Origin of the sequence: [Clostridium] cellulosi (assembly GCF_036762875.1) — a bacterium.
Lineage (GTDB): Bacteria > Bacillota > Clostridia > Oscillospirales > Ethanoligenentaceae > Ruminiclostridium_D > Ruminiclostridium_D cellulosi.
In genome coordinates, this window is sequence record NZ_JBAIZF010000026.1 from 115,343 (window position 1) to 173,013 (window position 57,671).

Here is a 57,671-nt window from a genome sequence, read left to right on the forward strand (position 1 = left end):
TGTTAGTAGACAAGATACCCGGGCACATGATTTTTGCCCTCGCGCTCTTTATTCTCGCGTCAATAACAGACCTCATCGACGGCAAACTCGCGCGCAAATACAATCAGATAACCAATTTTGGAAAACTGATGGACCCGCTCGCTGACAAACTGCTTGTCACATCGGCGCTGATATGTTTTGTGGCGACCGGTCTTGCGGATGTCTGGGCTGTATTTTTAATTATCGCGAGAGAATTCCTTGTCACTTCAATAAGGCTTATAGCGGCTGGTTCAGGCAAAGTTATACCCGCCAACATATGGGGCAAAATAAAGACAAACAGCCAGATTATAGCCATTGTCGCTGTTATGGTTTTCAGTTATTTCTCGCTTCCTGCTTATATCGGAAGCATCTGCGTTTGGATATCCGCTGTCTTTACGGTCATATCCGGCGTGCAGTATGCCTTTACTTACAGGGAGTATCTTTCAGCCGCAAATTGATAAATTTAAAAAAGTTATTTTTGCTTGAACCTTTGGCTTGTATATGGTAATATTATAAAATAGCAATAAATATAAGGCGTTGATCGGGAGAGTAGCTTTTATAAAGGCTAAAGAGAGGGAAAGTCGCCGGCTGTAAGCTTTCCTGCCGTATATATAAGTGAAATGCGCCCGGGAGCCCCGCATGTGAAAATTCAAAGTAGCGTGCGGCGTATGGCAGCGTTAAAGCCTTTGAGTTATAAATCGGAGTGGAACCGCGGGATACCGCCTCCGGCATTAAATGCCGGAGGCTTTTTATTTGGGGTATCCGGCATAATGCAAATATTGATTATATAAGCGGACTCTGTGAAAGGAGAATCAAGTTTGTTTAAAACTTTGAGAGAGGATATAAGGTCAATAAAAGAACGTGATCCGGCAGCGAGATCCAGTCTTGAGGTGTTGCTGCTGTATTCCGGATTGCACGCAGTCATATACTACAGAATTGCTCATTGGCTGTATATGCATAAGAGGTATTTTCTCGCCAGATGGGTGTCACAGCATGCAAAATTCAAGACAGGCATAGAGATACACCCGGGTGCAAAAATAGGCAAAGGCCTTTTCATCGACCACGGAACAGGCGTGGTTATCGGTGAAACGACCGAAATCGGTGACTACTGCACGCTCTATCAGGGGGTTACCCTGGGCGGAACGGGAAAGGATAAGGGAAAGCGTCACCCGACTTTAGGCAACAACGTCATGGTCGGCGCCGGCGCCAAGATTTTAGGCCCCTTTAAAGTGGGCGACAACGCCAAGGTTGGGGCGAACGCGCTGGTTTTGAGCGAAGTCCCGCCGAATGCGACGGCGGTCGGCGTCCCGGCGCGCATTGTAAAATTAAACGGCGAGCGCGTGAAAAGGACCGCCGACCTTGACCAGATCCATATGCCCGACCCTGTTTCACAGGAGATTTGCAGGCTTCAGCATAAGATCGACAGCCTGCAGAAGGAAATTGATAATTTGGTTGAAAATCACATTCAGTAGCTGCTGTGATTGTCCGGCCTATGCGGTCAGAATTATTGATTAATAAGGAGCGCCTGCTGCAGCTTAAAAGGCGTTCCTGAAGATATTAAACGGATTTCGAGGTGCGAAGATGAAGATTTATAATACTTTGACGAGAAAGAAAGAAGAATTAATTCCTATCGAGAGCGGCAAGGTGCGCATCTATGCCTGCGGACCGACTGTCTACAATTTTATCCATATAGGCAATGCCCGCCCGCTGGTTGTTTTTGATACGCTGCGGAGATACCTTGAGTACAAAGGGTATGAGGTCAAATTCGTACAGAATTTTACCGACGTCGACGATAAGCTGATAAACCGCGCGAATACCGAAGGTACAACTGTGCCGGAAATTGCCGAAAAGTATATTGCTGAATATAAGGTTGACGCGATGGGTCTAAACGTAAGGGAAGCGACAGTTCATCCGAGGGCGACAGAGAACATCGAAAACATCATTGAGCTTATAAAAACCCTTGTGGACAAGGGGTATGCATATGTTTCACAGGGCGATGTTTATTTCCATACCCGCAGCTTTAACGAATACGGCAAACTGTCACACCAGCCGCTGGACGATTTGGAGGCGGGTGCCCGTATTGACGTTTCGGAGATAAAGGAGGACCCGATGGATTTCGCGCTTTGGAAATCCGCTAAACCCGGCGAGCCTGCATGGGAATCTCCCTGGGGCAAGGGGCGGCCCGGCTGGCATATCGAATGTTCCGCTATGGCGCGCCGGTATCTCGGTGACACGATAGATATTCACTGCGGCGGCCAGGATTTGATTTTCCCGCACCATGAAAATGAAATCGCGCAGAGCGAATGCGCGACGGGCAAGCCCTTTGCGCGTTACTGGATGCACAACGGTTATATTAATGTGGATAACCGCAAGATGTCGAAGTCATTGGGCAACTTCTTTACGGTCCGCGAAGTCGCCAAAAAGTTCGGTTATGAGCCGATACGCTATCTCATGCTGTCGTCGCACTACAGAAGCCAGATAAATTTCAGTGAAGATATAATGGAACAGGCGAAAGCGGCCCTTGCAAGGCTTCACAACTGCCGCGACAATCTCGATTTTGCCATTTCAAACGCTAAAAGCGGCAAAATAGATACCGAGCTGAAATCGAAGTTTGAGAGCCGCAGGGTGCAGTTTTGTGAAGCGATGGACGACGACCTCAATACCGCCGACGCAATTTCTGCGCTGTTTGAGCTTGCAAAGGACATCAATATCGCCATATCGGCGTCACCTGATAAAGAAACGCTGGAATATGCAGCTTCAATTTTCGATGAACTGAGCGGCGTTTTAGGGTTTGAAATGAAGAAAAATGTGACTATTGACGCCGAAATAGAAGCGCTTATCCAGAAACGCCAAGAGGCAAGAAAGGCCCGCGATTTCAAAACTGCCGACGCAATCAGGGATGAGCTGAAGGCAAGGGGAATAATCCTTGAAGACACACCTCAGGGCGTAAAATGGTCCTATTCAAACAAATAAGCATTTTAATATTTATAACTGCCCTCCCTGATACTCTCCGTGAGTCTGCAGGCCTTAATAGGCTTTTATTCCGCAGATTTATATATTTCAGAATATGAAAACAGGGATAAGTACAGTTCGTACTTATCCCTGCTTTTTTGCAATGCTTTATCGCCGAAAACATAGCAAACATCAAGCCAATTATGCCTTATTTCCGTTTACGTCACATAATTTCTCAACTGTAATATCGAAAGCCGAGACTTCCCATTCCGGCAGATTGGAAATTAAGTCTGTATACTCAGTGTCGTCGAAGTGCTGTTGCGCTGCTTCCTTTATCGCTGAAGCCGGCAAAAGTGATGTCTTAATTGCGTCTAAGTCATGTTCCGCAGCCTTTAAAATTGGATCAGGCAACGCCGCCTTGCCGCCGTCTGCCTGCCTTTTGAAAATGCTGCGGTCGTATAAAACTGCCTTTGTCAAATAATCTGATACTGAAACCGTATCTTTTGACAGGAGATTGTAATAAAATTTGCAGTATGCGTCGACGAAACTTCTGATGTCAATGCCGTGAACCGCTTCCAAAAGTTCCGAATAACTGCTGACAACAGTGTCGTCGAGCAGCCCCCTGAACACTGTCAGTGAACTTAACGCAAGCCGCGACTTCAAAATCTTATCCATAACTTTCCTCCACACCCATATTATTGATTATTATTCTTATAATTGTTGATTTGCTTCTTATTAATTTTAAGTCAGCAGTCCGGATATGTCAAACAATTTGAGTATAAAAATTTTGGCAGTTGTCACCGCCGCATAAGCAGCAAAAACTTGTGTCAAAAAATGTTTTAATAAAAATAGCCATAATTAGTAGTAACCTAAGTCTTTTCAAAATCGCAATTATAAAGCAATTCAGGCTGTTTCTATAATAGATCATATATTATGGAATAGATAGGAAAATAGGTAAATATATACAATTATTAGCATTTAAGCCTTTACTTGGTTGTGGAAGGATACTAAACCGCCTATATTTAGGTCGAAAAATGCTCAATAATGCTGAAATCTGTCAAATAAGGTGATACGGGGAGCTGCGAAAGAATGGGATGACAATAATATGCACCATATAGCAATATTGTATACCAAAAAATTTAAGGCCGATAACTAAAACAGGCAAAAATTCGCCAAAAGGCAATTTTTGTTCTATTGCAAAATAAACGTTGGAAGGTATATACAAAAATATGGCTTCAGAAAGGTTGTTCACTTTTTTGACCCGAGGTATATAAAATTGTCGAAATGAGCCAAAAATATTAACATTCTTAAAATTTTATGTTAATATTAACATGACAAATTTAACAAAATAAATTAAACAAAAATTAAATATTTTATACGGTATAGTGATCCGAACGATCTCAAACCGCATTATTAATGGGGCAGTAACACATCCAATATAACTCATTTGAGGCTGCGAGTGAGTATTTTAATGATGTGTGCTGCTCATTTTTGCTCTCGCTAAATGGGATTGTTTGGATAACAATATAAATAAATGACAGGAGGTTTTTGCATGAGAAGGTCAATCATCAAAAAGGCCAGCGTTGTAGTCGCAGGCGCTGTCCTGGTCTCGATGATGTCGGCAATAACGCCGGCTGTAAGGGTTTCAGCAGCGGATGATGGGACCTACAAGGCGAAGTTCATGGAACTTTACAACAAGATCCATGACGCAAAAAATGGTTACTTCAGCCCTCAAGGTATCCCCTACCACTCGATTGAAACACTTATGTGTGAAGCGCCGGATTACGGCCATGAGACCACAAGTGAGACTTTCAGCTATTATCTCTGGCTGGAAGCGATGGCGGATAGCTTCACTGGCGACTGGTCATCCTTTAATACCGCTTGGGATACACTTGAAAAGTACATAATCCCAAACGATCAGGACCAGCTCGAAACCAGCATGAGCAGGTATAATGCAGCCAAACCTGCAACATATGCACCAGAAGGCGATCTGCCGAGTGATTATCCGAGCCCGCTTGACTCAAGCGCGCCGGTCGGGACAGATCCTATCCACAATGAACTTCAGTCGACGTACGGGACAAGCTTGATGTACGGCATGCACTGGCTGTTGGATACGGATAACTGGTATGGATACGGCAGACGGGGAGACGGCAAGAGTACTCCGTCGTATATAAACACATACCAGAGAGGTCCAGAGGAATCCTGCTGGGAAACAATCACTCAGCCCTGCTGGGATGATTTCAGCTTCGGCGGTAAAAACGGATACCTCGACCTGTTCACAGGCGACAGCTCTTATGCAAAGCAGTTTAAATACACCATAGCGTCTGACGCCGATGCCCGAGCCATTCAGGCTACTTATGACGCTATGCTGTGGTCAGACGACAACGGCGCTTCCATTGCCAATAATATTGGAAGAGCCTCAAAGCTCGGTGACTATCTGAGATATTCGATGTTCGACAAGTATTTCAGAAAGATAGGCAAGCCCTCAGAGGCCGGAACAGGCTATGACGCGTGCCATTACCTGCTGTCATGGTACTACGCTTGGGGCGGAGCGCTGGACGGCGGCTGGTCATGGAAGATTGGATGCAGCCATGTTCACTTCGGTTATCAGAACCCGTTGGCCGCATGGGTCCTTTCAAACACCAGCGAGTTTAAGCCGAAGTCGCCAAACGGCGCCAACGACTGGAAGACAAGCCTGCAGCGTCAGATAGAGCTTTATCAATGGCTCCAGTCTGCAGAAGGCGCTATTGCCGGAGGCTGCAGCAACTCTAATGCCGGACGTTATCTGGCATGGCCGAGCGATACCAAGACATTCTATGGAATGGGCTATCAGGAACATCCTGTATACCATGACCCGGGCAGCAACAGATGGTTCGGCTTCCAGGCATGGTCAATGCAGAGAGTCGCTGAGTATTATTACACGACAAAAGACCCACAGGTCAAGGATTTGCTTGACAAATGGATTTCATGGGTAAAGTCGGTAATCATATTCAATGACGACGGCACATTCTTGATCCCGAGCAACCTTATTTGGGAAGGCGAGCCTGAGACTTGGACAGGCACTCCGAAGGAGAACAAGAATCTGCATGTAAGCGTCGAGTCTTATGGCACAGACGTCGGTATTGCCGGTTCACTTGCCAATGCCCTTATTTACTATGCTGTGGCAACTGGCGACACTGAGTCTAAGAATATAGCTCAGCAGCTTATTGACCGTATCTTTGCAAACTACAGCGATGAAAAGGGTGTTTCGGCGCCTGAAGTAAGAGAAGACTACACCCGCTTCAACCAGCCCATATATGTTCCGGCAGGATGGACTGGAACAATGCCTAACGGCGATCCGATCAATTCTAACTCTACCTTCCTCAGCATCAGGTCAAAATATCTGGACGAACCTGATTGGGCAAAGGTCCAGAATTACCTCGACGGCGGAGAAGCCCCCGTATTCAATTACCATCGCTTCTGGGCTCAGACAGAGGTTGCAGTCGCTACCGGTTTGTTTGCTAAGTTCTTTGAAGAAGATCAAGGCGATACTCAGAACTCAAACATTACCCCGACTGCAGCCACCTTTGACAAGAACGTTGATAATCAGGCTGATATCAACGTCACGATGACGCTCAACGGCAATACGCTGGTGGGCATAACCGACGGTACAAATGAGCTTGTAGAAGGCAGAGACTACACCGTCAACGGCAATACTGTCGTTATCTCGAAGGATTATCTTGCACAGCAAGATGAAGGAACGTTAAGGCTGCAGTTCATATTCAGTGCTGGCGCACGGAGAACCCTTACGGTTACGATAATTGATTCGTCAACCGAAAATCCGCCGCCTGTAACCGGAAATCTTGAAGTGCAGATGTTTAACTCCAATACCCAGACGACGACAAACGGCATTATGCCGCACTTCCGCCTTGTCAACACCGGAACGGAGCCAATTAACCTGTCGGATGTAAAACTGCATTACTATTACACTGCAGACGGCTCTCAGCAGCAGAACTTCTGGTGCGACTGGTCGAACGTCGGCAGCAACAATGTCATCGGCACCTTTAAGACACTCTCAACTCCTAAGACCGGGGCTGATACCTGCCTTGAAATCACATTCAGCAGCGGAGCGGGAACTCTTGCTCCTGGCCAGAGTATTGAGGTTCAGGCCCGTTTCTCAAAGACTGACTGGAGCAATTATAACCAGGCAGATGACTATTCGTTTAACTCCTCCGGCTCATCCTATGCCAGCTGGACAAAGGTAACAGCGTATCTCGGCGACGAGCTAATTTGGGGAGTTGAACCGTAATTTAATCAGTACATTATCCATGCCCCTTCCTTGCGGGAGGGGCATGGAATAAATGAAAGGAGTTTTGTGGATGAGGATGTTTAAAAAATTCCTCAGCGCGGCGCTGTCAGCGGCAGTTGTAAGCATGACCGCCATCCCGATGCCGTTTGCTGCTTCAGCGGCGACCCAGGCATCTGGCAGCTACAACTACGGCGAAGCGCTGCAGAAAGCAATCATGTTTTATGAATTCCAGCGTTCCGGTCCCGTTGCCCCCGACCAGCGCAACAACTGGCGCGGCGATTCCGGCATGAGCGACGGAAGCGACGTTGGTCTCGACCTCACCGGCGGTTATTATGACGCGGGCGACCATGTAAAGTTCAATCTTCCTATGTCATATACAGCAGCTATGCTGGCATGGGACGTTTATGAGAACAAGGATGCCCTTGCTTCAAGTGGTCAGCTCAGCTACATAAAAACTGCAATAAAGTGGGCAACGGACTACCTTATTAAGTGTCATCCGTCACCCAACGTATTCTATTATCAGGTGGGCGACGGCAGCCTTGACCACGCATGGTGGGGGCCTGCCGAGGTCATGCAGATGAAACGCCCGGCCTTTAAGGTTGATACCTCAAGCCCAGGTTCAACCGTTTCTGCTGAAGCAGCCGCAGCTCTGGCGGCAGCGGCAGTTGTCTTTGAGGACTCCGATCCCTCATATGCCGCAAATTGCCTGTCGCATGCGAAAGACTTATTCAATTTCGCAGATTCGACAAAGAGCGATGCCGGCTATACAGCCGCTTCGGGATATTACAACTCATTCAGCGGCTTCTATGATGAACTTTCATGGGCTGCAGTCTGGCTCTACATCGCAACAGGCGATTCAGATTATCTCGATAAGGCTGAATCCTATGTTGACAAATGGAACAGGCAGGGCCAGTCGGACATTATAGAGTATAAGTACACCCAGTGCTGGGATGATGTCCATTATGGTGCCCAACTCCTGCTCGCTCGTATCACAGGCAAGTCCATTTACAAAGAATCAGTTGAGAGGAACCTTGACTGGTGGACAACTGGCTATGACGGCGACAGGGTTACATATACGCCTAAAGGGCTCGCATGGCTCCAACAGTGGGGTCCATTAAGATATGCAACAACGGCGGCATTCCTGGCCGACGTTTATGCGAACAGCGGACTTTGCAGCGCCGAAAAGGCCAATACTTACAAAGCGTTTGCAAAGCAACAGGTAGACTATGCACTTGGCTCTTCGGGACGCAGCTATGTAATCGGATTCGGTACCAATTATCCGAAGAATCCTCATCACAGGACAGCTGAAAGCTCATGGGCTGACAGCATGCAGATACCCGGTTACTGCCGCCACCTCCTTGTTGGCGCACTGGTCGGCGGACCGGACCAAGGGGACAGCTATGATGATTCATGCGCCAACTATACCCAGACAGAAGTTGCTTGCGACTACAACGCGGGCCTTGTCTGTGCGCTTACCTCTTTGTATAGAGATTACGGCGGATCGCCGATTGAAGGCTTAAATGCAATCGAGACTCCGACAAATAACGAATTCTTTGTAGAAGCCTCAGTTAACTCCGCAGGCAGCAACTTTGAGGAAATCAAAGCGTTGATCTACAACGAATCAGGTTGGCCTGCAAGAATGGGGGACAAGCTCTCATTCAAATACTTTATTGATATCAGTGAACTCGTCAAAGCTGGCTACAGCGCGAAAGACGTCACCATTAAGACCAATTACAACGCCGGCGCGACTGTCAGCGGCCTTTATCCGTGGGACGAGGCACACAATATCTACTATGTAAATGTTGATTTCACCGGCACAAAGATCTATCCGGGCGGACAGTCTGTTTATAGGAAAGAAGTCCAGTTCAGAATGTCCTATCCGGAGAATGTCAACGTGTGGGATAACTCGAACGACTTCTCATACGAGGGTATTTCTACAACCCCGGGTTCATCACCCGTACTTGCGCTCAATATTCCGGTTTATGACGACGGTGTAAAGATCTTTGGCAATGAGCCGGGTTCAAGCGGCGTAAAAGATGCTTCTATCACACCGACAACTGCGACATTTGACCTCAATCCCCAGAATCAGGCGGACATCTCCGTTGCAGTAAATGCCAACGGCAATACGCTCAAAGGCATTTATTACGGAACCACCGCCCTTGTAAAAGGCACAGATTATACTGTGTCAAGTGACGGCAAGACAGTCACTATCTCAAAGAGCTTCCTTTCAACATTGGATCAGGGAACTGCGAACCTGAAGTTTGATTTTGACGCAGGTGCAGATCCTGTTCTCACAGTAACAATAACCGACACAACGCCGGTTGTAAGTGCTGAGATTTCACCGACAACTGCGACATTTGACCTTAACCCCGAAAAACAGGCCGATATACCTGTTTCAGTTACTTACAACGGCAAGACGCTCAAGGGTATCTATAACGGAACTACTGCCCTTGCAGAAGGCACAGATTATACTGTGTCAAGTGACGGCGATACAATCACTTTCTTAAAGAGCTATCTTGCATCATTAGATGAGGGAACAGCGAACCTGAGGTTTGATTTTGACTCAGGCACAGACCCGGTTCTCAAAGTCACGATTACCGACAGTACACCGGTTGTAGATTCTGAGATTTCACCGACGACTGCAACCTTTGACCTCAATGCCGAGAATCAGGCCGATATTCCTGTTGAGGTCACCTACAACGGCAATACGCTGAACGGCATTTACAACGGCAGCACAGCCCTTGTAAAAGGCACTGACTACACAGTCAGCAGCGACGGAACAGTTACTATACTCAAATCCTATCTCTCAAAGCAGCCGGTTGGCACTCTGAATCTCATATTCGACTTCAACAAGGGCACAGACCCGATCCTTGCAATAACCGTTGTCAATACGTCGCCGATAGTCATTGGTGACCTTAAGCTCCAGATGTTCAACTCCAATACCCAGTCGACGACAAACGGCATTATGCCGCGCTTCCGTCTTGTCAACACTGGTGATACTGCTGTTGACCTGTCAACAGTAAAGATCCGCTACTACTTCACAGAGGACGGCACGCAGAATCAGAATTTCTGGTGTGACTGGTCAAGTGTAGGTAGCTCCAACGTCACCAGCACATTTGTCAAGATGGATAATCCGGTCGATGGGGCGGATACCTACCTTGAGATAGGATTCACCTCTGGCGCGGGACAGATTGCACCGGGTGCAAGCGTTGAAGTCCAGGCCCGCTTCTCAAAGGCTGACTGGAGCGATTACAATCAGGCAGACGACTATTCGTTTAACCCAACGGATAATTCGTATGTCGATTGGACAAAGGCAACTCTTTATATAGATGGCAAACTCGAATGGGGCATGGAGCCCTAAACCTAATCGGTGGCGGGGTGCGGCAGGTGCCGCACCCTCCGAATTAATGACAGGAGGTTTTCCATATGAAAAAGTTCGCTGCGGCGGCGCTTGCGGCGGCAATAATCTTTGGCATGACATCATTTATGAGTGTCAGCGCAGAGTCGGGGACGAACGCTGAGGAGCCGGGATTTGTAACGACGAGCGGCAACTATTTTGTACTTGACGGAAAACCATTTTATTTTCAGGGCGCAAATAACTATTACCTTAATTACGCTCCGAATTATATGATTGACGACGTATTGAATGATGCCGCCGCCATGAATCTCAAGGTGCTCCGCTGCTGGGCGTTTATCGACGGTAAAGAGTCCGCTGGATGTGTAATGCAGCCTTCCCTCGGCGTCTATGACGAGAGCGGATTTGAAAGGCTTGACTATACAATCAGCGAAGCTGCAAAACGTGGCATAAAGCTGATACTCCCGTTGGTGAACAACTGGGATGATTTCGGCGGAATGAACCAGTATGTGTCCTGGGCGGGCGCTTCAAACCATGATGATTTTTATACAAACGAGATATGTAAAACAGGGTATAAAAACTATATCAAATATGTTTTAAATCGCGTCAACACCTATACCGGCATCGCCTATAAAGATGACCCGACGATTATGGCATGGGAGCTTGGCAACGAGCCGAGATGCCAGTCTGACCCGACAGGCGATACGCTGGTCAACTGGGCTGACGAGATGAGCACATATATTAAAAGTATTGACTCAAAACATTTAGTAACAGTGGGTGACGAGGGATTTTTCAACAGAGGCGGTTCCGATTACTGCTACAACGGCGGCAGCGGTGTTGACTGGGATAGGCTTATCGCTCTGCCGAACATTGATTTTGAAACGATGCACCTGTACCCCGACTTATGGGGCAAAAGTATCGACTGGTGCATCCAGTACATAAATGACCATATCGACAAGGCAAAGGAAGTTGGAAAACCCGTTATCCTCGAGGAATACGGCACTCACAGCAACAAAATCGAAAATTACACAAAGTTTAACGACGCTGTCTATAAAAACAGTGAACTCGGCGAGGGCGCCGCGGGTAGCATGTTCTGGCTTTTGACCGGTATCGGTTGGGATAATAGCCAGCCATATCCGGATTATGACGGCTTTGATGTTAAATACCCGAGTGACGTGGCCTCGCTTATCACAGAGTATGAAACAAAGATGGAGGAGAAAAACGGTGGCAGCACACCGCAAAACAACTCTTCCCTTAACCCGACAACTGCGTACTTTGACATCAACGACCCACAGGATATATCTGTTGAAATCACTTACAACGGCAATGCCCTCAACGGTATTTATAACGGCAGCACAGCCCTTGTTGACGGAATAGATTATACCGTTTCCGGGGACACAGTGACTATCTTAAAAGATTATCTTTCAAAACAGGACGAGGGCACGTTGAGACTGCGCTTTGACTTCAGCGCAGGCAGCGACCCTGTGCTTGCCATAGAAATTTCGGATACTACACCTTCACCGGTACCAGAGGGCAATATTAAAGTTGAGATGTATAATGCCAATACTATGGCAGTTACCAACAGCATTATGCCGCGCTTCCGCATTACTAACACCGGTTCGTCGGCAATAAGCTTGTCTCAACTGAAAATACGTTACTATTTCACAGAGGACGGCACCCAGAATCAGAACTTCTGGTGCGACTGGTCAACCGTCGGCTCGTCAAATGTCACAGGCAGCTTTATAAAACTTGACACCGTAAAAGATGACGCCGACACCTGCCTTGAAATAGGATTTACAAGTTCAGCGGGTACGCTTGCTCCGGGCGCCAGCATAGAGGTTCAGGCGCGCTTTGCAAAGGAGGATTGGAGCAATTACAATCAGGAAAATGACTTCTCCTTCAGCAATGCTAACAGCGGCTATTCAGATTATACAAAAGTCGCAGCTTACCTCGGCGATAGTCTCATTTGGGGCTCTGAACCATGAGAGTTTCCATAAATTTGAAATATTTGAGGTAAAGGAAGGAGAGTAGTGTTATGTTGAATTTCAGGTTTTTGAAAAAAACGGTTGCTTCCGTAGTTTCAGTCGCCCTCGGACTGACACTTTTGGTACCAGTCGGGGTAACTGCAAACGCTGCTGATGGCAACCTTGTCAGCAACGGCGGATTTGAGAGCGGAACAGCAGAGGGCTGGTCGCCCCGCGGAGGCAATGAAACATTGACTGTGACATCGGATACCGCATATTCCGGCAGATACAGTCTCCTTGTTACTGACCGCGAGGAAAACTGGAACGGCGCCAGCTATGATCTCACCGGCATAATGCAAGCCGGAAGGACCTATGATATTACGGCTTATGTTAAGGCAAGGGCCGGCCAGTCATCATCCCATACTGAACAGGCCACTTTGACGGTTCAGCGGACGGATTCTGACGGCGAGCATTATGATTCCGTCGCTTACTGCGTGGACATAAACGAGAATAACTGGACGAAGCTGTCCGGCAGATACACCTTGACTGCCAGTGGGCAACTGAGCGGTGTTTCTGTTTATATTGAGTCACCGGATGACACTCTGGAGTATTACATAGACGACGTGAGCGTTGTCGAGGTCGAGATGAATCCGGATACAGACCTGCCTTCCCTTTGCGAGGTTTATCAAGACTGCTTTGATATCGGTGTGGCCGTTGACCCCGTAAGTCAGCTTGACGCGTCTGACCCTCATTCAAAGCTTATCGGTCAGCATTTTAACAGCCTCACCGCGGGCAACGTCATGAAAATATCCTCTTTACAGCCTGTAGAAGGCTATTTTAACTTTACTGAGGCCGATAGGATGGTCGATTATGCGATAGCACATCACATGAAGATCAGGGGTCATAACCTGCTCTGGCACAATCAGGTTCCAGATTGGTTCTTCACCGACCCGATTAACCCAGGCAGACCTGCTACAAGGGACCAGCTCCTTGCCCGGCTCAAGACCCATATTACCACTGTGCTCAGGCACTTCAGGGATAAATATGGAGATCAGAACCCGATTTACTGCTGGGATGTCTGCAACGAGGTTATTTCAGACAGCCATGCCAATAACGGACTGCGCGGCTCAAGTGAAAACTCAAAATGGCTTGATATCATAGGCCCCGATTATATCGAAAAGGCCTTTGAGTATGCGCACGAGGCCGACCCGAATGTAAAACTCTACATTAATGACTATAACATTGAAGATAACAACCAAAAGACCATTGATATGTATAACTTGGTAAAGAGCCTTCTGGACAAAGGCGTACCGATCGATGGCATTGGTTTGCAAATGCACATTAACAACAATTACCCATCAGTTTCGGATGTCAAAGCATCCATTGAAAAGTTTGCTTCTCTCGGAATTGATCTGCAGATAACCGAGATGGACTGCAGCACTCAGGGAAGAACAGATAGCGCAGCACTGCAGGTACAGGCGGATAAGTATAAGGCTTTGTTCGATGTATTTGTCAGTGAAAAGCAATACATAAGCAGCGTCACATTCTGGGGCATTTCCGACGATGCATCATGGCTTGGAGCCAACAACGCTCCGCTGCTGTTTGACAGCAACCTTAAGGCAAAACCCGCATTTTATGCGATAGCCGAAAGGCAAACTGACGTTTCCAATTCAACGATTTCGCCTACATCCGCTACCTTTGACAAAAATCCGGACAATCAGGCGGATATCACAGTCAAACTTACCCTAAACGGCAATACGCTTTCCGGTATCTATAACGGTTCTTACGCCCTTGTAAAAGGCGTTGATTACACCGTATCCTCCGACGGTACGACAGTGACAATTCTTAAATCCTATCTGTCTTCGCTGAATACAGGCACGGTGTCACTTAAATTTGACTTTAACAGAGGAGCCGACCCGTCGCTTTCAGTGAATATTACGGATACATCTTCAGGTGGCCAAACACCGGGAGGCGATCAGGGACAAACCGGTGACCTTAAGGTTCAGATGGTAAACGGCGTTTTATCGCCGACATCAAACACCATATCAGCGCGCATAAAACTCATTAATACATCAGATAGGCCGATTGACCTGTCCACTGTCAAACTCCGCTATTACTACACCAAAGACGGCACCCAGCAGCAGAATTTCTGGTGTGACTGGTCCAGCGCCGGAACCTCGAACGTCACAGGAACATTCCTGACGGTATCAGGGCAAAATGCCGATACCTGCCTTGAAATCGGATTCAAGAGCGGGACAGGCACCATCGCAGCCGGTGCGGAGACGGAAATCCATTTCCGTATAGCAAATGCCGACTGGTCCAACTACAACCAGAGCAATGACTATTCCTTTAACTCCACAGCAACTTCTTATGTGGATTGGTCCAAGATGACGGCATATATAGGCGATACCCTGGTTTGGGGCAATGAGCCTGTATAAAAATGAACCTGTATAAATAGGAATAAGTATCAGTCAATGCCTGCTAACTAAAATTTGATATTGCCCGGAGGACATACCCGCGGCAAGGGATTGACCTTAATCCTCAGCGCCACCAAGCAGGCATTGGCTGTGCTTAGCATATTTTTGACAATAGAGATGAAAGGAGATTGTTATGAAAGGCAAGATGATAAGCCGTATCGGAGCGGCACTGCTGAGCTGCGCAGTTATTGCGACGTCGCTGCCCAGCACAGCCGTTGTAAAAGCTGTAAGCGGCCCAGGGTTTAATTACGGCGAGGCGCTCCGAGACACCATCATTTTTTATGACGCCAACAAATGCGGCAAGGACGCCGGAGAAAACAATTTCTTTGATTGGCGCGGGGCGTGTCACACGACAGATGGCGCCGATGTCGGGCTTGACCTTACCGGCGGCTATCACGACTGCGGCGACCATGTAAAATTCGGTATTACCGAAGGTTATGCAGCATCAATACTCGAGTGGTCATATTACCGGTATAAGGACATATTCGAGAGAACCGGCAACTCTGAGAAAATGCTGCAGCAGCTTAAACATTTCACTGATTACTTCTTGAAGTGCCATCCGACCTCTGACGTATTCTATTATCAGTGCGGTGACGGCACGACAGACCATAGCTATTGGGGCCCGCCTGAAGAGCAGACGACCAGCCGCCCGACCATGTTTAAGGCAGATTCGAGCAACGCGGCGTCGGATGTTTTAGGCGAAAGCGCAGCGGCGCTGGCACTGATGTATCTCAACTACAACGACATTGACCCTGAATACAGTGAAAAATGCCTGACCGCGGCAAAAGAACTGTATAATATGGGCAAATCGAATCAGGGGCTCAGCAATGCTCAGGGGTTCTATTATTCCTCAACCTATAAGGACGACCTTGCATGGGCGGCAACTTGGCTTTATACGATTACAAAAGACCAGTCCTATCTGGACGATGCGGCTGCTTTTGTAATTGAGCCCGGCAGCGGCCTGCCCCTTGAGGACAAGTGGACTATGTGCTGGGACGATATGTTCATTCCGGCTGAGATAAGGTTGTATGAGATTACTGGCGACCAGATTTATAAAAACGCCCTTGCGGCAAATATCAACTTCTGGGAAAACGGTATCGAGACCACGCCCGGCGGACTTAAATTCCTCAATAGCTGGGGTGTACTGCGTTACAGCGCCGCAGAGGCTATGGTAGCGCTGATCTACAGCGAGGATACGGGCGATGAGGGCGCTCTGAACCTTGCAAAGTCCCAGATTGACTATATACTCGGCAATAATCCAGAGAATATGTCCTATGTGATTGGCTACGGCAGCAAATGGCCGGCTCATCCGCACCATAGGGCGGCGAACGGATATACCTACATAGACAACGGCAATCTGAAACCGGCTAAGAACCTGCTTCTCGGCGGGCTCATGGGCGGACCGGACTCAAGTGACCATTACAACGACGATGGTTCACAGTATCAGTGCACTGAGACTGGAATCGACTATGCTGCTGGCCTTCTCGGCGCTCTTGCCGGGTTGGAAAAGATATACGGCTCGGCAGACAGAACCCTTGACACTGTAATGACACCGACAACTACGACTTTTGACAGAAGCAAACCGGCCGATATCACAATTCCCACAGAGTTTAACGGGAACGAAATAGACAGCGTTGTCAATGGCGCTGTGCCCCTTACAAAGGGTACGGATTATACGGTTACTGACAATGCGGTTATTATCTCAAAGTCTTACCTTTCAGCTCAAACCGGTGATTCAGTCACGCTTATGTTCCTGACCACCGGAGGGAAAATCCCCAAGATTACAATTACATATGGAAGCTCCGGGGATGACGGCTCCAGCAGCTCAAGCGGTTCCAGCAGCTCAGGTTCCAGCGGCGGAACACAGCCTGGCACCCTTGAAGTTCAGATGTTTAACGGCAATACTTCCCCGGTAACAAACGGGATAATGCCGAAGTTCCGTCTTATAAATACCGGCAATTCGCCAATTCAGCTTGCTGATATAAAACTGCGCTATTACTATACTTCTGATGGCTCACAGCAGCAGAATTTCTGGTGTGACTGGTCGAGTGTCGGCAGCAGCAATGTATCCGGACGGTTCGAAAAACTGCCTTCGGCAAAAGAATCGGCGGACAGCTATCTCGAGATAAGCTTTAGCAGTGCTGCGGGCTCCATCGCCCCGGGCGAGGCTATTGAGGTTCAGGCACGTTTTTCAAAGAGCGACTGGACCAATTATGACCAGTCAAACGACTACTCGTTCAATGCGACGGATAATTCCTATGTCGACTGGAATAAGGTTACGGCATATTCCGGCGATAACTTAATATGGGGCGTTGAACCGCAGTAATCTTAGGTAAACGCTGTGGGGACGGGCTGCTTTACTGCAGCAGCCTGCCCCTATTTTTTTGTAAGAATATTTTCAGATATTTTGACAAATGCAATAAAAATTGATATAATAATCTTTACCCTTAAAGGTGATGGGAAAAGTAAAATTGTATTGCATTTTGCAAGATTCCATGTTAAAATAATAGCATTGTGTCATGTGTTCAATGAAAGAGGTGATTTTCGTGAAGGAAGGTATTCATCCAAAGTATCAGCAGACCACAATTAAATGCGCCTGCGGAGCTGTTTTTGAGACAGGCTCAACAAAGAAGGACCTTCATGTCGATATTTGTTCGAAGTGTCATCCGTTCTTTACCGGCAAACAGAAGTTAGTCGATACAGGCGGCCGCATCGAGAGATTTAAAAAGAGATTCAATCAGGACAAATAAGAGCTTTAGCGAAGTGCGTTTAGCCCTTAGCAAAATAGCTATCGCCAGAAACTCGGGCGGCGCTCATGGCGTCGGCCGAGTTTTTAAATTGTGAGGGTAAAATGGATTACAAAATGGCAGCCGAATGGGCAAGAGCTGAATATGAAGAGAAGCGTTCAAGGTTTATTGCAACGGTTTCTCCCGTTTCAACTGAAGAGGCTGCAACAGAGTTTATAAACAGCATTAGGTCGGAGTTTTATGACGCCCGGCATAATGTTTTTGCATATATCATAAAAGACGGGGCGGTCAGATTTTCAGACGACGGCGAACCGCAGGGAACCGGCGGAATGCCTGTGCTTGAGGTGCTGAAAAAGAGAGGGCTTGTCAATACAGCAGTTGTCGTGACACGCTATTTCGGCGGGGTTTTGCTGGGTGCCCCGGGGCTTGTTCGGGCATATACGCATGCCGCTGCGGCGGCGGTGGAAAAGGCCGGAGAAGCTTCTATGAAGCTTTGCGAGATTTTAAATGTCAACTGCGGCTATGATTTTTATGCGCGCGCCGAAAAATATCTGAGAACCTGCGGCGGATATGTAAAAGACAGAAAATTTGAAGAAACCGTTACAATATCAATAGCGCTTCCAAAGGATAAAATTGAGCAGTTTAAAAATGAGCTAACCGAATTAAGCGGCGGTACAGTAAAGGCGCTGTCCGGCGGGGATATTTATATAAATGAAAGATTGCTAAACATAAATCACTGACGCGCCGGAAATATTACTATTAAATTGTAACTAAATTATATTAGATTATGGCGGGGTAGGGCGCCGAAACCGTCAATTCCTAAAAGCAAGATTATTTTATAAGTAATATTAAACATGAAAGCCGAAAGCGTTTAATCTGTTTGTTAAATTCGGAACTTTATGCCTTCGCCTTTAGGCTTATAATTAATAACCGTCTGTGGGAGGGTTCACAATGGCTATAGTCAAGGATATTAAGGGACTTATCGGGAACACACCCGTCTATTCGGTTAATCACGCTGGGGCGGAGGTATTAATTAAGTTAGAATGTTTTAATCCGGGCGGCAGTATTAAAGACCGCGCTGCGCTCGCTATGATAAATGAAGCTGAAAAATCAGGAAAGCTCAAACCCGGCGGTGTCATTATCGAACCGACCAGCGGCAACACAGGCGTAGGTCTTGCCATGATCGGCGCGGCCCGCGGATATCGCGTAATTATCGTCATGCCGGATACAATGTCGATAGAACGCCGCAGGCTGATGAGCGCCTTCGGCGCAGAGCTTGTCCTGACGGACGGTGCGCTGCGCATGTCAGGCGCGATTGAAAAGGCAAAAGAGCTCGTAAATTCAATCGACGGCGCTTTCATGCCAATGCAGTTTGAAAACCCTGCCAATCCCCAGATAAACGAGGACACGACGGCGCAGGAAATCCTCAAGGACACAGAGGGCAGGCTTGACGCATTTGTTGCCGGCGTTGGAACCGGCGGAACATTTACCGGTGTGTCCCGTGTTTTGAAAAAAGCGATTCCAAATGTTATATGCACTGTTGTTGAGCCGGCAGAATCGGCAGTAATCTCCGGCGGAAAACCCGGCGCACATGATATTCAGGGCATAGGCGCGGGATTTATTCCCGAAAACTTGGATATGTCGCTTGTTGACCGCATAATAAAAGTAAAAACCAAAGAAGCCTATGAATATGCCAGAAAGTTAGCGTCGGAGCATGGGCTCCTTCTCGGCATCTCGTCAGGAGCGGCGGTATGCGCTGCATTTAAGCTGGCGGAAGAACTCGGCGAGGGCAAGAGGATACTCTGTATAGCCCCCGATACGGGCGAACGCTATCTGAGCGTACTGTTTTAATTGACGAATAAAATAAAATTTTACATATTAAAAATAGAAAATTTGTATGGTATTCCAAAAATAATTTGCAGAGCGGTTTTTTGCTGCAGATGTCAAGGAAAAATACCACAAATTGCGTATATATTAATATATGAATGTTATATATTTAAAGTGCGGAAAGGCAAAATAAAATCGAATTATAGTGCTTTCGGCTGTTTATTTTAAGATTTTTTGTCAATAAGACAATATTTTATTCGAAAACATATTGCAAAAAACGGAATAATGCGAAACAATACGGCTTAAAACTGAATATCGTTAATACCGAACTTCTGCAGCCTTGCTGCGCGTATGTTTTGTTTAAAAACGTATAAAAAATCACAAAAAGGTATAAATTTATTTTTTTGGTTGAAAATAATGGTAATTGAAAGGGGCATATTGTGGCATTTTCCGATTCGTTTTTGCAGGAGCTTAAATACCGTGCTGATATGGCGACGGTGGCCCAAAGGTATGTTAATCTGCGCAAGAGCGGCAGGGGATATGTCGGACTGTGTCCATTTCACAATGAAAAGACCCCTTCTTTTTACGTTTTTGAGGATACGCAAAGTTTTTATTGTTTTGGCTGCGGCGCCGGCGGCGATGTAATTACGTTTATCCGGCAGATTGAGAACCTCGATTATGTCGACGCGGTAAAATTCCTTGCTGCGCAGTGCGGGCTTGAAGTTCCGGAAGAGGCTGCGGATGACAGCACTGCAAGGCTTCGCAAGAGAATCCTTGAGATGAACAGGGCCGCGGCAAGATTCTTCTATGCTTGCCTGAAATCGCCTGAGGGAGCACCCGGACGCAGGTATTTTAAAAAAAGGCAGTTGCTCCCTTCGACGATCACGAGCTTTGGTTTGGGCTATGCTCCGGCAAAATGGGACGCGCTGAAAAATCATCTTAAGTCCCTCGGCTACACCGAAAAGGAAATGCAGGCGGCGTCGCTCATTGTCGTAAGGGATGGGCATAGCTATGACAAATTCAGAGACCGCGTGATGTTCCCAATCATTGACCTTCAGGGCAATGTTATCGCCTTCGGCGGCAGGGTGCTGGGCGACGGTGAGCCGAAATACCTCAACTCCTCTGATACTCCGGTTTTCAAAAAGAGCCGCGGGCTCTATGCCCTGAATTTTGCGAAAAGCAATGCCGACGGCACATTGATTCTCTGCGAGGGGTATATGGACGTTATCGCCCTGCATCAAGCGGGCTTTAAGAACGCGGTCGCGACGCTGGGGACAGCGCTGACACCGGAGCAGTCAAGGCTGATGTCACGATATGCAAAAGAAGTTATAGTGTCTTATGATTCCGACGCGGCGGGTCAAAAGGCAGCACAAAGGGCAATCGGGCTGTTGACCTCCGCCGGGCTGAATGTCCGCGTACTCCATATTGAAGGGGGAAAAGACCCTGACGAGTTTATAAAGACTCACGGCGCCGATAAATTCAAAATGTTGCTTAAAAAAAGCGGCAGTCATATTGACTACCAGATACAAAAAGCAAAGTCAAAATATGATTTGAATATACCTGAGCAAAAGATTGAGTTTATAAAAGAAGCCGAAGAGATACTTTCAACAGTCGAAAGCGCTGTTCAAAGAGAAGTATATGCCGGAAAACTTGCGCAAGAGCTTGATATTACAAAAGATACATTTCTTGCAGAGATAAACCGCTTTGCCGCCCGTAAGAAAGCGCGTGAGCGTAAGACGGAAATCAGGAATGAGCTTGCCGATTTAAGGGGGCTGAAAGACCGCATCAATCCTCAGAAAGGCAGGTATCTTAAGGCGGCAAATGCTGAAGAAACCCTCATAGTATTGCTTTATAAGAACCCTGATTTTCAGAAGGATATTGACAAAATTATTAAACCAGAAGATTTTTTAACGGAATTCAACAGACGGGTTTACTCGGCGCAGAGGGATATAATACTGTCCGGCGGTCAGCCTGACCTTTCATTAATGGGTGCCATGTTTACGCCGGAGGAAACAGGAAGAATAACAAAAATGCTTGTTATGCGCCCTGTTTCAAACACAATTGAGGAGGCGCGGGACTGCGCAAATGTGATTTTGGAAGAAAAAATGCTAAGAGCTAACGAAAATGCCGACGCTTTGGAAATATTCAATGAACTGAAACATAAAAAACTGGAACAGAAAAAGTACCGGAGGGAAAAATAGATGAATACGGATAAAAAATCCGCTATCCATGAACTGATCGAAATTGGCAAGAGCAAAGGGCATCTGACAGAAACAGAGATTACCGACGCCCTTGAGGAAATTGACTTTGATCCCGAGCAGATGGAGAAGCTTTACGATACGCTTGAAAGCCAGAATATCGAGATTATCGACGACCTAAGCGAACCGTCACCGGATGATTTGTCCGATGACGATGTGGAAGTGAACGAGGCAGAGGACATTGAGGCGTCGCTTTCAGCGGAAGGCATCTCAATCGACGACCCGGTTAAGGTTTATCTTAAAGAAATCGGACGCGTTCCGCTTCTTACGAGCGAGGAGGAAATTGAGCTTGCCCGCAGGATGGGCAATGGCGACGAAGAGGCCCGCAAGCGCCTTTCTGAGGCGAACTTAAGACTTGTTGTCAGCATAGCAAAGCGCTATGTCGGCAGAGGCATGCAATTCCTTGATTTGATTCAAGAGGGTAACCTCGGACTTATCAAGGCTGTTGAAAAGTTTGACTATACTAAAGGATACAAATTCTCAACCTATGCAACCTGGTGGATAAGGCAAGCGATAACCCGCGCTATTGCCGACCAGGCGAGGACTATCCGCATACCTGTTCACATGGTCGAAACAATCAACAAGGTTGTCCGCGTTGAGCGCCAGTTGCTCCAAGAGCTTGGACGCCAGCCGCAGGCCAATGAGATTGCACAGGTTATGGGCATGTCTGTTGAAAAAGTGCGTGAAATTATGAAAGTAGCGCAAGAACCGGTTTCCCTTGAAACGCCTATAGGTGAGGAAGAAGACAGCCATCTCGGCGATTTCATTCCGGATGAGGACGCTCCAGCTCCGGCAGAAGCCGCATCCCACATACTTCTGCGTGAACAGCTCGGCGATGTCCTGCATACACTGACCCCAAGGGAAGAAAAAGTCCTCCGCCTGCGCTTTGGCCTTGACGATGGGCGCCCGCGCACTCTTGAGGAAGTGGGCAAGGAATTCAATGTCACCCGTGAACGCATAAGGCAGATTGAGGCAAAGGCGCTCAGAAAGCTGAGACACCCGAGCCGCAGCAAGAAGCTCAAGGATTTTCTTGACTGACCGGTATTTTTATAGAAACGATTTTTTACTATGTGATAGTTCCGGAGGGTAAAAATGCGCATTACGCAGGAAGCCGATTACGCCGTGCGGATAATTGACTGCCTTGCGAGGCAGAACAAGAGGTTAGATGCACGTACCATATCGGAAATGACCGGAGTAACACTGCGTTTTACACTTAAAATATTGAGAAAACTCCTAATAAGCGGGATTGTTATATCCTATAAAGGCGTTCAGGGCGGTTATGAATTGGCGAGGAAACCGTCCGAAATCAACATGAGACAGGTAATTGAGGCTGTAGACGGCCCGATTGCTATCAGCCGCTGTGTTTCTGGTGAACTGCCTTGCAGCCTTACGGAGAGCGACTGCGGCTGTTATTACCACAAGATTTTCGTCGATGTTTCAAAGGCTATTCGGGATAAATTTGAAAGCATAAATTTCGGTATTAAAGACCAAGGCAAGCGTTAATATTGGTAAAACAGCCTAAGGCTAATATCCGGAGCGGCTGGGCATGCGTTCTTAAGCTGCTCCGGCTTTTTTTATGTACATATATGCTCATAGCAGTTGATTTAACAGAAAAAAGGCGTGCTGCAAAACTTTTCGTTTGGCAGCACGCCGCAGGTTTTCGGCGATAACAAAAAAACCGTGTCCACTTTTTAGACACGGCCAATATGCGGGATTTATATTAAATAAATATTAATAATGTGTATTGACACAGCACGTTGTTTGCTGTATAATATAACACTGTATCAAAATAACCATAGCATAATTTTTCTATTTTATAATCCTGTTTTTATTATAGCATATGCTTTTTATTTGTTCAATAGTCCTGTGAAATTTGTTTAAATTGCACTTAAGTTACTTCAGATAGGTCAAAAGATGAATGGAGTGTTGATTATATGGTGAATGTGACGCCGGTAGAGCTTGGCAAGAATGTCCGAATGAGTTTTTCTCACATCAACGAGGTTCTTGATATGCCGAACCTTATTGAGGTGCAGAAAAAGTCATACGAATGGTTTCTTACGCAGGGCTTGAAGGAAGTTTTAAAAGACGTTTCTTCAATTACTGACTTCACCGGCAACCTTGTACTCAGCTTTGTCGACTACAGAATTGACGACAAACCTAAGTACACCGTTGAAGAGTGTAAGGAACGCGATGCCACCTATGCGGCTCCGCTGCATGTGCTCGCAAGGCTCGTAAATCGTGAGACTGGAGAGGTTAAGGAACAGGAAATCTTCATGGGCGACTTTCCGCTCATGACCGACAGCGGTACATTCATTATAAACGGTGCGGAACGTGTCATAGTTTCACAGTTAGTTCGTTCACCGGGCGTCTATTACGGAATGGACCATGACAAAACAGGCAAAAAGCTTTTCACTTCAACTGTAATCCCAAACCGCGGCGCGTGGCTTGAATACGAAACCGACATCAACGATGTTTTCTATGTCCGTATTGATAAAAACCGTAAAATTCCGATTACTGTTCTGATACGCGCACTCGGACTCGGAACGGACGAGCAGATTCTCGACTTTTTCGGGGATGATGAACGTATCAAGGCATCTATAGAAAAAGACAATACAAAATCCGTGGACGAGGCGCTTATCGAAGTTTACCGCAAGCTGCGCCCGGGCGAGCCTCCGACAATTGAGAGCGCACAGGCCCATATCAACGCTTTGTTCTTCGACAGCCGCCGTTATGACCTTTCACGTGTTGGACGTTACAAATATAATAAGAAGCTTGCAATCGGCGCACGGATAATGGGAAAAACGCTTTCCCGCCCCATTGTCAACCCGATGACAGGCGAAATAATGGCTGAAGCAGGCGAAACACTTTCGAAGGCGAAAGCACTTGAAATTGAGAAAGCCGGCGTCGACACCGTTTACGTTGATGTAAACGGCCGTGAAGTCAAGGTTATCTCAAACGGTATGGTCGACGCAAAGGATTTTGTCAGCTTCGATCCTGAGGAAGTCGGAATAAACGAAAAAGTGCGTTTTTCCGTGCTCCGTGAGATTCTCGAAAACTCCAAAGATGAGAATGAAATCAAAGAAGCGTTTAAAGAACGTGTAGACGAGCTTATTCCTAAGCATATTATCGTAGATGATATCTTTGCTTCTATAAATTATCTCAACTGCCTTGCCAGCGATATTGGCACAATAGACGATATCGACCATCTGGGCAACCGCAGAATCCGCAGCGTGGGTGAACTTCTCCAAAACCAGATCCGTATTGGTTTTTCACGTATGGAGAGGGTTATTCGTGAGCGCATGAACCTCCAGTCCCAGGACATGGATGTTGTCACGCCTCAGTCGATAATCAACTCCCGTCCGGTAATGGCGGCAATCAAAGAGTTCTTTGGCTCCTCGCCGCTGTCACAGTTTATGGACCAGACAAACCCGCTGGCGGAACTTACGCACAAACGCCGTCTTTCAGCTCTCGGCCCCGGCGGCTTGTCCCGTGATAGAGCTGGATTCGAAGTCCGTGACGTACACTACACCCATTACGGACGCATGTGCCCAATTGAAACCCCTGAAGGTCCTAACATCGGACTGATTTCCTACCTTGCGTCTTATGCGAGAATAAATGAGTATGGTTTCATTGAAGCCCCCTACCGCAAGGTTGACAAAGAAACCGGCGTTGTTACCAACGAAGTTGTATATATGACCGCTGATATGGAGGATGATTTCATAATCGCGCAGGCTAACGAGCCTCTTGATGAAGAGGGGCATTTCGTACGGCCGCGTGTTGCTGCCCGTTTCAGGGATGAAATCCTCGAAGTCGAGCGCGAAAAGGTCGACTTCATGGACGTTTCTCCTAAGATGGTCGTTTCTATAGCAACTGCTATGATTCCGTTCCTTGAAAACGACGACGCGAACCGTGCCCTCATGGGTGCAAACATGCAGAGGCAGGCTGTTCCGCTTATCAAGACTGAGTCTCCGATTGTCGGCACCGGTATGGAATATAAGGCTGCCATCGACTCAGGCGTTGTTGTCCTTGCTAAGGAAGACGGCGTGGTCGAAAAGGTTTCGGCGCGTGAAATCGTTATCCGCACGGACAGCGGAAAGATGGAAACTTATCACCTCATTAAGTTTATGCGCTCTAACCAGGGCACCTGCATAAATCAGCGCCCGATCGTTTATAAGGGCGAGCGCGTCAAGAAGGGACAGGTTATAGCCGACGGCCCGTCGACAAGCCAAGGCGAGATATCACTCGGACGCAATGTCCTCATTGGCTTTATGACCTGGGAAGGTTATAACTACGAGGACGCAGTTCTCCTCAACGAAAGGCTTGTAAGAGATGACGTCTATACGTCAATTCATATAGAAGAATACGAGATTGAAGCACGTGATACCAAACTCGGTCCGGAAGAGATTACCCGCGATATTCCGAACGTCGGTGAGGATGCGCTGCGCGACCTCGACGAACGCGGTATTATCCGTATCGGCGCTGAGGTTCGTGCCGGAGATATTCTGGTCGGCAAGGTAACACCAAAGGGTGAAACCGAGCTTACTTCAGAAGAGCGCCTGCTGCGTGCTATCTTCGGTGAAAAAGCCCGTGAAGTCCGCGACACATCGCTTCGCGTTCCGCACGGCGAATATGGAATAGTTGTCGACGTAAAGGTATTTACAAAAGAAAACAGCGAGGAATTAAACCCCGGAGTAAATATGGTAGTTCGCTGCTATATTGCTCAGAAGCGCAAAATCTCCGTCGGTGACAAGATGGCGGGACGTCACGGAAACAAGGGTGTTGTTTCGCGTATTCTTCCTCAGGAAGATATGCCGTTCCTGCCGGATGGCACGCCCCTTGACGTTGTTCTTAACCCGCTGGGCGTACCTTCCCGAATGAATATTGGTCAAGTTCTTGAAGTCCACCTCGGCTATGCAGCGAAGGCACTGGGCTGGAAGGTGATGACACCGGTATTCGACGGTGCCCACGAGGAAGACATCGCTGAATGCCTTAGAGCAGCAGGCCTGCGGGAGGACGGAAAATGTATACTTTACGATGGACGTACCGGCGAGCCGTTTGACAATCCTGTTACGGTTGGTTATATGTACTTCCTCAAACTTGCCCATCTTGTCGATGATAAAATCCACGCCCGTTCAACAGGCCCGTACTCACTTGTTACTCAGCAGCCGCTCGGCGGTAAGGCGCAGTTCGGCGGTCAGCGTTTCGGTGAAATGGAAGTTTGGGCGCTGGAAGCTTACGGCGCTGCCTATACCCTGCAGGAAATCCTGACTGTCAAGTCCGACGACGTGGTCGGAAGAGTTAAGACCTATGAATCCATTGTCAAAGGACAGAATGTGCCGAAACCGGGCGTTCCTGAATCGTTCAAGGTTCTCATCAAGGAACTTCAGTCTCTTGGCCTTGACATGAAGGTGCTCAACAAAAACAATGAAGAGGTTGATCTCAGAAATACATTTGACGACGACGATAATATCGGGATCGGACATATCGAAGATATGTCAAAGGTATCAGTTGACAACGACTTTGACGACGGTTTCCAGATAGGTGAACCGGAGCCAGAGCCGGACGAAGATATCAACGAGGAAATCGATACAATTGATTTCCCCGACGGCGAAGAACTTGAAGATCAGGATGAAAACCTGGGCAATGATTTCGATGAGTTTGACGAATAAAATTAAAATGTAAGGGGTCGGCTTTTGTGGAATTTAGTGTATTTGATAAGATTAAGATAGGGCTTGCCTCTCCCGAAAAAATTTATGAATGGTCCTATGGTGAGGTTAAAAAACCAGAGACAATAAATTACAGAACCTTAAAGCCTGAGCGTGACGGCCTTTTCTGCGAACGCATATTCGGGCCGCAGAAGGACTGGGAGTGCCATTGCGGAAAATATAAGCGTATCCGTTTCAAGGGCAAAATTTGCGAACGCTGCGGTGTTGAAGTAACCCGCTCAAAGGTTCGCCGCGAGCGCATGGGCCATATCGCGCTCGCAGCCCCAGTTTCACATATCTGGTACTTTAAGGGCATTCCGTCAAGAATGGGACTTATTCTTGACCTATCCCCGCGCCTTTTGGAAAAGGTGCTGTACTTTGCTTCTTATATCGTAATCGACCCGGGCAATACACCGCTCGAGAAAAAGCAGCTTCTTACCGAAAAAGAATACCGCGACATGCGTGAAAAATATGAGGACGATTTCAAGGCCGGCATGGGTGCCGAGGCCATTAAAGAGCTGCTTGCTGAAATCGACCTCGAAAAGCTCTCTGCAGAGCTTAAAGAAGAGCTGAAGAATTCAACCGGTCAAAAGAGGGTAAGGATTCTTAAGCGTCTGGAAGTTGTCGAAGCATTCCGCCTTTCTGGCAACAGGCCGGAGTGGATGATTCTGGAAGCAGTTCCTGTCATTCCGCCGGACCTGCGCCCGATGGTCCAGTTGGACGGCGGACGTTTCGCAACATCGGATTTAAACGACCTTTACCGCAGGGTTATCAACCGTAATAACAGACTCAAGAGGCTCCTTGAGCTTGGAGCTCCGGATATTATCATCCGCAACGAAAAGAGAATGCTTCAGGAAGCTGTCGACGCCCTTATCGACAACGGACGCCGCGGACGCCCTGTTACAGGCCCGAACAACAGACCGTTGAAATCGCTTTCAGATATGCTGAAAGGTAAACAGGGACGTTTCCGCCAGAACCTGCTCGGTAAACGTGTTGACTACTCCGGACGTTCGGTTATCGTCGTCGGCCCTGAACTGAAGATGTATCAGTGCGGCCTGCCGAAAGAGATGGCTCTGGAGCTGTTCAAACCGTTTGTTATGAAGCGCCTTGTTGAAACAGGTGCTGCCAATAATATAAAGAGCGCAAGAAAGATGGTAGAACGCGCAAAGACCGAGGTTTGGGACGCGCTGGAAGACGTAATCAAAGGGCATCCGGTTCTTCTAAACCGTGCTCCTACTCTGCACAGACTCGGTATACAGGCATTCGAACCTGTTCTCGTTGAGGGCCGTGCACTTAAGCTTCATCCGCTTACCTGTACTGCTTACAATGCGGACTTCGACGGTGACCAGATGGCTGTTCACGTTCCCCTTTCGGCAGAAGCGCAGGCTGAGGCACGTTTCCTGATGCTTGCTGCTAACAACCTGTTGAAGCCTTCTGACGGCCGCCCTGTTACTGTTCCTACTCAGGACATGGTCCTCGGTTCCTACTATCTGACTATCATAATGCCGAACGAGCCGGGCGAAGGCAAGGTATTCCGCAGCTTTGAAGAAGCCCTCCTTGCTTATCATTCAGGCGTCGTCGGTCTCCACGCTCCTATTAAGGTAAGGGTAGAAAAAGAGATAGACGGCAAGAAGATATCACGTATTATCGACTGCACAATCGGTCGTATCATATTTAATGAACCGATTCCTCAGGATCTCGGTTATGTTGACAGAACCGACGAAGAGCATATGCTTGATCTGGAAATCGCATTCCTCGTCGGCAAGAAAGAACTCGGAAAAATTATTGAGAAGTGCATAGCAGTTCACGGAACATCCGTTACTGCGGAAGTGCTTGATAAGATTAAGGCACAGGGTTATAAGTATTCAACCAAGGGCGCCATTACAGTTTCTGTTTCCGACGCCGTAATTCCTCCGCAGAAGAAGGAACTCATTGCCGAAGCAGAACGGAAGATTGAGGATATAAGCAAAAAGTTCCGCCGCGGCCTGCTCTCCGAGGAAGAGCGTTTCGACCATGTCATTAAAGTCTGGGATGAAACGACAAAGAAGGTCACAAACGCATTGACCGACAACCTCGACAGGTTCAACCCGATATTCATGATGGCGAACTCCGGTGCTCGTGGTTCCATCAACCAGATAAGACAGTTGGCCGGTATGCGCGGACTTATCGCTAACACGTCCGGACGCACCATTGAGGTTCCGATTCGTGCTAACTACCGTGAAGGCCTTAACGTATTGGAATACTTCGTTTCATCCCGTGGTGCCAGAAAGGGTCTTGCTGATACGGCTCTTCGTACTGCGGACTCCGGTTACCTGACCCGCCGCCTTGTCGATGTTTCGCAGGAAGTTATTATCCGCGAAGAGGACTGCGGCACAAGCAAAGGCATAACCGTCCACTCGATCAAAGACGGCAATGAGATGATCGAGCCGCTGACTGACAGACTTATAGGACGTTATCCGGCTGAAGATGTCATTGATCCGGATTCGGGTGAAGTGATAGCCAAGCGCAACGTCATGATTACCGAAAAGACGGCGAACAGAATTGTAAAGGCCGGCATAGAAGCGGTCAAGATTCGTTCAGTGCTCACCTGTGAGTCCAAGAACGGTATCTGCGCTAAATGCTACGGTGCGAACCTTGCCAATGGCGAGCCGGTCAACGTAGGTGAAGCCGTCGGTATCATTGCAGCACAATCCATCGGTGAACCCGGTACACAGCTTACAATGCGTACTTTCCACACCGGCGGTATCGCGAGTGCCGAGGATATTACACAAGGTTTGCCGCGTGTTGAAGAACTCTTCGAGTCTCGTAAACCAAAGCACCTTGCTATTATCTCTGAGATTGATGGCGTCGTCAGCATGTTTGAGGATAAGAAAGGACGTCAGGTTATCGTCACAAATCCTGAAACAGGAGACTCCCGCACTTACTCTATTCCTTACGGCTCCAGAATTAAGGTTTCAGAAGGCGAGAGGATTTCCGCAGGTGACCTCCTGACAGAAGGCTCCGTCAATCCGCACGACATTTTGGCAGTAAACGGTCCAGAGGCGGTTCAGGATTACCTCATTCAGGAAGTTCAGAGAGTTTACCGTATGCAGGGTGTTGATATCAACGATAAACACATCGAGGTTATCGTTCGTCAAATGATGCGCAAGTTTAAGATCGATGATCCGGGAGATACTAACCTGCTGCCGGGCGAACTGCTTGAACTGCCGCAAATTGAGGAAGAAAACAGAAGGATCCGCGAGCGTATCCGTAATGGTGAAGAAGGTCTCCGCGAAGCCACCTATGTACCGACGCTCCTCGGTATTACAAAAGCCTCTCTTGCTACAGAATCGTTCCTGTCGGCTGCTTCCTTCCAGGAAACAACAAGGGTTCTCACCGAAGCCGCCATCAAGGGCAAGGTTGACCCGCTGCTGGGACTTAAAGAAAACGTTATCATCGGAAAGCTTGTTCCTGCAGGAACCGGTATGGAATGCTACCGCGATGTTGATATTGAAGTAGAAGAACAGGCTTGACAAAACAGGCTTCGTGATGATACAATTTGAAAGGTTGACTAAATTCATCAAAAAAGTCCTTGATTTATGGTGTTTCGTAATTTAACGAAACACCATAACATCCGTTTTAAGCAATCCAAGGCGTGTTTAGCGGTTATTTTCCGCTTTCACATAAAAACCATGTTATTGGAAAATATTAAAGTGAGGAGGTGCAATATGCCAACCTTTAATCAGCTCGTACGCAAAGGCAGAGAAACTGTCGAGAAAAAGGCCAAGGCTCCTGCTCTTTTGAAGGGGTACAATACCAAGAAGCATATCTATATCGACCAGAATTCTCCGCAAAAGCGCGGTGTCTGCACAGTAGTAAAGACTATGACACCGAAAAAGCCTAACTCAGCGTTGCGTAAAATCGCCAGGGTAAGACTTACAAACGGTATTGAAGTCACATCCTATATTCCTGGTATTGGTCACAATCTTCAGGAGCACAGCGTTGTTCTGATTCGCGGCGGCCGTGTTAAGGACCTGCCTGGTGTGCGTTATCACATCATCCGCGGTACTCTTGATGCCCAGGGTGTTGCAAATCGTATGCAGGGACGTTCTAAGTACGGTGCTAAGAAGCCGAAGGCCGGTTCCGCAGCCAAGAAGTAATTTTGAAATGAGTTATCATGCCACGCAGCGGCAGTTTAAAATATATGAAGGTTTCAAAATGAATCCTGTATGTTTTTTGCCTCTGCTAGCATCACGAACACAAAATGCCGAAAGGAATATGTGTTCGAGTACCTGTGAATTCATAATGTGAAGGAGGGAAGCGAAGTGCCAAGAAGAGGCTCCGTTTCAAAGCGCGATGTTTTGCCAGATCCACTGTATAATTCAAAGCTTGTTACCCGTCTTATAAATAATATAATGATCGATGGCAAGAAGGGCGTTGCGCAGAAAATTGTTTACAGCGCTTTCGAGATAGTAAAAGAAAAGACCGGAAAAGACCCGCTTGAAGTTTTCGAGCAGGCTTTGGAAAATATAATGCCGGTGTTTGAGGTTAAGGCACGCCGCGTAGGTGGTGCAACTTACCAGGTTCCTATAGAGGTTCGCCCCGAAAGGCGCCAGACGCTCGGACTTAGATGGTTAACATTATACTCCCGCGCAAGAAGTGAAAAGACTATGCGTGAGAGACTTGCCGCAGAGATACTCGACGCTGTTAACGGCGTCGGCGGCGCTGTCAAGAAGAAAGAAGATACACATAAAATGGCTGAAGCTAATAAGGCGTTTGCACACTACAGGTGGTAAAAGTGCCTTCCAGCCTCAGAAAGAAACTCTTATACGGCGCAAAACCATGCAATATATTTTTGCCGCGCCGTATGCACACGTATTGGTAGTTTAAGGAGGACACTATGCCAAGAGAAGTTCCACTGGAATTAACAAGAAATATTGGCATAATGGCCCACATCGACGCCGGCAAAACGACTACAACCGAGCGTATCCTTTTCTACACTGGAAAAACGCACAAAATCGGTGAAGTCCATGATGGTGAGGCGACGATGGACTGGATGGAGCAGGAGCAGGAGAGAGGTATTACCATAACTTCTGCTGCTACGACTTGCTTCTGGAAGGGCCATAGGATCAATATTATAGACACGCCGGGCCACGTTGACTTTACAGTTGAAGTTGAACGTTCACTTCGCGTGCTTGACGGTTCAGTTACAGTATTTTGTGCCAAGGGCGGTGTTGAGCCGCAGTCTGAAACCGTTTGGCGTCAGGCTGAGGAATATCACGTTCCGCGTATGGCATATATCAATAAGATGGACATCATGGGTGCTGACTTCTATCGTGTTATCGACATGATGAAGGAGCGCTTAAAGTGTACACCTGTTCCAATTCAGCTTCCCATCGGCAGTGAAGATAGCTTTAAAGGCATCATCGACCTTATGGACATGACCGCGGACGTTTATTACGACGACCTCGGCAAAGATATGAGAGTTGAAGAAATCCCCGATGATATGAAGGAAAAGGCTGAGCAGTATCATCAGGAAATGGTTGAACTGATTGTTGAAACCGATGATGAGCTCATGGCCAAGTATCTCGAGGGCAAAGAGATTACAAAAGAAGAGCTTAAGAAGGCTCTGCGTGCTGCAACAATCGCGAACAAGCTTGTTCCGGTTACCTGCGGTACGTCTTACAGGAATAAGGGCGTTCAAAAGCTCCTCGACGCTATTGTCGACTATATGCCGGCTCCTACTGATATTCCCGCAATAAAGGGAAAAGTTCCAAAAACTGATGAGGAAGTTGAACGTCACGCAAGCGACGATGAACCGTTTGCTGCTCTTGCATTCAAAATCGCTACAGACCCGTACGTCGGAAAGCTGTGCTTCTTCCGCGTATATTCCGGTAAAGTCAACGCCGGTGACACCGTTTACAACTCAGTAAAAGACAGCAATGAAAGATTAGGCCGTCTTCTTCAGATGCATGCGAACCACAGACAGGATATAGATACTGTCTATGCAGGCGACATCGCCGCCGCTGTCGGTCTGAAGAATACCACAACCGGTGATACCCTCTGCGATGAAAAGCATCCGGTTATCCTTGAATCAATGGAATTCCCAGAGCCTGTTATCCGCGTAGCTATTGAACCGAAGACTAAAGCGGGTCAGGAGAAAATGGCTATCGCACTTTCAAAACTCGCTGAAGAAGACCCGACGTTCAAGACCTATACTGATGAAGAAACCGGACAAACCATTATTGCAGGTATGGGTGAGCTCCACCTTGAGATTATCGTTGACCGTTTGCTCCGCGAATTCAAGGTTGAAGCTAATGTCGGTAAACCTCAGGTTGCTTACAAAGAGACAATCCGCAAGCCAGCCGATGTAGAACACAAGTATGTACGTCAGTCAGGTGGACGCGGCCAGTACGGTCACGTTAAGATTAAGATGGAGCCGAACGAACCCGGCAAAGGCTACGAGTTTGTCAACGCCATTGTCGGCGGTGCCATCCCGAAGGAATATATTCCTGCTGTTGACGCTGGCTTACAGGGTGCAATGCAGTCTGGTGTACTTGCCGGCTATCCTGTTGTCGACGTTAAGATAACACTTTACGACGGATCTTTCCATGAGGTCGACTCTTCTGAAATGGCCTTTAAGATTGCCGCATCAATGGCATTCAAGGAAGGCATGAAGAAGGCTGACCCGGTACTCCTCGAGCCTGTTATGAAGGTTGTCGTTATTGTTCCTGAGGAGTACATGGGCGATGTAATCGGCGACCTGAACTCCCGCCGCGGACAGATCCAAGGCATGGTCGCAAGACCGGGTTCACAGCAGATTACAGCTTATGTCCCGCTTGCAGAGATGTTCGGTTATGCAACAGACCTGCGTTCAAAGACACAGGGACGCGGACAGTACTCTATGGAGCCGAGCCATTATATCGAAGTACCGAAGTCAATTCAGGAAAAGATTATGGCCGAACGCGGCAAAAAAGAGTAATAATTTTAGTTTTGATTAATTATCTATGTAATCAGCCCGTTACTACTTGAAATTTTAGGGCAATACTGATAAAATTGTTCTATCAGTAGTATGGGCAATAATAGTGTTTTATAAGGAGGACAAAAAAGTGGCAAAGGCTAAGTTTGAGAGAAACAAACCTCACATTAATATCGGTACGATTGGTCACGTTGACCATGGTAAGACAACCCTGACCGCTGCTATCACAAAGGTTCTCGGTTTCAAGGGCAAAGCTGAGTATATGGCTTATGACCAGATCGATAAGGCTCCTGAAGAGAGAGAGCGCGGTATCACAATCAACACCGCTCATGTTGAGTACGAGACAGATGCAAGGCATTATGCACACGTTGACTGCCCGGGTCATGCTGACTATGTTAAGAACATGATCACTGGTGCTGCTCAGATGGACGGCGCTATTCTCGTCGTTTCCGCTGCTGATGGCCCGATGCCTCAGACTCGTGAGCACATCGTTCTTGCCCGTCAGGTTGGTGTGCCGTATATCGTCGTTTATATGAACAAGACTGACCAAGTCGACGATCCTGAACTTCTCGAGCTCGTTGAAATGGAAATTCGTGACCTGCTCACGAAGTACGAGTTCCCTGGCGACGAAGTCCCGGTCATCAAGGGTTCAGCTCTCCAGGCTCTCGAGTGCACATCAACAGATATCAATGCTCCTGAATACAAGAGCATTCTCGAACTGATGGATGCTGTTGATAAGTATATCCCGACTCCGGAACGTAAAGACGACCAGCCGTTCCTTATGCCTGTTGAAGACGTATTCACCATCACAGGCCGTGGTACTGTTGCTACAGGCCGTGTTGAGCGTGGTACTGTCAAGCTCGGTGAAGAAGTTGAGATTATCGGTCTTACAACAGAGCGCAAGAAGACTGTTATCACAGGTCTTGAGATGTTCCGTAAGACTCTTGACTTCGCAGAAGCCGGCGACAACATCGGTGCACTTCTCCGTGGTATTCAGAGAAATGAAATCGAGCGTGGACAGGTTCTCTGCAAACCTGGATCAATTCATCCGTATACAAAGTTCACTGGCCAGGTTTACGTCCTGACTAAGGAAGAGGGCGGCCGTCATACTCCGTTCTTCAACAACTACAGACCGCAGTTCTATTTCCGTACAACAGACGTTACTGGTGTCATCACTCTGCCGGAAGGCACTGAGATGTGCATGCCTGGCGACAATGTTACCATGAATGTTGAGCTCATCACTCCGATTGCTATCGAAGTTGGTCTGCGTTTCGCTATCCGTGAAGGCGGACGTACAGTAGGCTCAGGTATGGTAACAGCTGTTTATGACTAATTGAATAACGGCTTAAATATGCTTAAAAATCCTCCGCTTTTTAAGCGGAGGATTTTTTATGCTCAATTTTACATTTGTACCATTAAACGACACCTTTAAACAACAAGACAGGCATATAATAGTTATACAACGCTACGATATCACGTTGGATTGAATGTGAATCCCTGATATTTTTAAGAGCAAATAAATATTGCTGAGGAAAGAATAATGACCGTATACATAGATGTTTTGTTTATAATTAACCTGATTATAAACTATTTCATAGCACTTGCGGTCGCCAGTTTGCTGCAGATAAACTGCAAAAGGCTAAGGATATTTGCGGGCGCAGTTTTCGGCGCCTTGTATGCGGTATTTATATTTTTCCCAGAGTTAAATTTCATGTATACGGCAGTTTCAAAACTACTTGCCTCTGCTGTAATAATATTCATCTCGTTCAAAATACATAGTTTGAAGCATTTTATTGTGCTGCTTTTCAATTTTTATCTTATCAGCATGCTTTTCGGCGGTGCTATGTATGCTATCCAGTATTTTTTGGCGCCGCCTGTGTTGAACGTCAGAAACGGCGTTACATATATGGACATTTCCCCGATGTTGTTGATATTGACAAGTGCGGGGTGCTATATTGCGATACATCTTTTCTCAAAGTTTTATCATAGAAATGTACATACAGACGATATTTATGAGACAGAAATTTATCTCAACGGCACTGCGGCCGCAATGGACGCATTGCTTGATAACGGCAACGACCTCTGCGACTCGCTGACGGGCACGCCAGTAATAATAGCAGAGTATTCAAAGATTGAGAAGTTGATTCCCAAATCACTGAGGCACTGCTATAAAACAGGGGTTATGGCAGACCCGTCGGTTTTGGAAGCAGCAGGTTTCAATAAAAGGTTCAGGGTTATACCATACAAATCCGTCGGCAGTGCAGGCGGGGTATTACCGGCTTTCCGTCCGGATAAACTCGTAGTAAAAGGTGCAGACATCGAATGTACCGACGTCCTTGTAGCAGTCTCAGACCATAAGTTTTCTGATGACGGCAGTTTCAGCGCTTTGCTGAATCCGAGAATTTTCAGAAAAGCGGTTCCTCAGATACAGAAAGCGGCAAAGTCGCAAAAATAAATGTAATGCATCTGCTTTATACTGGAGATGGTTTTGTGTTCGGGATATTTAAAAAAATACTTCTGAGAATCAATTTAAGTTTAAATCTTGCCGCCGCGAGAATTTTAAATCGCAAAGTCTATTATATAAATGGTCCGGAGCTGCTTCCGGCGCCGCTTGCGACGGAGGAGGAAAAAGAATGTCTCCGCAACCTCATGAAAGATGAGGATAGGGCGGCAGGAGCCAGAAATAAGCTGATTGTTCATAATCTAAGGCTTGTCGTATATATCGCAAAGAAGTTTGAAAATACGGGCATTGGCGTTGAGGACTTGGTCTCAATCGGGACGATTGGACTCATAAAAGCGGTCAATACATTTTGCCCCTCAAGGAATATAAAGCTTGCAACTTATGCCTCGCGGTGCATCGAAAACGAAATTCTCATGTTCCTGAGGAAAAACTCGGGGCTGAAAAATGAGGTCTCAATTGATGAACCGCTTAATATAGACTGGGATGGCAACGAGCTGCTGCTTTCCGACGTCCTCGGGACAGAGAGCGATGTAGTACATCAGAATATTGAAAAAGATGTTGAGAAATCGCTGCTTGAGGACGCGATTAACCACCTTTCAAAGCGCGAACGAACAATTATGGAAATGCGGTTCGGCCTCTGCGACGGCGTCGAGCGCACCCAAAAAGAAGTGGCGGATACGCTCGGAATTTCACAATCATACATATCAAGGCTTGAAAAGCGCATAATATCAAGGCTTCGCAAGGAAATCGAAAGAGTGAGCTGATAGGCCGCAATTTGTTTACCAATATTTACAATCGCATAGATGGCCCCAAATATTCAGAATAGCGGTATTAAAAGTCCCTTACAAGGTAATACTGAAAATGAAAAGTATTACCAGCACTGGAGGGGCCGATATGCAATTAAACAAGGTAGAAATTTGCGGTGTCAACACATCAAAGCTAAAAGTTCTGACTGAAGCTGAGAAAATGGATTTGCTGCAAAAGACCAGACAAGGCGACTTAAAAGCGCGCGAAGATCTTATCAACGGAAACCTCAGGTTGGTTCTCAGTGTGATACAAAGATTTACAAATAGAGGAGAAAATTTAGACGACCTGTTTCAGGTCGGTTGTATAGGGCTTATAAAAGCAATTGATAATTTTGACCTCTCTCAGAATGTCCGGTTCTCCACTTATGCAGTTCCGATGATAATCGGAGAAATCAGAAGATATTTAAGGGACAACAATCCGGTGCGGGTGTCGCGCTCAATGCGTGATATAGCATATAAGGCGATGCAGTGCAAGGAAAAGCTGACAAATGAAAAGCAGCGAGAGCCGACAATTGAAGAACTCGCAAAGGCGATGGATATTCCCAAAGAGGAAATTGTCCTTGCCCTCGAATCGGTGGTGGAACCGGTGTCGCTTTACGAGCCGGTTTATTCTGATGGAGGCGACACTATATATGTAATGGATCAAATAGGCGATAATAACAAAGATGACGATTGGCTTGATGAAATTGCGCTTAAGGAGGCGATAAGTCATCTGACAGACCGGGAAAAGCGCATCCTGTCGCTGAGATTTTTTGAAGGGCACACGCAGATGGAGGTGGCCGCCGAGATTGGCATTTCACAGGCACAGGTTTCGCGGCTTGAAAAGGGTGCCCTTTCAAAGATAAAAAAACAAATATAAAAAACTTGACGGAACTGCTCATTGCAGTTCCGTCTTTTGTTCCATATAACTTCCCGCCCCAATGTTGTGGGGTTCATAAGCGCTGATAAGTGGAAAAAGAATATTAAAAAATGGCTGCAGAAATTGTTTTGAAATTGCAAAATCCATCATTGACAATTAAGGACTGACTGTGATATGATTTAGTTAGCGGAAACGTTACCGGAAACGATTTTGTGAATGAGTGGTATATTATGACTCCACTAACAATAAAGGATATCGCGCAGCTTGCTGGCGTTGGTGTCAGCACTGTTTCGAGAGCGTTGAATAATTATCCAGATGTCAACGAAGAAACTAAACAAAAAATTCTTGCTATTGTTGAAAAATATAATTATTCACCGAATCAAAATGCGAAAATTCTCAAGCAAAATGCTACAAATAATGTAAGCATTGTAGTAAAAGGCAGCGCGAACCCATTCTTTGAAGTTATTATTGAAAGAATGCAGCAGGACCTCGAAAAGCATGGATATAATGCTTTAGTTAATTATATAGATGAACGAAGTGACGAAATCAGCGAGGCTTCAAAACTCAATGTTGAAAAAAAGCTGGAAGGCATAATCTTTCTCGGGGGTACGGCCGGCAGGTTTGAAAAGGAATTGACTAAATTCCGTATTCCGTGTGTTGTTTCGACGGTTTATGTCCCTCTTCCGCCGGACTGCAATAAGGCTTGCGTGTGCGTCGATGACCGTGCAGCGGCTGCTATGGCTATGGATTATCTTGTCGAGAACGGGCACCGGCATATTGCGATTATCGGCGGCGAACGCGGCAACAGAGACGGCATAGACTTGCGATTTGAAGGCGCGATGGAAAGCTTAAGAAAACATGGAATAGAGTTCGATGAGCGGTTCTATGCTGAATCAAAATTTTCGCTGTCTGATGCCTACAGTGCAATGTCGCGTTTGCTTTTCCCGGGGACTCCGATAACGGCGGTTTTAGCTATGTCTGACATTATGGCTATTGGAGCCGCGAAAGCAATCACTGATTCAGGACTTAAGATACCGGATGATATTTCGATTATAGGCTATGACGGCATTGACATGGCTTATTTCTATAATCCGACTCTTGCTACAATCAAACAGCCAGCAAATGAACTTGCAAGGATAAGCGTTGATATATTGATCCGCCTAATAAATGGAGAGAAAATAGAAAGCAATCAAATCCAGCTCGAAACAGAGATGATTAAAGGCTGTTCTGTAAAAAGAATATAAGATTCCGGTCGGCAATCCGGGCCGGACAAGGCCCGGATTGCCAGGACATAGGTATGCCTATTGCCGGAAACGTTTCCGGCAATTAGATGAAATCGGCATTAGGTGATAGAGAGTCTATATATGGTTAAGAAAAGAGATGCATGCGCCATGTGAAAGTTGTATGTACGAACAGAGGAACCAAGGCGGCTCTTAATTGAGCCTAAGACGAGCGCTGTGCCGGCGCTGTTATCGAAGCCAGATAAGGAGTAATCATTATGGAAAAGCAACTACGAAAATATTTTGCTATATTCGTTCTGCCTACTTTAGTTTGTTTTTTCATTGCGTTTTTGATTCCGTTTATTTTAGGCATTATTCTTTCCTTCTGTAAATTCACGACGGTCACTGATGCCCATTGGGTTGGGCTGCGGAATTATGTCCGGGCTTTTGCTGATGAGGAGTTTGCCCATGCGCTTGGGTTTACTGCTGCGTTTGCAGTAGTTTCTGTAGTGACTATAAACATTTTCGGCTTTTTGCTTGCAGTATTACTTACAGGCGGAAGGCGTGGAACTAATGTATTCCGCACGATTTTCTTCATGCCAAACCTGATAGGTGGCATCGTACTCGGATATATATGGCAGCTTATCATCAACGGTGTTCTCGGCAAATTCGGTGCGACGCTTACCATGGATCCGAAATATGGTTTTTGGGGTCTCGTAGTGCTGATGAACTGGCAGTTAATAGGGTATATGATGGTCATCTATATTGCGGGAATTCAGAATGTACCGCGTGACCTCATTGAAGCTGCAAAAGTGGACGGCGCAACTAATTTACAGGTTATGCGCCACGTCACGCTGCCGCTTGTCAGACCGTCATTTACCATCTGTATCTTCTTAACCCTCACAAATTCCTTCAGGCTGTTTGACCAGAACCTGGCACTGACTGCAGGTGCTCCTTCAAAACAGACTGAGATGCTTGCACTTAATATCTATAACACATTTTACAACAGAATAGGCTGGGAAGGCGTTGGGCAAGCAAAAGCGGTACTGTTTTCGATTCTGGTTGCTATTATAGCGCTCACACAGCTTGCAATATCTAGGAAAAGGGAGGTTGAGAACTGATGGAAAACACTATGATTCGCAGAAAAACCAAGAATTCAGGTAACTACATAATATTTGCCTTGCTTGTTGTATTGTCCATTCTGTTTGTTCTTCCACTGTTAATAATACTGATCAATTCATTTAAAGGCCAGTTCATTATAAGCCAACGTCCCTTTGAACTTCCAAACTCAGAAACATTCGTGGGACTTTCAAACTATACCGACGGCATGGAAAAGGTAGGTTTTCTGAGCGCTTTTGGTTGGTCGGCGTATATTACCTTCTTTTCAGTTATTGTGATAGTTTTGTTTACTGCTATGACCGGATGGTATATCACAAGGGTACATTCTAAGATTTCTTCTGGTGTTTATTACTTATTTGCGTTTTCCATGATTGTTCCGTTCCAGATGGTCATGTTTACTATGACGAAGTTTGCTAACATGCTGCATCTTGACAATCCAATAGGTATTGTTCCGATATATCTGGGATTTGGCGCTGGCCTTTCAACCTTCCTTTACTGCGGATTTATCAAATCAATACCCATTGAGATCGAAGAGGCCGCAATAATCGACGGCTGTGGCCCCATACAGGCATTTTTCAAGATTATTTTCCCTCTGCTTAAGCCAATAGCAATCACGGTAGCAATACTGAATATCATGTGGATTTGGAACGACTACCTGCTCCCTGTTCTGCTGATCGGTTCGGATTATAAGACTATTCCGATTGCGATACAGTATTTGAAGGGCGGCTATGGTTCTATAGATATGGGTGCAATGATGGCTATGCTTGTACTCGCTATTATCCCAGTAATTGTATTTTACATGTTCTGCCAGAAATATATCATCGAAGGCGTTGTCGCGGGTGCAGTCAAGGGCTGACACGCGCAGCGTTTTCCGGCAAAAAAATCTGCATGCCGCCATCAATACTGACAACCGGGTAGCATGAGGCGGCGGAATTGAGGTATGAGGCATATGAAAAAGAGAAGTTGCGGGGTTCTTTTACCCGTTTCGGCACTGCCTTCCAAATACGGTATAGGTACACTGGGCCGTGCCGCTTACCAGTTTGTTGATTTCTTAAAAAGCGCCGGTCAGGAATATTGGCAGATCCTCCCGCTTGTTCCAACCGGCTATGGAGATTCTCCGTATCAATCCGTTTCTACCTTTGCAGGCAATCCATATATGATTGACCTTGAGATGCTTATAGCGGACGGCCTGCTTGAAAAAGAAGAATGTGAGTCAATTGACTGGGGCGAAAACCCGCAGTCAGTGGACTACTTAAAACTTTATGAGAATCGGTTTGCACTGCTTGAAAAAGCCTTTGAGCGCAGCAGATGCGCTGATGACCCGAATTATGCAAAGTTTAAAAATGAAAACGCGTACTGGCTCGATGATTATGCGCTGTTCATGGCTCTCAAAAAGGCTTTCAATGAAAGGCCGTGGCAGGAATGGGATGAGCCTATCCGATTCCGGGCTCCTCAAGCTGTTGCATATTATCAGAAAAAGCTTGCCCGCAATATAGAGTATTGGAAATATGTGCAGTATCTTTTCTTCTCACAATACCGCAGGCTGCGTGTCTATGCAAACGGCAACGGCATAAAAATAATCGGTGATATGCCTATCTACGTATCGGATGATAGCGCCGACGTATGGGCGAACACAAAGCTGTTCCAGCTTGATGAGAGGCTGAATCCGGCGTTTGTCGCTGGGGTCCCGCCCGATTATTTCAGCAAGACGGGGCAGTTGTGGGGCAATCCCGTTTATGACTGGGATGGACATAAAAAAGAACTTTTCGACTGGTGGGTCAAGCGCCTTGCGGCGAATTTCAAACTATACGACGTTGTGCGGATAGACCATTTTCGTGCATTTGATGAATACTATGCGATTCCTTTCGGGGAGAAGACGGCCGAATACGGTACTTGGAAAAAAGGCCCGGGCATTGAGTTTTTCGATTATGTTAAGAAGCACCTCGGCGGCGTAGAAATAATCGCAGAAGATTTGGGCAGCACCGCTGAGAGCGTTCGGGAACTTCTGCGCAAAACCGGATATCCCAGTATGAAGGTATTGCAGTTTGGTTTCGATGCGCATGATGACAGCCATCACCTGCCACATAATTATACTAATAATATGGTAGTCTATACCGGTACGCATGACAACGATACATTGGTTGGCTGGTTTAACAGCGCGAGTGAGAGCGAGCGGGCATATGCCCTTGAATACTTGAATATTGAGGACCAGTCTGAGTTTGCAGATGCGGCTATCCGTGCTCTCTTTGCCAGCACTGCGTCGCTGGCGGTTATTCCGATACAGGATTGGTTGGGCCTTGACGGAAGTGCCAGAATGAATACGCCGTCAACGGTGGGTATAAACTGGAAATGGCGCCTTAATGAGGGAATGCTTACGTCATCGCTTGCAGAACGTATGAAGCGCATAGCAAATGCCTATCGGCGCTGTGAAGATTATAAGTTAGGGGACGCACCGAAGGCACAGGATGTTTTAAATGACTTTGAGAGAATACTCAGGAACCACGCGTATACAACCCTTGATAAGGCCGATGCCGTGACAGTATATAACTGCCTTTCTCAGGCAGCGATGAATGCTGTTTACCCCATGTGGAAGCGGACAGCCGAAATCGCTGCGGGCCAAAAACAGGCTTGCTATCTTTCGGCTGAATTTCTCATCGGCCGGGTAGTATTTAACAACCTCTACTGTATGGGCCTGCTTGACGAAGTAAAGCAAAAGCTTAGCGAAAAAGGTTTCGATCTGAACAGGCTCGAGGAAATTGACGACCCGGCTCTCGGAAACGGAGGGCTTGGAAGGCTTGCTGCCTGCTTCGTGGACAGCGCGGCAGCACATCGCCTGCCGCTTATGGGCTATGGCATCCGTTACCGTTACGGCCTGTTTAAGCAGAGTTTTGAAAACGGGTTCCAAAAGGAGACAGCTGACGACTGGACATCGCAGGGCGATCCGTGGTCCGTTCGCCGTGAAGATGAACGGGTGCTGGTAAAATACGCTGACCAGAGCGTTTGGGCAGTGCCTTACGATATGCCCGTAGTCGGTTACAAGTCAGGATATGTCAGCACCATCAGGCTGTGGCAGAGCGAGCCTGTCAATCCGTTTGACTTTAAGTTGTTCAATGACCAGCAATATGAGGCTGCTGTGCGCGAAAAAGAGCAGGCAGAGCGCATAAGCCTGGTGCTTTATCCGAACGACGATAGGCCGGAAGGGAAGAAGCTGCGCATAAAGCAGGAATATTTGCTTACCTCCGCTTCCGTGCAGGACATACTGCGCCGTTTTAAAGCGGCTCATGGTGACGATTTCGGCAAGCTGCCAGATTACTTTGCGGTGCAGCTCAATGACACTCACCCTGTTATGGCAATTCCGGAACTTATCCGTTTGCTGACAGGTGAAGGCCTGCCGTTTGAAGATGCCTTTTCAATCGCTCAGAAAACGTTTGCCTTTACCAATCATACAGTAATGGCTGAGGCACTTGAAAAATGGGATGTGGAGCTGTTCCGTTCAGTTTTGCCTGAAATAATGAGTATTGTAGAAAAAATCAATGAAAGGCTGTTAAACGAGCTTAGGTCATCTGGCTGTACGCAGGAAGAAATTGACCGCCGCGCAATAATAAGCGGCAACATGCTGCATACAGCGAGGCTTGCAGTCTATGTATGCTTTGCGGTGAATGGTGTCGCAAAAATCCACACTGAAATACTGAAAAAGGATTTGTTCAAGGAATGGTACCTTAAGATACCGCAGAAGTTTCAGAATAAAACGAATGGCATTACGCAGCGGCGATGGCTTGGCCTTTGCAATCCTGAACTTTCGGCTTTTATATCAGGGCTTATCGGCGATGGCTGGGTTACTGACCTTTCGCAGCTTAAAAATCTTGAGCTTTTCGCAGATTATACCGCAGTGCTCCGCAGATTTGAACAGATAAAGTTATTGAAAAAGCGTCAGCTTGCGGATGAAATCTTGAAAAAAGAAGGCATAGCGATTAACGAAAGCTTTATCTATGATGTGCAGATAAAGCGTTTGCATGAGTACAAGCGGCAGTTGCTTAATGCACTGTCAATCGTCGCAATTTATAACCGGTTAAAAGAAGGCAAACTGCCGGATTTCCACCCCATGGTTTGTATCTTTGGCGCTAAGGCTGCGCCGGGTTACTTCAGGGCCAAGGGAATAATCAAGTTCATAAACGAGGTTGCCAGAAAGGTCAATGCGGATCCTGAAACTTCAGATCGTCTGAAGGTTGTATTCGTGCAGAATTATAATGTATCCTATGCTGAAAAGCTCATACCGGCCGCTGATATATCTGAACAGATTTCCACCGCAGGAACCGAGGCTTCCGGAACAGGAAACATGAAACTGATGCTCAACGGAGCGGTTACGCTCGGTACTTATGACGGCGCTAATATCGAAATTTTTGAACAGGCAGGAGAAGAAAACAATTATTGCTTCGGCGCCAGAGTTGAAGAGCTGGAACGCTTAAGAAAAGACTATGACCCGAAAAAGATTTATCAGGCTAATCCCGAACTTAAAAAGGCAGTCGATTCACTTGTTGACGGTACATTTGACGACGGGAATACTGGCGTTTTCAAGGAGCTGTACAAAGCCCTGCTGGAAGGCACTTACGATTCAGCGGATAATTATTTCCTGCTGTATGACTTTGACAGCTATCTTGAAACTAAACTTAAGGCCAATCGTGACTACAAAGACCGTCTTGCATTTGACCGAAAATGCTTTATCAATGTAGCAAATGCAGGCATTTTCTCAAGCGACCGCACTGTCCGCGAATATGCAAAGGATATCTGGCATATCAACCCAGTGTCATGGAGCAATTCTGCCTGGTGACATATGCCTCAGGTGACCGTAGATACGAATTCACGCAAGAGTTTTGTCAGCCTGCAGCGCATGCCTTTAAATTATATATATTGCACAGATAAATATCGTTACTAAGGAAAAAAATAAAAAAATTCACAAAAATGATTGACATTGAAAGGAGAGTGTGATAACATATGTAGTGGTCGGAAACGTTACCGGTAACGTTTTTGCCGGTTGCCGATTTTGCTCATCCCTAATCGACATCAACACATATGCACGCTGGTAAAAATACAATGTACTTTACCTCTCGCATTACTTATAATCGGTGTGATTTATTTTTTTTGGTTCCGGAAACGTTTCCGGAACGGTAAATTACTTAATGAAAGGGAGAAGAATTATGAAAAAAATCAGAAAACTTGCGGCATTAGTTCTTATGGCAAGTCTGATAGCGGGTATGACATCCGGATGTAGTAAAAACCAAGCGTCTTCCAAAAAGGCACGGGAAATTTATTTCCTGAACTTTAAGCCAGAAATTGCGGATAAGTACAAAGCGATCGTCAGTGAATATGAGAAGAAAACCGGCGTGCATGTTAAAGTTGTTACAGCAGCGAGCGGAACATATGAGCAGACGCTGAAGGCAGAAGTTGCGAAGTCGGATCCTCCTACCATATTCCAGATTAACGGCTTGGTTGGATACAAGAACTGGAAAGATTATTGCGCAGACCTTTCCGGATCAAAACTGTATAGCTATCTTCAGGACAAGAGCCTTGCAATCAAAGATGGAGACGGCGTGTACGGCATTCCTTACGCTGTTGAGGCTTACGGAATCATTTACAACGACTCAATAATGAAAAAATATTTTGCACTTCCCAACAAGGCAGTGTCTATAAATTCGGCTGACGAAATTAAGAACTTCCAGACACTTAAGCAGGTTGTCGAGGATATGACCAAGCACAAGAGCGAGCTTGGCATTGACGGCGTATTTGCTTCAACGTCGCTCACTAAGGGCGAGGAATGGAGATGGCAGACACATCTGGCAAACCTCCCATTCTATTATGAATTCAAAGAAAACACTAAATACGACGATACAGTTCTCGCAGGTATCAACACCAAAGATATTACCTTTAAATATAATCAAAACTACAAAAATATATTTGACCTCTATATCAACAACTCAACCGTTGATAAGAAGATGCTTGGCAGCAAGTCTGTGGCAGACTCAATGTCTGAATTTGCTCTCGGCAAAGCTGCAATGGTCCAGAACGGCGTATGGGCATGGTCACAGATAAGCGGTGTTCAGGGTAATGTCATTAAAGACACCGATGTAAAATTCATGCCGATTTATACCGGTATAGAAGGCGAAGAACAACAGGGCCTTTGCATCGGTACAGAAAACTTCTTCGCAATCAACAGCAAGGTTTCAAAGGAAAAACAGCAAGATTCGCTTGACTTCCTCGATTGGCTGTTCTCAAGCACAGAGGGTAAAAAGCATGTCATAGAAGACCTCGGTTTCATTGCACCTTTCAACACCTTTACCGATTCCGAAAAACCGCAGGATCCTCTTGCTCAGCAGACCATTAGCTGGATGAAGAGAACAGATGTAAAGATCGTTCCGTGGACATTTGAATCCTTCCCGAGCCAGAACTTTAAGGATATTTTCGGCGCTCAATTGCTCCAGTATTGTCAGGGCAAGGTTACATGGGATGATCTTGTCAAGACTGTAATTAAGGCATGGAAAGTTGAGTCAGAAGCCTAAGAATTAGTGATATTATAGCTGAGACGTTTCCAATTCCTTATGCGCGGTAAACACTCTTTTTCACCCGCCTGGCCGGTTGCGCCGGGCGGGTTTTTGTTAAGACAGGAATAAGCTGCACCCCGCTGAATATGCTGTTAGTGAGACATATATTTGGCGGAGGTGTATTTATGTGCCGGATAGATGAGCTAAGCCGCAAGGAAGTGATAAATGTTAAGGATGGATGCAATCTCGGACATATCTGTGATATTGAAATAGATGCAACTGACGGGCGGGTTGTCTCCCTTATAATCTACGGTCGCTCAAAATTTTTTGGGCTTTTCGGCCGCGAAGAGGATATCATAATTCCGTGGTGCAATATTCAGACTATCGGCGAAGACACAATTCTTGTATGTGTTGACCTGCAGTATCGCCGCCACAGAAAACTGAGAGGTTCATTCTTCAATTTCTTTAAGTAACTGTACTGTAGGTATGTCCAAAAAAGTAAAAACACTAAATTGAAATACATACCAGCGAAAAAGATTCGCCGACAATAAAATCAGTCGAAGGAAATAAACAGCCGGCACAAATATTGTATAATCGTCCTGTTTTGCGGGGCCTTTTGGTTGCCTAAATATGATTTATACAGCGAATTCATTTAATAAGGGTTAAAGTTAAACTAATAAAAATACGCCCTCCAAAAGGAGGGCGTATTTTTTAATTCCTGCGGTCTATCATTATCGTTATCGCTATCTCCGTCGTCAACGAAAGTAAGGTATAAAATAAAGCTGACGCCACAAAACAGATACAGCAGAGCCGTCTAGAAACCAATTTGCTTGAGTAACAAAAACAGCAAGAAAATAATATAGTTATACCATAAGTATTTTATAGGGTAGAGTAGACAATAAGACAAAACGCAGCGATTATTTGAAATAATCACATGAATGATCATATAGGATAGTTGCAATCGAATAATATGCGTCTATTGCTTAAAAATTCTGTAGGCTTATTATCAGTTGCCCCAAAATGTGTAATTGTGCTATAATGTCTACAATGTTTACTTATATCACGGTATTTTAGGTATAAGGGGATGTATTTTTGCGGCGAATCGTTGAGTTAATATTAAAAGGTCAGAACCCGTCTGACGAAAAGGTCAGGGGCAGGGCAGGCATGATATCAGGCGCTGTTGGCATTACAGTCAACTGCATCATCTTTTTGATGGAACTGATTGTTGGTACAATCGTCAACAGTGTTGCCATAATTGCATTCGCTTTTAACAGCCTGTCCGACGTTGTCTCATCGGTTATTACTGTGGTAAGCTTCAAAGTTGCAAATAAGCCCGCCGACAAGGAACACCCCTTTGGGCATGGGCGTGCCGAATACATTTCAGCGATTATCATAGCCATGGTAATCATAGTTATCGGCTATGAGTTTATCAAAACGTCGGTGGAGAAGATAATTCACCCATCTCCGGTCAGCTTCAGCCTTGATTCATTTATCATAGTAATTTCGGCGATACCGTTAAAACTATTGCTGTCGGCTTTTTACAGGAGTATGGGTCAGGCTATAGGCTCTTCAGCGCTCAAAGCTTCGTCATTTGACGCTTTCAGCGATGTTCTTGTGCTGCTTGTAGCTTCGTCATCCCTTGTGGTTTCCGCTTTTTCAGACATCCAGATAGACGGCTGGCTGGGTATATTGGTATCTCTCTTTATACTGTATTCTGGTTTTTCGATAGCCCGGAAGGAACTGAGTCCGCTGTTGGGCGAAGCGCCGGACAAAGAGCTGGTGAAAAAGATCATGGACGGCGTGCTGGAGGCGGAATATGTCAGCGGCGTTCACGATCTAATAATACACAACTACGGCCCGGGAAAGTTTATGGCGACTATCCACGCGGAGGTGCCGTGCGATGTGCCGATACTGCGCGTGCATGACGTTATCGACAGCACTGAAAAACGCCTTTCAGAGGAATTGGGGATAATCCTTGTCATTCACATGGACCCGCTCAATAAAGACGATGAGGTTGTAAAATCCGCGCAAAGCGTTGTCGACAGTGTGATAAAGGATTTTCCGGAGGTTCTGTCATACCATGATTTCAGAGTTGTCGGCGAAGGTGCCGTTAAGAATGTGATTTTTGATGTAGTCGTCGATTCCACCGTAGTCACCAAAAAGGAGATAGACGATTTATCTGAGAAAATCAACAGGGCTGTAAAGGAAAAAGACGCTCAATATAACACCATAATAAATGTTGACAGGAATTATACGTCGCAGTAGAAAATCGGCACAAGCCTGTTGTATTCTGTAACAAGCGGAAAATTAACCGCATTATCGTCAAAAGTCAGGAAAAATTGCCCGACAGTATTGTAATTTAATGCGGTTTGTGATATAATATTCGGGCAAATACGCACGCGGTGTTAATCGGCTTGGTGCCTTAAACGCCACCCTTAATAAAAGGGCGGTGTTTTGGTCTGCCGAAATTAAGATGCCGCGGAGGTGTAACCATAAGGAGGAAAAATAATGTCATCAATCGTTACCATGAAACAGCTTCTTGAAGCTGGCGTACACTTCGGTCATCAGACCAGAAGATGGAACCCGAAAATGGCTCAGTACATCTTTACAGAGCGCAACGGGATCTACATCATTGACCTGCAGAAAACTGTCAAAAAACTTGAAGAAGCCTACATGTTTGTCCGCGACCTCGCTGCAAACGGCGAAAACATCCTGTTTGTCGGAACAAAGAAACAGGCTCAGGATTCCATTAAAGAAGAGGCTCTCCGCGGCGGCTGCTTCTATGTAAACGCCCGTTGGTACGGCGGAATGCTCACAAACTTCCGCACAATTCGCCGCAGAATCGACCGTTTGAACCAGCTCAAGAAGATGGAAGAGGACGGAACATTCGACCTTCTCACAAAGAAGGAAGCCGCGAAGTTAAAGCATGAAATCGAAATTCTTGAGAAATTCCTTGGCGGTATCAAGGATATGAAGAAGCTGCCGGCTGCCTTGTTTATTGTTGACCCGCGCAAAGAGCACATCGCTGTTTCCGAAGCCCGCAAGCTTCATATCCCGATAGTCGCTATTGTTGATACAAACTGCGACCCTGACGAGGTTGATTATGTAATCCCGGGCAACGACGACGCTATCCGTGCCGTTAAGCTCATCTCCTCGATTATAGCAAACGCTGTTCTCGAGGGCAGACAGGGCGAACAGGTCGGAGAAGGAGCTGCTGAAACAACTGAGGCTGCTGCCGAGGCGGCTGAGACGGTGGAAGCTGCCGCAGAACCTGCTGCTGAACCTGCAGAAGCTGCTGCAACAGAGACAGCAGAAACCGCGGAAGCTGCTGAAACTGCAGAGGCTGCGGCTGAATAAGGCTTGCCGGATTTATATATATTCAACGCTTCATACTGAGATGCTGAATTTAAAAAGCCTGCTTGGACGACAGGCAGGCTTTTGATTGTTTTTATTTTGAAAAGCTGCGCATACTATATAATGTTTGGGAGGTCTAATAATGGCGTCATTTACAGCTCAAGATGTTAAGGCTCTTCGTGAGAGAACCGGCTGCGGTATGATGGATTGCAAAAAAGCTCTTCAGAGTGCCGACGGCGATATGGATAAAGCAATGGAATATCTTCGCGAAAAGGGCATTGCTGCTGTAGCGAAGAAAGCAGGACGTATTGCCGCAGAAGGCCTGGTATATGCTGAAGTTATTGATAAAGTTGGCGTTATTATCGAAGTAAATGCTGAGACTGACTTCGTTGCAAAGAATGATCAGTTCAAGGCATTTGTAAAGGAATGTGCGGATACAATTGCTGCCAACAACCCTGCAGATGTTGACGCCCTTCTCTCCATGAAGGCAAAGAACAGCGATATGACTATTGCGGACCTGCTCCGTGAGAAGGTTCTGACAATTGGTGAAAACATTAAGATTCGCCGCTTTGCCCGTATGGAAGGCGATCTTATCACCTATATCCACGGCGATGGACGCATAGGTGTTCTTGTTAAGTTTGATACCGATGTCGCTTCAAAAGACGGCTTTGAGGAATATGCAAAGAATATCGCTATGCAGATTGCTGCAATCAATCCGCCGTATCTTGACAGAGACAGCGTTCCTGCCGATGTTCTTGAAGAGGAAAAGAAGATTCTCACTGCTCAGGCAATAAACGAAGGCAAACCGCAGAATATTGCCGAAAAGATTGTTGCTGGCCGTCTCAATAAATTCTATAAGGAAATGTGCCTTGTTGAGCAGGACTATGTAAAGGACAGCGAACTTACCGTTGCTAAGTATACTGACAAGGTTGCAAAAGAGCTCGGCGGTACTATAAAGATTGTACAGTTCGTAAGATTTGAAAAGGGCGAAGGAATCCAGAAGCGTGAAGACAATTTCGCGGAGGAAATCGCCAATATGGTAAAGTGATGTTAAAAATAGAGGAAGCCGTCATTTGACGGCTTCTTTTTTTGCCGATTTGAGAAAAATGATATATATGTTTGAGATTGTTTTGTGAGCTTATGTGTTTAAATTTAAAATAATTGTTAAATTTTAATTTATGGCGATTATTTGGTTTACATAAACCGCATTAGGGGTTTACAGCTAAGCTCAATTCATGTAAAATAAGTATAACCCAAAGGCTGTTCAAAACAGCTTTGCAAAAAAACAGAGGTGTAAAAATGCAAGCCAAATATAAAAGAATACTATTAAAACTCAGCGGGGAAGCGCTCGCAGGTGATAATCACTTTGGTCTTAACTTTGATGTAGTCACAAAGATATGTGAGGGTATAAAGGAAACCACAAAATTAGGTGTCCAGGTTGCAGTTGTCGTCGGCGGCGGAAATTTCTGGCGCGGACGCAGCAATGAGCAGATGGATAGAACAAGGGCTGACCATATTGGAATGCTCGCAACTGTTATGAATTCGCTCGCTCTTGCTGATGCACTCGAGCAACAAGGTGTTCCGGTTCGCGTTCAGACTGCCATTACAATGCAGCAGATTGCGGAACCGTATATCCGCAATAAAGCGATGCGCCACCTTGAGAAAGGGCGCGTCGTAGTCTTCGGATGCGGAACGGGCAACCCGTTTTTCTCAACTGATACCGCTGCGGCACTCAGGGCAGCGGAGATTGACGCCGATATTATCATGAAGGCAACAATGGTTGACGGCGTTTACGACAGCGACCCGAAAAAGAACCCCAATGCCAAGAAGTTTGACACTATTTCTTATATAGACGTGCTGAACCGCGGCCTTGGCGTTATGGATTCCACTGCCACGTCGCTCTGCATGGATAACAATATACCGATTCTCGTTTTCAATCTTGAGGAACGCGATAGCATAGTCCGTGCGGTAATGGGCGAAAAGATCGGAACCATCGTAAAAGATGAACGCCGCGGATAACATTTGTTATAATTGTTTTGCTGATTGACTATAAACCCCTGCCATAATCTACTTCGCGTGGCAGGGCGGAATTAAATAAATTCAGGCCGGCGCGAAGCGGCGGAATGGAGTTGTTTTTATGGCACAATCAAGTGATTATGAAGAAAAAATGAAAAAAACCGTGGCGGCCTTGGCAAAGGAGTATGGAACAATTCGTGCTGGGCGCGCCAATCCGGCAATTCTTGATAAAATCCGCGTTGACTACTATGGAACGCCGACCCCAATTAATCAGATAGCGGCTATCTCCGTAGTCGAGGCGAGAATACTGCAGATTCAGCCTTGGGATGCGTCTGCAACGAAAAATATCGAAAAGGCAATTTTGGCGTCCGACTTGGGTATAAATCCCCAGAACGATGGCAAAATTATTCGTATAGCATTCCCTCCGCTGAGTGAGGAGAGGCGCAAAGAACTTGTCAAAACAGTCCATAAATATGCCGAGGAATCAAAAATTGCTATAAGGTCCATCAGAAGAGATGCTTTGGATGATTTCAAGGCACAGAAGAAAAAGTCCCTTATTACTGAGGATGACCTCAAGGACGCTGAAAAGGAAATGCAGAAGCTCACTGATAAATACTGTAAAGAAATTGACGAAATGAGTGCCCAAAAAGAGAAGGAAATAATGGAGATTTAACTTTATAAGCGCACAGGTTTAGGTATTCCGGCGAACCCCACGGCTTTTTGAGAGAAGCCAGAGGGTTCGCCTACATTTGGTACTAAAAGAATTTGGAAATAATTCGTAATTCAGCTCGGAGGTACAAATGTTATTCTTTGACAGAAAGAAAATTAAGGGCAAAGAGGCTGAACGCGAACGCAAGCTTCCGCAGCATATTGGCATAATTATGGATGGAAACGGGCGCTGGGCAAAAAAACGCGGCCTCCCACGCACTGCCGGACATTCTGTTGGCGCGTCCACTTTTAAAAATATTGCAAAATACTGCAATAAGATAGGGCTTAAGTATCTTACAGTTTACGCATTTTCTACAGAAAACTGGAAGCGCCCTCAAGAAGAAGTCGACGCCATTATGGATTTGTTTAGGCAATATCTCAAGGATTCAATAAGCTCGCTTGACAATGATAATATAAAAATCAGGTTCATCGGCGACATTTCTGCCCTCGCAGATGACCTGCAAAAGCTGATAAAAGAAGCGGAAGAGGATACTGCGGATGCAACCGGCCTGACGCTTAATATAGCCATAAACTACGGCGGGAGGCAGGAAATCGTTGCAGCCGCGAAAAAACTGTGCGAAGACATTTCGAAGGGTATTTTAGACCCATCAGACATATCGGAAGAGGAAATATCAAAAAGAATATACACGGCTGGTCAACCTGACCCTGACATTATTATCAGGCCGAGCGGAGAAAAGCGGATTTCAAACTTTATGCTTTGGCAATCCGCATATACAGAGTTTTGGTATTCTGATGTTCTCTGGCCTGATTTCAGTCCACGACATCTTGAAATGGCTATTGACGATTACAACAAACGAATCCGCAGATTCGGCGGAATATAAAAAATGCTGGCACAGCGGAAGAATGGAGAATTAGATGAAGCAACGGATGATTACTGTGGCCTGCGGTGTCACAGCTCTTATAATAGTTTTGCTATTTTATAAAACAATGGTACTAAACGTCGGCGTGGCGCTTATTTCGATTCTCGCAGTGCATGAAATTTTCGGCGCCGCCGGAATAAGCAAAAGCAAAGCGCTTATTGCCTGCTGCTATATATATGCGGCGCTTTTGCCATTTTCATATTATTGCAAGTTTTCCGGAACAGGCATACTTCTGACATTCGCACTTTTACTCGCCCTTTTTTCAGTTATGCTCAAAGAGCATGAGACTGTAAGGGTGGAAAGCATGGCGCTGTGTTTTATGGTGACTGTGCTTATAACTGCCTCTTTGACAGGGCTTATCTTTATTCGCGATAATTTGGTTTCCAGCCGCATAAAAGACCTGCCGGTATTCTATATAGCCCTTGCGTTTATCGGCTCATGGATTACAGACGGCGGCGGCTATATTTTCGGAACACTGATGGGAAAGCACAAGCTTTCGCCTAAAATCAGCCCGAAGAAAACAATTGAAGGCGCTGTCGGAGGCATTGTATCTGCTGTAGTATTTTCTGTATTGTTCCTGTTTGGTTATGGCGCCTATTTGCAGTTTTCCGGAATAACGGCTAACTATAATTATTTATCAGTTATCATTTTAGCGCTTGCGTGCGCGGCCGTTTCCATAATAGGCGACCTTTCCGCGTCAATTATAAAACGTCAGAACAATATCAAGGATTACGGTACCATACTTCCAGGCCACGGCGGTATTCTGGACCGTTTTGACAGTATGCTTTTTGTTGTTCCGCTGATAATAGTCTGGATGAAATTGTTCCCCATTGTATTCTGATATTTTGCTGAAAACTGCATGTTTGCAGCGTTATCTTTCATAGATTAGAATTGATTGATTTTAACTGTATCAACTCGGAGGCATAAATTGCAGGAAAAAACAATTTCGGTAATCGGTTCAACCGGTTCCATAGGAACACAGGCGCTTGATGTCGCAAGAATGATGGGGTTTAGGATTGCGGCGCTTGCGGCCGGTAAAAATATAGACTTGCTGGAAAAGCAGGTTCGGGAATTTAGGCCGGAAATCGCCGCCGTTGCGGACGAAAGAGCCGCTGCCGAACTGAAACTGCGCATAAAGGATTTGCCCTGCAAGGTTTTGGGCGGCAATGACGGTATCTGTGAAGCTGCATCTGCTCCTTCTGCCGACATCGTACTGGATTCCATTGTCGGCATTGCGGGGCTGGCACCTGCTCTTGCGGCAATCAGGGCAAAAAAGACGCTAGCTTTGGCCAACAAGGAATCGCTTGTCTCCGCGGGTGAAATTGTCATGCGTGAGGCGGAAGAAAACGGCGTCAGAATTCTTCCTGTCGACAGCGAGCACAGCGCCGTCTTTCAATGCCTTCAGGGAAGTGCAAACCCGAAACGTGAAATTAAAAAGATAATCCTTACTGCGTCCGGAGGGCCATTTTTCGGCAGGACATATGAGGAGCTTCAGAATGTAACCCCTGTTGAAGCTTTACACCACCCGAATTGGGCAATGGGCGCGAAGATAACAATAGACAGCGCGACGCTGATGAATAAGGGACTGGAGCTTGTGGAGGCCTGCTGGCTCTTTTCACTGCCGCCGGAAAAGATAGAGATAGTTGTTCACAGGCAGAGTATTATCCACTCGGCGGTGGAGTTTCAGGACGGCGCGGTAATTGCGCAGCTCGGCGTACCCGACATGAGAATTCCCATTCAGTACGCATTGACATACCCGCAGCGCTTTATGTCACCGGCAAAGGCCCTTGACCTGTTTGAAGTGTCGCGGCTTACCTTTGAAAAGCCCGACCTTAAAACCTTCAAATGCCTTGATGTTATGATAAAAGCGGCAGAACGTGGCGGCCTTTGCACTGCGGCGGCGAGCGCTGCCAATGAGGAGGCTGTCTCATTGTTCCTGAGCGGCAAGATAAGGTTCACCGATATAGGTGACCTTGTTGAAAGCGCAGCGTTTATGCCATTGCCGCATGAGATGACGCTTGACAACGTCTATGAAGTGGACAGAGCCGCGAGGGCTCATGTGCATGAGGAACTGAAACAATTAAAAATTGCACTTAGAAATTGAATTACAAAGGGGACGATTCATATCAATCCGGCAGTAAGCATCATAATTGCCATACTTGTTTTCGGCGTACTTATCTTTACCCATGAGCTTGGGCACTTTATTGTGGCGAAGCTTTCTAATGTAAAGGTCAACGAATTTGCAGTCGGCATGGGGCCCGCTTTATTTAAGATAAAACGCGGAGAAACAACTTATGCCCTGCGCATACTGCCTATTGGCGGTTACTGCGCAATGGAAGGCGAAGACGAAGAGAGCAGTGACGAAAGAGCCTTCAATAAAAAGCCTGTCTGGCAAAAAATATTGGTTGTTGTCGCCGGCGCTTTTACTAATATTGTGACTGGATTTATACTGGTTGTAATATTAACTTGTATATCGCAGGCGATTGCTACAACTACTGTAGCGAAGTTCGATTCCCAAGCTACCAGCAATGCGCCGGGCGGTATGCAGGTCGGCGACCAGATTTACCGCATTAACGGCGCGCGTGTCCATGTCAGCAGCGATATCATGTATGATTTGGTGCTCGACAGCGACGGCGTAGTCGATATACAGGTAATACGCGACGGAAAACTCGTCGACCTTAAAAACGTCCAGTTCCCGATGATGGACGACGGCAACGGCGGGAAAGTGATACGCCGCGATTTCTGGGTAGTAGGCCAGAAAAAGACCTTTTTCAATGTCTTGCACGAATCATTTTTCCAGACAATATCTATGGTAAGGCTGGTCTGGGTGACGTTCCTCCAGTTGTTTACGGGACGGTTCGGGCTAAAGGACCTTGCGGGCCCGATTGGCACTACTGCGGCGGTCGGCCAGGCGGCGGCAGCCGGACTGCCGGATTTGCTGTATGTAGCTGCCTTGATTGCCGTAAACCTCGGCGTTGTGAACCTGTTCCCGCTGCCTGCCCTTGACGGCGGACGCCTTTTCTTCCTTATCATAGAAGGAATAAGACGCAAACCCATTAACCCGAAATACGAGGGATATATTCATTTTGCCGGTTTCGCGCTCCTTATGGCACTCATGGTCATTGTGTCCTTCAATGACATAATGCGGCTAATAAAGGGGTA

Annotated in this window: 40 protein-coding genes, 1 pseudogene and 1 other annotated feature (2 of these 42 running past the window's edge); of the genes and pseudogenes, 39 read left to right on the forward strand and 2 right to left on the reverse strand. The window is 46.5% G+C overall.

Going from position 1 to position 57,671, the window contains the following annotated elements; translation table 11 throughout:
- Positions 1-476, forward strand: the 3' portion of a protein-coding gene (gene pgsA, locus V6C21_RS08390) for a CDP-diacylglycerol--glycerol-3-phosphate 3-phosphatidyltransferase (RefSeq protein ID WP_034841606.1). The gene continues 64 nt to the left of window position 1, outside the view; the window shows 476 of its 540 coding nt (coding positions 65-540); its start codon lies off the left edge, out of view; it ends in the stop codon at positions 474-476.
- Between the two features lie 70 nt (positions 477-546).
- Positions 547-748 (forward strand) — a binding site (T-box leader).
- On the opposite strand, the gene V6C21_RS08395 is transcribed toward pgsA, so the two are convergent.
- A complete protein-coding gene (locus V6C21_RS08395) occupies positions 710-943 on the reverse strand; it encodes a hypothetical protein (protein WP_479268865.1) in 234 nt (77 codons plus the stop codon). (Overlaps the previous feature by 39 nt.)
- Here V6C21_RS08395 and epsC point away from each other — a divergent pair.
- Together epsC and cysS are read left to right on the forward strand one after the other, a co-directional pair.
- Positions 837-1,490, forward strand: a complete 654-nt coding sequence (epsC, locus tag V6C21_RS08400) for a serine O-acetyltransferase EpsC (protein WP_034841608.1) — start codon at positions 837-839, stop codon at positions 1,488-1,490. The two genes, V6C21_RS08395 and epsC, sit on opposite strands and share 107 nt — an antisense overlap.
- Before the next feature lie 109 nt (positions 1,491-1,599).
- On the forward strand, positions 1,600-2,991 hold the full coding sequence (gene cysS, locus V6C21_RS08405) for a cysteine--tRNA ligase (RefSeq protein ID WP_479268794.1): 1,392 nt from the start codon (positions 1,600-1,602) through the stop codon (positions 2,989-2,991).
- Positions 2,992-3,171: 180 nt separating this feature from the next.
- Here cysS and V6C21_RS08410 read toward each other — a convergent pair whose 3' ends face one another.
- Complete coding sequence (locus tag V6C21_RS08410; protein ID WP_034841614.1) at positions 3,172-3,645, reverse strand: hypothetical protein; 474 nt, start codon at positions 3,643-3,645, stop codon at positions 3,172-3,174.
- An 877-nt stretch (positions 3,646-4,522) separates the two neighbouring features.
- Between V6C21_RS08410 and V6C21_RS08415 the strand changes: the two genes are divergently transcribed.
- The 36 genes and pseudogenes from V6C21_RS08415 to rseP form a co-directional block, all read left to right on the forward strand.
- Positions 4,523-7,258, forward strand: a complete 2,736-nt coding sequence (locus V6C21_RS08415; protein WP_034841616.1) for a glycoside hydrolase family 48 protein — start codon at positions 4,523-4,525, stop codon at positions 7,256-7,258.
- Positions 7,259-7,310: 52 nt separating this feature from the next.
- Complete coding sequence (locus V6C21_RS08420) at positions 7,311-10,619, forward strand: glycoside hydrolase family 9 protein (RefSeq protein ID WP_479268795.1); 3,309 nt, start codon at positions 7,311-7,313, stop codon at positions 10,617-10,619.
- A 65-nt stretch (positions 10,620-10,684) separates the two neighbouring features.
- A complete protein-coding gene (locus V6C21_RS08425; RefSeq protein ID WP_479268796.1) occupies positions 10,685-12,598 on the forward strand; it encodes a cellulose binding domain-containing protein in 1,914 nt (637 codons plus the stop codon).
- A gap of 50 nt (positions 12,599-12,648) precedes the next feature.
- The gene (locus V6C21_RS08430; protein ID WP_479268797.1) at positions 12,649-15,015 is read left to right on the forward strand and encodes an endo-1,4-beta-xylanase; all 2,367 of its coding nucleotides are present in this window, start codon (positions 12,649-12,651) and stop codon (positions 15,013-15,015) included.
- Positions 15,016-15,187: 172 nt separating this feature from the next.
- A complete protein-coding gene (locus V6C21_RS08435) occupies positions 15,188-17,380 on the forward strand; it encodes a glycoside hydrolase family 9 protein (protein ID WP_479268798.1) in 2,193 nt (730 codons plus the stop codon).
- Positions 17,381-17,600: 220 nt separating this feature from the next.
- The gene (gene rpmE / locus V6C21_RS08440; RefSeq protein WP_034841618.1) at positions 17,601-17,804 is read left to right on the forward strand and encodes a 50S ribosomal protein L31; all 204 of its coding nucleotides are present in this window, start codon (positions 17,601-17,603) and stop codon (positions 17,802-17,804) included.
- Positions 17,805-17,905: 101 nt separating this feature from the next.
- Positions 17,906-18,541 (forward strand): YigZ family protein, encoded by a 636-nt coding sequence (locus V6C21_RS08445; protein WP_045086032.1) that lies wholly within the window; start codon positions 17,906-17,908, stop codon positions 18,539-18,541.
- Positions 18,542-18,752: 211 nt separating this feature from the next.
- Entirely contained in the window at positions 18,753-19,652 is a 900-nt protein-coding gene (gene cysK / locus V6C21_RS08450) for a cysteine synthase A (RefSeq protein ID WP_034841619.1), read from the forward strand.
- Positions 19,653-20,068: 416 nt separating this feature from the next.
- Positions 20,069-21,829, forward strand: a complete 1,761-nt coding sequence (gene dnaG, locus V6C21_RS08455) for a DNA primase (RefSeq protein ID WP_045085728.1) — start codon at positions 20,069-20,071, stop codon at positions 21,827-21,829.
- Positions 21,830-22,924 (forward strand): RNA polymerase sigma factor RpoD, encoded by a 1,095-nt coding sequence (gene rpoD / locus V6C21_RS08460; RefSeq protein ID WP_479268799.1) that lies wholly within the window; start codon positions 21,830-21,832, stop codon positions 22,922-22,924.
- A 54-nt stretch (positions 22,925-22,978) separates the two neighbouring features.
- Positions 22,979-23,389, forward strand: a complete 411-nt coding sequence (locus tag V6C21_RS08465) for an RrF2 family transcriptional regulator (RefSeq protein ID WP_034841624.1) — start codon at positions 22,979-22,981, stop codon at positions 23,387-23,389.
- A gap of 431 nt (positions 23,390-23,820) precedes the next feature.
- A complete protein-coding gene (gene rpoB / locus V6C21_RS08470; RefSeq protein WP_479268800.1) occupies positions 23,821-27,555 on the forward strand; it encodes a DNA-directed RNA polymerase subunit beta in 3,735 nt (1,244 codons plus the stop codon).
- Positions 27,556-27,581: 26 nt separating this feature from the next.
- Positions 27,582-31,103, forward strand: a complete 3,522-nt coding sequence (gene rpoC / locus V6C21_RS08475) for a DNA-directed RNA polymerase subunit beta' (RefSeq protein ID WP_034841630.1) — start codon at positions 27,582-27,584, stop codon at positions 31,101-31,103.
- Between the two features lie 195 nt (positions 31,104-31,298).
- On the forward strand, positions 31,299-31,730 hold the full coding sequence (gene rpsL / locus V6C21_RS08480) for a 30S ribosomal protein S12 (RefSeq protein WP_034841633.1): 432 nt from the start codon (positions 31,299-31,301) through the stop codon (positions 31,728-31,730).
- 165 nt (positions 31,731-31,895) lie between these two features.
- On the forward strand, positions 31,896-32,366 hold the full coding sequence (gene rpsG / locus V6C21_RS08485; protein ID WP_479268801.1) for a 30S ribosomal protein S7: 471 nt from the start codon (positions 31,896-31,898) through the stop codon (positions 32,364-32,366).
- Positions 32,367-32,470: 104 nt separating this feature from the next.
- Complete coding sequence (gene fusA, locus V6C21_RS08490) at positions 32,471-34,552, forward strand: elongation factor G (RefSeq protein WP_479268802.1); 2,082 nt, start codon at positions 32,471-32,473, stop codon at positions 34,550-34,552.
- Between the two features lie 127 nt (positions 34,553-34,679).
- On the forward strand, positions 34,680-35,882 hold the full coding sequence (gene tuf / locus V6C21_RS08495; RefSeq protein WP_479268803.1) for an elongation factor Tu: 1,203 nt from the start codon (positions 34,680-34,682) through the stop codon (positions 35,880-35,882).
- Positions 35,883-36,089: 207 nt separating this feature from the next.
- Positions 36,090-37,004 carry a sigma-E processing peptidase SpoIIGA gene (spoIIGA, locus tag V6C21_RS08500; protein ID WP_034837782.1) on the forward strand — a complete coding sequence of 305 codons (915 nt, stop codon included), beginning with the start codon at positions 36,090-36,092 and terminating at the stop codon, positions 37,002-37,004.
- A gap of 62 nt (positions 37,005-37,066) precedes the next feature.
- A complete protein-coding gene (gene sigE / locus V6C21_RS08505) occupies positions 37,067-37,774 on the forward strand; it encodes an RNA polymerase sporulation sigma factor SigE (RefSeq protein ID WP_479268862.1) in 708 nt (235 codons plus the stop codon).
- A gap of 130 nt (positions 37,775-37,904) precedes the next feature.
- Positions 37,905-38,675 carry an RNA polymerase sporulation sigma factor SigG gene (gene sigG / locus V6C21_RS08510; protein WP_034837779.1) on the forward strand — a complete coding sequence of 257 codons (771 nt, stop codon included), beginning with the start codon at positions 37,905-37,907 and terminating at the stop codon, positions 38,673-38,675.
- Positions 38,676-38,905: 230 nt separating this feature from the next.
- On the forward strand, positions 38,906-39,919 hold the full coding sequence (locus V6C21_RS08515; protein WP_034837777.1) for a LacI family DNA-binding transcriptional regulator: 1,014 nt from the start codon (positions 38,906-38,908) through the stop codon (positions 39,917-39,919).
- A gap of 254 nt (positions 39,920-40,173) precedes the next feature.
- Positions 40,174-41,016 carry a carbohydrate ABC transporter permease gene (locus V6C21_RS08520; protein WP_479268804.1) on the forward strand — a complete coding sequence of 281 codons (843 nt, stop codon included), beginning with the start codon at positions 40,174-40,176 and terminating at the stop codon, positions 41,014-41,016.
- Positions 41,016-41,870, forward strand: coding sequence for a carbohydrate ABC transporter permease (locus V6C21_RS08525; RefSeq protein ID WP_084228804.1), 855 nt, complete (start codon positions 41,016-41,018; stop codon positions 41,868-41,870). The genes V6C21_RS08520 and V6C21_RS08525 overlap by 1 nt, the downstream gene beginning before the upstream one ends.
- 93 nt (positions 41,871-41,963) lie before the next feature.
- Positions 41,964-43,427 (forward strand): annotated as a pseudogene (malQ, locus tag V6C21_RS08530) (4-alpha-glucanotransferase); the annotation flags it as partial.
- The gene (locus V6C21_RS08535) at positions 43,410-45,842 is read left to right on the forward strand and encodes a glycogen/starch/alpha-glucan phosphorylase (protein ID WP_479268863.1); all 2,433 of its coding nucleotides are present in this window, start codon (positions 43,410-43,412) and stop codon (positions 45,840-45,842) included. The pseudogene malQ and the gene V6C21_RS08535, both read left to right, overlap by 18 nt.
- A gap of 367 nt (positions 45,843-46,209) precedes the next feature.
- A complete protein-coding gene (locus V6C21_RS08540; protein ID WP_034837772.1) occupies positions 46,210-47,568 on the forward strand; it encodes an ABC transporter substrate-binding protein in 1,359 nt (452 codons plus the stop codon).
- Between the two features lie 167 nt (positions 47,569-47,735).
- The gene (locus tag V6C21_RS08545) at positions 47,736-48,023 is read left to right on the forward strand and encodes a YlmC/YmxH family sporulation protein (RefSeq protein ID WP_034837769.1); all 288 of its coding nucleotides are present in this window, start codon (positions 47,736-47,738) and stop codon (positions 48,021-48,023) included.
- 619 nt (positions 48,024-48,642) lie between these two features.
- A complete protein-coding gene (locus tag V6C21_RS08550) occupies positions 48,643-49,815 on the forward strand; it encodes a cation diffusion facilitator family transporter (RefSeq protein ID WP_034837767.1) in 1,173 nt (390 codons plus the stop codon).
- 243 nt (positions 49,816-50,058) lie between these two features.
- A complete protein-coding gene (rpsB, locus tag V6C21_RS08555; RefSeq protein ID WP_045085720.1) occupies positions 50,059-50,907 on the forward strand; it encodes a 30S ribosomal protein S2 in 849 nt (282 codons plus the stop codon).
- 139 nt (positions 50,908-51,046) lie between these two features.
- The gene (gene tsf / locus V6C21_RS08560) at positions 51,047-51,952 is read left to right on the forward strand and encodes a translation elongation factor Ts (protein ID WP_034837747.1); all 906 of its coding nucleotides are present in this window, start codon (positions 51,047-51,049) and stop codon (positions 51,950-51,952) included.
- A gap of 251 nt (positions 51,953-52,203) precedes the next feature.
- Positions 52,204-52,923, forward strand: a complete 720-nt coding sequence (gene pyrH, locus V6C21_RS08565; RefSeq protein ID WP_034837745.1) for a UMP kinase — start codon at positions 52,204-52,206, stop codon at positions 52,921-52,923.
- A 118-nt stretch (positions 52,924-53,041) separates the two neighbouring features.
- The gene (gene frr / locus V6C21_RS08570; protein ID WP_034837743.1) at positions 53,042-53,593 is read left to right on the forward strand and encodes a ribosome recycling factor; all 552 of its coding nucleotides are present in this window, start codon (positions 53,042-53,044) and stop codon (positions 53,591-53,593) included.
- 127 nt (positions 53,594-53,720) lie between these two features.
- Positions 53,721-54,470, forward strand: a complete 750-nt coding sequence (locus V6C21_RS08575; protein WP_479268805.1) for an isoprenyl transferase — start codon at positions 53,721-53,723, stop codon at positions 54,468-54,470.
- Positions 54,471-54,504: 34 nt separating this feature from the next.
- Positions 54,505-55,350 (forward strand): phosphatidate cytidylyltransferase, encoded by an 846-nt coding sequence (locus tag V6C21_RS08580; RefSeq protein WP_479268806.1) that lies wholly within the window; start codon positions 54,505-54,507, stop codon positions 55,348-55,350.
- A gap of 87 nt (positions 55,351-55,437) precedes the next feature.
- Positions 55,438-56,613, forward strand: coding sequence for a 1-deoxy-D-xylulose-5-phosphate reductoisomerase (locus V6C21_RS08585; protein WP_034837739.1), 1,176 nt, complete (start codon positions 55,438-55,440; stop codon positions 56,611-56,613).
- A 51-nt stretch (positions 56,614-56,664) separates the two neighbouring features.
- Positions 56,665-57,671, forward strand: partial view of an RIP metalloprotease RseP gene (rseP, locus tag V6C21_RS08590; protein WP_479268864.1) — the 5' portion only. It continues 1 nt past the right edge of the window; 1,007 of the gene's 1,008 nt are visible here — the first part of the coding sequence; the start codon lies at positions 56,665-56,667; its stop codon straddles the right edge of the window (only 2 of its three bases are visible, at positions 57,670-57,671).

Excerpts from the sequence above, each read along its gene's own strand:
- V6C21_RS08395 (WP_479268865.1), bottom strand. The coding sequence starts at position 943 with ATGACTGCGTGCAATCCGGAATACAGCAGCAACACCTCAAGACTGGAT.
- cysS (WP_479268794.1), top strand. The coding sequence starts at position 1,600 with ATGAAGATTTATAATACTTTGACGAGAAAGAAAGAAGAATTAATTCCT.
- V6C21_RS08410 (WP_034841614.1), bottom strand. The coding sequence starts at position 3,645 with ATGGATAAGATTTTGAAGTCGCGGCTTGCGTTAAGTTCACTGACAGTG.
- V6C21_RS08415 (WP_034841616.1), top strand. The coding sequence starts at position 4,523 with ATGAGAAGGTCAATCATCAAAAAGGCCAGCGTTGTAGTCGCAGGCGCT.
- V6C21_RS08420 (WP_479268795.1), top strand. The coding sequence starts at position 7,311 with ATGAAAGGAGTTTTGTGGATGAGGATGTTTAAAAAATTCCTCAGCGCG.
- V6C21_RS08425 (WP_479268796.1), top strand. The coding sequence starts at position 10,685 with ATGAAAAAGTTCGCTGCGGCGGCGCTTGCGGCGGCAATAATCTTTGGC.
- V6C21_RS08430 (WP_479268797.1), top strand. The coding sequence starts at position 12,649 with ATGTTGAATTTCAGGTTTTTGAAAAAAACGGTTGCTTCCGTAGTTTCA.
- V6C21_RS08435 (WP_479268798.1), top strand. The coding sequence starts at position 15,188 with ATGAAAGGCAAGATGATAAGCCGTATCGGAGCGGCACTGCTGAGCTGC.
- V6C21_RS08445 (WP_045086032.1), top strand. The coding sequence starts at position 17,906 with ATGGATTACAAAATGGCAGCCGAATGGGCAAGAGCTGAATATGAAGAG.
- cysK (WP_034841619.1), top strand. The coding sequence starts at position 18,753 with ATGGCTATAGTCAAGGATATTAAGGGACTTATCGGGAACACACCCGTC.
- rpoD (WP_479268799.1), top strand. The coding sequence starts at position 21,830 with ATGAATACGGATAAAAAATCCGCTATCCATGAACTGATCGAAATTGGC.
- V6C21_RS08465 (WP_034841624.1), top strand. The coding sequence starts at position 22,979 with ATGCGCATTACGCAGGAAGCCGATTACGCCGTGCGGATAATTGACTGC.
- rpoB (WP_479268800.1), top strand. The coding sequence starts at position 23,821 with ATGGTGAATGTGACGCCGGTAGAGCTTGGCAAGAATGTCCGAATGAGT.
- rpsL (WP_034841633.1), top strand. The coding sequence starts at position 31,299 with ATGCCAACCTTTAATCAGCTCGTACGCAAAGGCAGAGAAACTGTCGAG.
- fusA (WP_479268802.1), top strand. The coding sequence starts at position 32,471 with ATGCCAAGAGAAGTTCCACTGGAATTAACAAGAAATATTGGCATAATG.
- spoIIGA (WP_034837782.1), top strand. The coding sequence starts at position 36,090 with ATGACCGTATACATAGATGTTTTGTTTATAATTAACCTGATTATAAAC.
- sigG (WP_034837779.1), top strand. The coding sequence starts at position 37,905 with ATGCAATTAAACAAGGTAGAAATTTGCGGTGTCAACACATCAAAGCTA.
- V6C21_RS08515 (WP_034837777.1), top strand. The coding sequence starts at position 38,906 with ATGACTCCACTAACAATAAAGGATATCGCGCAGCTTGCTGGCGTTGGT.
- V6C21_RS08520 (WP_479268804.1), top strand. The coding sequence starts at position 40,174 with ATGGAAAAGCAACTACGAAAATATTTTGCTATATTCGTTCTGCCTACT.
- V6C21_RS08525 (WP_084228804.1), top strand. The coding sequence starts at position 41,016 with ATGGAAAACACTATGATTCGCAGAAAAACCAAGAATTCAGGTAACTAC.
- V6C21_RS08535 (WP_479268863.1), top strand. The coding sequence starts at position 43,410 with ATGAAGCGCATAGCAAATGCCTATCGGCGCTGTGAAGATTATAAGTTA.
- V6C21_RS08540 (WP_034837772.1), top strand. The coding sequence starts at position 46,210 with ATGAAAAAAATCAGAAAACTTGCGGCATTAGTTCTTATGGCAAGTCTG.
- V6C21_RS08545 (WP_034837769.1), top strand. The coding sequence starts at position 47,736 with ATGTGCCGGATAGATGAGCTAAGCCGCAAGGAAGTGATAAATGTTAAG.
- rpsB (WP_045085720.1), top strand. The coding sequence starts at position 50,059 with ATGTCATCAATCGTTACCATGAAACAGCTTCTTGAAGCTGGCGTACAC.
- tsf (WP_034837747.1), top strand. The coding sequence starts at position 51,047 with ATGGCGTCATTTACAGCTCAAGATGTTAAGGCTCTTCGTGAGAGAACC.
- pyrH (WP_034837745.1), top strand. The coding sequence starts at position 52,204 with ATGCAAGCCAAATATAAAAGAATACTATTAAAACTCAGCGGGGAAGCG.
- frr (WP_034837743.1), top strand. The coding sequence starts at position 53,042 with ATGGCACAATCAAGTGATTATGAAGAAAAAATGAAAAAAACCGTGGCG.
- V6C21_RS08575 (WP_479268805.1), top strand. The coding sequence starts at position 53,721 with ATGTTATTCTTTGACAGAAAGAAAATTAAGGGCAAAGAGGCTGAACGC.
- V6C21_RS08580 (WP_479268806.1), top strand. The coding sequence starts at position 54,505 with ATGAAGCAACGGATGATTACTGTGGCCTGCGGTGTCACAGCTCTTATA.